Source organism: Streptomyces sp. NPDC031474, assembly GCF_055581185.1.
Genome location: NZ_JBVIJX010000015.1, coordinates 278886 through 321636, shown reverse-complemented (window position 1 = coordinate 321636; position 42751 = coordinate 278886). Strand labels below are relative to the sequence as shown.

34 protein-coding genes and 1 pseudogene (1 of these 35 running past the window's edge) are annotated in these 42751 nt (G+C 68.9%); 23 read left to right on the top strand and 12 right to left on the bottom strand.

Annotation, left to right across the window (positions count from 1 at the left end; all coding sequences use genetic code 11):
- Positions 1 to 263 precede the first annotated feature (263 nt).
- The 6 genes from ACZ5SK_RS31530 to ACZ5SK_RS31505 all read right to left on the bottom strand — a co-directional run bounded on the left by ACZ5SK_RS31530 (position 264) and on the right by ACZ5SK_RS31505 (position 8005).
- On the bottom strand, positions 264 to 1640 hold the full coding sequence (locus ACZ5SK_RS31530) for an IS1380 family transposase (protein ID WP_468576755.1): 1377 nt from the start codon (positions 1638 to 1640) through the stop codon (positions 264 to 266).
- Between the two features lie 253 nt (positions 1641 to 1893).
- Positions 1894 to 2949 (bottom strand): ABC transporter ATP-binding protein, encoded by a 1056-nt coding sequence (locus ACZ5SK_RS31525; protein ID WP_334577455.1) that lies wholly within the window; start codon positions 2947 to 2949, stop codon positions 1894 to 1896.
- A 26-nt stretch (positions 2950 to 2975) separates the two neighbouring features.
- Positions 2976 to 4013, bottom strand: coding sequence for an ABC transporter ATP-binding protein (locus ACZ5SK_RS31520; protein WP_334577454.1), 1038 nt, complete (start codon positions 4011 to 4013; stop codon positions 2976 to 2978).
- A 46-nt stretch (positions 4014 to 4059) separates the two neighbouring features.
- Positions 4060 to 5040, bottom strand: a complete 981-nt coding sequence (locus ACZ5SK_RS31515; protein ID WP_319342539.1) for an ABC transporter permease — start codon at positions 5038 to 5040, stop codon at positions 4060 to 4062.
- A 96-nt stretch (positions 5041 to 5136) separates the two neighbouring features.
- On the bottom strand, positions 5137 to 6897 hold the full coding sequence (locus ACZ5SK_RS31510; RefSeq protein WP_334577453.1) for an ABC transporter substrate-binding protein: 1761 nt from the start codon (positions 6895 to 6897) through the stop codon (positions 5137 to 5139).
- A gap of 79 nt (positions 6898 to 6976) precedes the next feature.
- The gene (locus ACZ5SK_RS31505; protein WP_416071197.1) at positions 6977 to 8005 is read right to left on the bottom strand and encodes an ABC transporter permease; all 1029 of its coding nucleotides are present in this window, start codon (positions 8003 to 8005) and stop codon (positions 6977 to 6979) included.
- Positions 8006 to 8578: 573 nt separating this feature from the next.
- Here ACZ5SK_RS31505 and ACZ5SK_RS31500 point away from each other — a divergent pair.
- Genes ACZ5SK_RS31500 through ACZ5SK_RS31480 form a run of 5 tightly spaced genes read left to right on the top strand, consistent with a single transcriptional unit; the run spans position 8579 to position 14163 of the window.
- Positions 8579 to 10204 (top strand): peptide ABC transporter substrate-binding protein, encoded by a 1626-nt coding sequence (locus ACZ5SK_RS31500; protein WP_334577452.1) that lies wholly within the window; start codon positions 8579 to 8581, stop codon positions 10202 to 10204.
- A 5-nt stretch (positions 10205 to 10209) separates the two neighbouring features.
- Positions 10210 to 11133 carry an ABC transporter permease gene (locus ACZ5SK_RS31495; protein WP_334577451.1) on the top strand — a complete coding sequence of 308 codons (924 nt, stop codon included), beginning with the start codon at positions 10210 to 10212 and terminating at the stop codon, positions 11131 to 11133.
- The gene (locus ACZ5SK_RS31490) at positions 11126 to 12136 is read left to right on the top strand and encodes an ABC transporter permease (protein WP_334577450.1); all 1011 of its coding nucleotides are present in this window, start codon (positions 11126 to 11128) and stop codon (positions 12134 to 12136) included. The genes ACZ5SK_RS31495 and ACZ5SK_RS31490 overlap by 8 nt, the downstream gene beginning before the upstream one ends.
- 7 nt (positions 12137 to 12143) lie before the next feature.
- On the top strand, positions 12144 to 13142 hold the full coding sequence (locus ACZ5SK_RS31485; protein WP_468156818.1) for an ABC transporter ATP-binding protein: 999 nt from the start codon (positions 12144 to 12146) through the stop codon (positions 13140 to 13142).
- On the top strand, positions 13135 to 14163 hold the full coding sequence (locus ACZ5SK_RS31480; RefSeq protein ID WP_468416189.1) for an ABC transporter ATP-binding protein: 1029 nt from the start codon (positions 13135 to 13137) through the stop codon (positions 14161 to 14163). Before ACZ5SK_RS31485 ends, ACZ5SK_RS31480 begins: the two co-directional genes overlap by 8 nt.
- A 236-nt stretch (positions 14164 to 14399) precedes the next feature.
- On the opposite strand, the gene ACZ5SK_RS31475 is transcribed toward ACZ5SK_RS31480, so the two are convergent.
- Positions 14400 to 16541, bottom strand: coding sequence for a S9 family peptidase (locus tag ACZ5SK_RS31475; protein ID WP_468576754.1), 2142 nt, complete (start codon positions 16539 to 16541; stop codon positions 14400 to 14402).
- A gap of 181 nt (positions 16542 to 16722) precedes the next feature.
- Between ACZ5SK_RS31475 and ACZ5SK_RS31470 the strand changes: the two genes are divergently transcribed.
- The 4 genes from ACZ5SK_RS31470 (at position 16723) to ACZ5SK_RS31455 (ending at position 23853) form a co-directional block, all read left to right on the top strand.
- Complete coding sequence (locus tag ACZ5SK_RS31470; RefSeq protein WP_319677061.1) at positions 16723 to 16917, top strand: hypothetical protein; 195 nt, start codon at positions 16723 to 16725, stop codon at positions 16915 to 16917.
- Between the two features lie 134 nt (positions 16918 to 17051).
- On the top strand, positions 17052 to 20669 hold the full coding sequence (locus ACZ5SK_RS31465; protein WP_468156823.1) for a type I restriction endonuclease subunit R: 3618 nt from the start codon (positions 17052 to 17054) through the stop codon (positions 20667 to 20669).
- 2 nt (positions 20670 to 20671) lie between these two features.
- The gene (locus ACZ5SK_RS31460; RefSeq protein ID WP_468156855.1) at positions 20672 to 22261 is read left to right on the top strand and encodes a restriction endonuclease subunit S; all 1590 of its coding nucleotides are present in this window, start codon (positions 20672 to 20674) and stop codon (positions 22259 to 22261) included.
- On the top strand, positions 22258 to 23853 hold the full coding sequence (locus ACZ5SK_RS31455; RefSeq protein WP_468156824.1) for a type I restriction-modification system subunit M: 1596 nt from the start codon (positions 22258 to 22260) through the stop codon (positions 23851 to 23853). The genes ACZ5SK_RS31460 and ACZ5SK_RS31455 overlap by 4 nt, the downstream gene beginning before the upstream one ends.
- A 4-nt stretch (positions 23854 to 23857) precedes the next feature.
- Here ACZ5SK_RS31455 and ACZ5SK_RS31450 read toward each other — a convergent pair whose 3' ends face one another.
- Together ACZ5SK_RS31450 and ACZ5SK_RS31445 are read right to left on the bottom strand one after the other, a co-directional pair.
- Positions 23858 to 24067, bottom strand: a complete 210-nt coding sequence (locus ACZ5SK_RS31450) for a DUF397 domain-containing protein (protein WP_361701356.1) — start codon at positions 24065 to 24067, stop codon at positions 23858 to 23860.
- Positions 24064 to 24942, bottom strand: coding sequence for a helix-turn-helix domain-containing protein (locus ACZ5SK_RS31445; protein ID WP_468156826.1), 879 nt, complete (start codon positions 24940 to 24942; stop codon positions 24064 to 24066). Before ACZ5SK_RS31445 ends, ACZ5SK_RS31450 begins: the two co-directional genes overlap by 4 nt.
- A gap of 153 nt (positions 24943 to 25095) precedes the next feature.
- On the opposite strand from ACZ5SK_RS31445, the gene ACZ5SK_RS31440 reads away from it, so the two are divergent.
- A complete protein-coding gene (locus ACZ5SK_RS31440) occupies positions 25096 to 25575 on the top strand; it encodes an ATP-binding protein (protein WP_468156827.1) in 480 nt (159 codons plus the stop codon).
- A gap of 296 nt (positions 25576 to 25871) precedes the next feature.
- On the top strand, positions 25872 to 29414 hold the full coding sequence (locus tag ACZ5SK_RS31435; protein ID WP_468576753.1) for an nSTAND1 domain-containing NTPase: 3543 nt from the start codon (positions 25872 to 25874) through the stop codon (positions 29412 to 29414).
- 8 nt (positions 29415 to 29422) lie between these two features.
- Here the strand turns inward: ACZ5SK_RS31435 and ACZ5SK_RS31430 are convergent, their stop codons facing one another.
- Entirely contained in the window at positions 29423 to 29722 is a 300-nt protein-coding gene (locus ACZ5SK_RS31430; RefSeq protein WP_361701364.1) for an NIPSNAP family protein, read from the bottom strand.
- 404 nt (positions 29723 to 30126) lie between these two features.
- Here ACZ5SK_RS31430 and ACZ5SK_RS31425 point away from each other — a divergent pair, with 404 nt between their 5' ends.
- The 12 genes and pseudogenes from ACZ5SK_RS31425 (at position 30127) to ACZ5SK_RS31370 (ending at position 41302) form a co-directional block, all read left to right on the top strand.
- Positions 30127 to 30996, top strand: coding sequence for a helix-turn-helix domain-containing protein (locus ACZ5SK_RS31425; RefSeq protein ID WP_468156830.1), 870 nt, complete (start codon positions 30127 to 30129; stop codon positions 30994 to 30996).
- Positions 30997 to 31020: 24 nt separating this feature from the next.
- Positions 31021 to 31902: a hypothetical protein gene (locus tag ACZ5SK_RS31420; protein WP_361701368.1), complete on the top strand. Its 882-nt coding sequence runs from the start codon at positions 31021 to 31023 to the stop codon at positions 31900 to 31902.
- 193 nt (positions 31903 to 32095) lie between these two features.
- Complete coding sequence (locus ACZ5SK_RS31415; RefSeq protein WP_361701370.1) at positions 32096 to 32773, top strand: hypothetical protein; 678 nt, start codon at positions 32096 to 32098, stop codon at positions 32771 to 32773.
- Positions 32774 to 32792: 19 nt separating this feature from the next.
- Positions 32793 to 33416, top strand: a pseudogene (locus ACZ5SK_RS31410) (hypothetical protein); the annotation flags it as partial.
- 2 nt (positions 33417 to 33418) lie between these two features.
- Complete coding sequence (locus ACZ5SK_RS31405) at positions 33419 to 33661, top strand: hypothetical protein (RefSeq protein WP_361701372.1); 243 nt, start codon at positions 33419 to 33421, stop codon at positions 33659 to 33661.
- Positions 33662 to 33670: 9 nt separating this feature from the next.
- Positions 33671 to 34585 carry an N-acetyl-1-D-myo-inositol-2-amino-2-deoxy-alpha-D-glucopyranoside deacetylase gene (mshB, locus tag ACZ5SK_RS31400; protein ID WP_468156834.1) on the top strand — a complete coding sequence of 305 codons (915 nt, stop codon included), beginning with the start codon at positions 33671 to 33673 and terminating at the stop codon, positions 34583 to 34585.
- Entirely contained in the window at positions 34585 to 34995 is a 411-nt protein-coding gene (locus ACZ5SK_RS31395; RefSeq protein ID WP_468576752.1) for a DUF6113 family protein, read from the top strand. Before mshB ends, ACZ5SK_RS31395 begins: the two co-directional genes overlap by 1 nt.
- Before the next feature lie 154 nt (positions 34996 to 35149).
- The gene (locus tag ACZ5SK_RS31390) at positions 35150 to 37741 is read left to right on the top strand and encodes a hypothetical protein (protein WP_468576751.1); all 2592 of its coding nucleotides are present in this window, start codon (positions 35150 to 35152) and stop codon (positions 37739 to 37741) included.
- Positions 37742 to 37831: 90 nt separating this feature from the next.
- Positions 37832 to 38746, top strand: coding sequence for an ABC transporter ATP-binding protein (locus ACZ5SK_RS31385; RefSeq protein WP_334577442.1), 915 nt, complete (start codon positions 37832 to 37834; stop codon positions 38744 to 38746).
- Entirely contained in the window at positions 38743 to 39483 is a 741-nt protein-coding gene (locus ACZ5SK_RS31380; RefSeq protein WP_079659890.1) for an ABC transporter permease, read from the top strand. Before ACZ5SK_RS31385 ends, ACZ5SK_RS31380 begins: the two co-directional genes overlap by 4 nt.
- Positions 39484 to 39488: 5 nt before the next feature.
- A complete protein-coding gene (locus ACZ5SK_RS31375; RefSeq protein WP_334581179.1) occupies positions 39489 to 40688 on the top strand; it encodes a sensor histidine kinase in 1200 nt (399 codons plus the stop codon).
- Positions 40685 to 41302 (top strand): response regulator transcription factor, encoded by a 618-nt coding sequence (locus ACZ5SK_RS31370; protein ID WP_319674286.1) that lies wholly within the window; start codon positions 40685 to 40687, stop codon positions 41300 to 41302. The genes ACZ5SK_RS31375 and ACZ5SK_RS31370 overlap by 4 nt, the downstream gene beginning before the upstream one ends.
- Before the next feature lie 127 nt (positions 41303 to 41429).
- Here the strand turns inward: ACZ5SK_RS31370 and ACZ5SK_RS31365 are convergent, their stop codons facing one another.
- Positions 41430 to 42284: a transglutaminase-like domain-containing protein gene (locus ACZ5SK_RS31365; RefSeq protein ID WP_334577441.1), complete on the bottom strand. Its 855-nt coding sequence runs from the start codon at positions 42282 to 42284 to the stop codon at positions 41430 to 41432.
- A protein-coding gene (locus tag ACZ5SK_RS31360; protein ID WP_468576750.1) for a GNAT family N-acetyltransferase crosses the window boundary here: on the bottom strand, positions 42281 to 42751 show its final stretch. Its footprint extends 561 nt past the window's final position; the window shows 471 of its 1032 coding nt (coding positions 562–1032); its start codon lies beyond the right edge, outside the window — the gene reads right to left on this strand; its stop codon occupies positions 42281 to 42283. Before ACZ5SK_RS31360 ends, ACZ5SK_RS31365 begins: the two co-directional genes overlap by 4 nt.

Sequence of the window (42751 nt, the reverse complement as noted above, 5' to 3'; positions counted from 1 at the left end):
CGTGGCCATCGCCCCGCACTGGCGCACAGCCCCGATCAACCCACCGACCAAGGTCCCACGAAGCTGGGACCCGATCCCTTAAGTCACTGGTATTGCCTCTAACCTCGATCTTTCGTGAGGGTCCGCCGACGGAGTCGGCGGCCCGTCTTGTTGCCGGTGGCGGAGACTGCGCAGGCTGAGGGCCCGAGTGTCGTCTCGGGTGGACGCCGGGTTCCACTGCTCCGGTCTGGGGGTTCTCTGGAAGGGACGGGTGGATCTGCTGGTCAGCCGGGGTTCGGCAGGAGTGCGAGCCGTTCGAGGGCAGCGGTGATGTGGCTGGACCACGGCCAGTGCCCGGTAAGGCGGAGGATCCTGCGGCGGCCGGTGGTCACGAGCTGTCCGGCCGTGGTGAACAGGCGGAGCCGCAGACGGCGGGGTTCCCAGAGCCGGGCTTTGCCGGTCAGCGCGAGCATCGGCATCCAGGCCAGCAGGTCCAGGGCGATCTGCACGATCTCCAGCCAGATGCGGTTCTGCGCGGTGTCGTGCAGGGGAAGGTTTCGCAGTCCGGTCGAGCGGGCGGCCCTGATGCGGTCCTCGGCCCTCGCCCGCAGCCGGTGACGGAGCTCGAGCTCGGCGATCGGACGGCCCGGCGTGTTGGTGGCGAAGCATGTCAGACGCATGCCGTTCGCGTCCGTGAGCCGCAACTGGGCCCCGGGGTGCGGCCGTTCCTTCCGCACGATCAGCCGCATCCCCTTCGGCCAGCCGTCCAGCACGGCACCGGCGATCTCGGCGACCCAGGCCCCGTCCCGGATCTCGCCGCCGGGCTCGACGGCCGGCGTCCAGGCCGACGCGGGGACCTTGAGCACGTGCTGGTGGATCGCGTCGGTGATCACCATCCCAACCGAGTACGAAAGCCACCGGCCGCGCTGGGACAGCCAGCTGACGAAGTCGTGGGTGCCGCCCGCGGAATCGGTGCGGATCAAGGTCCGGCGCCCGCGCCGGTACTTCCCCGGCAACTGGGCCAGCGCCAGGCGGGTGGCGGTGATGTGGTCGGCGGCAGTGTTCGATCCCGCGTTTCCCGGCCTGAGCAGGGCCGCGACCGGCTCACCGGTGCCGCCCGGCCCGTGGTCGACGAACCCCATCAGAGGGTGATGTCCGTAGGTCCGCTTCCAGGTCGGGGCCGCATCCTCCTTGTCGGAGTGCGCAATCACCAGCACCCCGTCGAGGTCGACGGTCACCGTTCCACCCGCCTCGGGCGCTTCCTCGCCAGCCAGCCGCCAAACCAGTTCGCGGACTTCGGCCCGCGCGGAACGGATCGCCGCCAGGGCCTTCTCGCCGGAGGCGGCGAGGGCGTCGACGAGGCGGGAGACCGTCGGGTCGGAGGCCACCGGCCCGAACACGGCCGGCTCCGCCCGCAGCATGCCGACATCCGCGAGGCAGTCCCCGCCCAGCGCGACCGCCAGGGCCACGTCCAGCAGGACCTTGCCCGGATCGTGCACCGCCCGAGCCTTCCGCCACGGTGCCAGCGCCACTGATATCGCGGTGTCCAGACCGGCCTTACGGACGGTCTCGACCAGCAGCACGCTCCCGGCCTGCGAGACCACCGCCCGGCCGCCGCCCTCAATGCGGACACGCGGGCAGAACCCGATACGCTTCTTCACCTGGAGAGTGCTTCTTCCCATGCAGCCAACAGGACCCTAGACAAGTCCCATCGTTGCAGGTCAGGAGCACTCTCCGCTTATTTGATCAAGCTTCGGACAGTCCACCTCGTGAAAGCGCGAGGCTAAGTGAATGGCGAAGGCCCACGCCGGATGGGCATGGGCCTTCATTCCCCTTGGGTAGGATATTCATGGGTTCGAGCCAATGGGCCAGAAAAGTCCGTTCTGAAAGGCGGCGGTTGGCGAAAGACGCGTGTCAGGCTGCTGCCTCGGGGTCCTTGGTGAGGCGGGGGGCCGGCACCTCGGCCGGCGGGGTGTCCGCCGTCTCGGGGTAGTGGCAGGCCGTCAGGTGGCCGGACTTGTTGCCCTCGACCTGCACCAGCGGCGGGGCCTCGCTCGCGCACTTGTCCGTCGCCTTCCAGCAGCGGGTGCGGAAGCGGCAGCCGGAGGGCGGGTTGATGGGCGAGGGCACGTCGCCGACCAGGCGGATGCGCTCACGCGGGGTCTCCTCCACCGTGGCCTCGGGCACGGCGGACAGCAGCGCCCGGGTGTAGGGGTGGCGCGGGTTGCCGTACAGCTCGTCGCGGTCGGCGACCTCGACGATCTTGCCGAGGTACATGACCGCGACCCGATGCGAGAAGTGCCGTACGACGGCCAGGTCGTGGGCGATGAAGACGAACGCGATGCCCAGGTCCCGCTGCACCTTCTGGAGCAGGTTGACGACCTGCGCCTGGATGGACACGTCGAGCGCGGAGACCGGCTCGTCGGCCACTATCAGCTTGGGTTCGAGGGCCAGCGCCCGGGCGACGCCGATGCGCTGCCGCTGGCCGCCGGAGAACTCGTGCGGGAAGCGGTTGTAGTGCTCGGGGTTGAGACCGACGATCTCCAGCAGTTCACGTACGCGCGCCTCGCGGCCGCCCGCCGGGTTGATGCCGTTGATCTCCATCGGGCCGGAGACGATCTTGCCGACCGTCTGGCGCGGGTTCAGCGACGCGTACGGGTCCTGGAAGATCATCTGGATCTCGGACCGGATCGGCGCGAGCGCCTTGCGGCCCGCGTGGGTGATGTCCTGGCCGCGGTAGGAGATCGTGCCGGCGGTCGGCTCCAGCAGCCGGGTGATCAGCCGGCCCGTCGTCGACTTGCCGCAGCCGGACTCGCCGACCAGACCCAGGCTCTCGCCCTCGGCGACCTGGAAGTCCAGCCCGTCGACGGCCTGCACCGCGCCGACCGTACGCCGGATCGGGAAGCCGCCCTTGATGGGGAAGTGCTTGGTGAGCCCGGAGACGTCCAGGAGGGGGGTGGTGTTGCTCATGGTGGTGAAATCCCGTCTCTTGTACGTCAGTTCGCCGCGCTGCCGGCGAGGTCGGAGAAGTACTCGGCGCGCTGGTCGGCGGTGAGGTGGCAGGCGGAGCCGCGGCCGTCGGTGAGCTGCAGCAGCGGCTGCTCCGTGACGCACCGGTTCCCGTCGACCTTCTCGGCGAAGGTGCACCGGGGGTGGAAGCGGCAGCCCGTGGGCGGGTTCAGCAGCGAGGGCGGCGACCCGGGGATCGGGTTCAGCGGCACGTCCACCGGGTGGTCCAGGCTCGGCATCGAGCTGAGCAGGCCGAGGGTGTAGGGGTGCTGTGGAGACTGCAGCACCTCCTTCTTGGTGCCCCGCTCCACGCACCGGCCGCCGTACATCACGAGGACGTCGTCCGCGATGTCCGCGATGACGCCCAGGTCGTGCGTGATGAAGATGATCGCGGTGCCGAACTCCTGCTGGAGGTCCTTGAGCAGGTCCATGATCTGCGCCTGGACCGTCACGTCGAGCGCCGTGGTCGGCTCGTCGGCGATCAGCAGCTCGGGGTCGCAGACCAGCGCCATGGCGATCATCGCGCGCTGGCGCATGCCGCCGGAGAACTGGTGCGGGTACTCGTCCACCCGGGTCTCCGGCTGCGGGATCCCCACCCGCCGCAGCATCTCGACCGAGCGCGCCCGGGCCTCCTGCTTGGAGCAGCCCGTGTGCTTGCGGTACGTCTCGCCGATCTGCCTGCCGATGGTGTGGTAGGGCGACAGCGAGGCCAGCGCGTCCTGGAAGATCATCGACATCTTGTTGCCGCGCAGCTTCTCCAACTGCTTCTCGGAGGCGGTCAGCAGCTCCTTGTCGTCAAGGAGGATCTCACCCTCGATGGCCGTGCGGTCACGGTCGTGCAGACCCAGGATGGCCAGGTTGGTGACCGACTTACCGGAGCCCGACTCGCCCACGATGCCGAGTGTCTGGCCCTTCAGCAGGTCGAAGGAGAGCCCGTCGACGGCCTTGACGGTGCCGTCCTCGGTGGAGAAATGGACTTTCAGGTCCCTGACGGAGAGGAAGGGCTGCTGATCGGTGCTCGTCACGGGGACGCTCCTGGGGTGATGCGAGAAGTAGGGGGCTGGGCGGAGGTCAGGCGAGCCGGATCCGCGGGTCGATGAGGGCGTAGACGGCGTCCACGATGATGTTGAAGAAGACGATCGCGCCAGCTGCCAGGAGGGTCACGCCGAGCAGCATCGGCAGGTCGCTCTGGTCCACGGACGTCACCGCGAGCCGGCCGATGCCCTGGAGGCTGAAGGTCTGCTCGGTGATGATGGCGCCGCCGATCAGCGTGCCGAGGTCGATGCCGAACACCGTGACGATGGGGCCCATCGCGCCGCGCCAGGCGAACCGGAAGAACACGTTGGCCCGGGACAGGCCCTTGGCGCGGGCCGTACGGACATAGTCCTCGCTCAGTTGCTCCACGAGCTGCGAGCGGGTCATACGGGTGTAGTTGGCGGTGAAGATGATTGCCAGGACCAGCCAGGGCAGCAGCAGTCCGGAGAACCAGGCGACCGGGTCGTCGGTGAACGGGGTCCACGACGGTTGGTCGAGCCATCCCAGCTTTGCGACGAAGAAGAACATCGCGATGTAGCCGACGAAGTAGATCTGCAGGGACGAGCCGAGCAGCGACGTCGAACTGGCGAACTTGTCCAGGAACTTGCCCTGATTGAGGGCCGCGAGCATGCCCGCGCCCACACCCAGGACCAGGAAGACGGCGGCGGCGCCGAAGGCGAGCGAGAGGGTCGTCGGCAGGCGATCCATGATCGTTTCGAACACCGGCGTGTTGTTGGCGAAGGAGTAGCCGAAGCAGGGCGCGTCGCAGTACCCGAAGCCGGCGTAGTCGCGACCGACGAAGACGCCCTTCAGCCAGTACCAGTACTGCACCGGGATGGAGTGGTCGATGCCCAGGTTCTTCCGGATCTGCGCGAGGTTCTCCGGTGTGCAGTTCTTACCGCAGGACATCATGGCGGGGTCACGCGGCACGGCGTAGAAGAGCCAGAAGGTGATGGCGCTGATGATCAACAGGATGACCAGCGCACCGGTGACTCGGCGGACAAGGAAGCGGAACATGAGGCGTGACTTTCCGGACGGGGCGCCGTCGCCAGGGCAAGGAGGGGGGGCCGCTGGGGGCGGCCACACGGATGGCCGCCCCCAAAGGTCGTGTGCTTACTTCTTGGCGTAGAGCTTGCTGAGCGCGACGCAGGTGTTGGCGCTGTCCCAGATGACGTTGCCGACCTTGGAGCCGTAGATGTAGTTACGGATCTTGTGGTAGTCCGGAACGGCCGCGGCCAGCTCCATGATCATCTTATCGACGTTGCCCCAGGCCTTGTTGGCCTCCTTCGGGTCCGCGATCTGGGAGGCCGCGTCGATGGCCTTGTTGACGCCCGGGTCGTTCAGCTGCGAGTAGTTGCTGCGGCCGTCGCCGATGTTCTTGCCGCTGAAGGTGGGGTAGAACTGCGAGTAACCGCCCGGCCAGTCCGGGCTCCAGCCGGCCGCGAACAGGTCGAAGCCGTTGTCGAGCTTTCCGATCTGAGTGTAGAAGGTCGACTTGTCGACCTGCTTGTTGACGACCGTGAAGCCGGCCGCCTCGAGCGCGTTCTTGATGGCGACGGCGCTCTTCACCGCGGTGTCCGACTGCTGGTAGGCGATGACCAGCTTCTGGCCGACCTTGCCGGCCTCCTTCAGCAGGGCCTTGGCCTTCTCGGGGTTGCCGCCCGGCTTCTTGTCCACACCGTACAGGTCGTACTTGGTGTAGCCGGGGGTCACCGGGGCGAAGAGCGTGGTGGCGATCTCCTGGCTGTAGGCACCGCCACCGATGGTCTGCAGCTGCTGGTGCGGCCAGGCATAGTTGATGGCCTGACGGACCTTGAGGTCCTTGACGCGGGTCATGTTGATCGGCCAGTAGTAGGTGACCGTGTCGACCGCGGTGAGGACGCGCTTCTTCAGATCCGCGTTGGTGAGGACTTGGGCGATGCGCTCGGGCGCGACCTCGTTGAAGATCGGCACCGCGTACTGGTCGTTGCCCTTGTCCGCGATCCAGCGGTCGGTCGACGCGACCAGCTCGAAGCCCATCTGGAAGACGTACTTGTCCGGGTAGGCGTTGCGGATCGAGTCCGTCTGCGGGTCCCAGTGCTCGTTGCGCACAAAGGTCAGCGTCTTGCCGATGTTCCGGCTTTCGATCTTGTACGGGCCGCAGGAGAACGGGCGCTGGTCGTACTTCTCCTTGGTGTCCTGTTTCTTCGGAACCAGGGAGTAACCGCGCATCGCCAGCGTGTAGTTGAAGTCGGCGCGGGCTTCGTTCAGACGGAACGTGATGGTCTTGCCGTCGACCTCTATGGAGGCGAGCTTCTTGCCGTCGTAGGGGCCCTTGTACTTGTCGCCGCCCTCAAGGAACTGCTGGACGTAGCGCGGACCCTCGGTGACGAAGGCGGCGAAGAGACGCTCGAAGGTGTGGCGGAGGTCGTCCGAGGAGATCTCGGAGCCGTCCTCCCACTTCAGACCGTCCTTCAGCGTGAAGGTCCAGGTCTTGCCGCCGTCCTTCATCGTGCCGGCGTCGGTCGCGGCGTCGCCGACCAGGGTGGCGTTGCCCTTGGCGTCCAGCTTGTAGCCGGTCAGGCCGCGCATGATCGGCACGGTGATGGCGCCCTCGGTCGAGACGTAGATCTGCGCCGGGTCCAGGTGGTCCATGTCGAACTGCTGGAGCGAGTAGATCGTCCCGCCCTTGACCGCGCCCGGGACCTCGGCGGCCGGACCAGTGGAGTCGGCCTTGGTGCCGACCGGGATCTCGACGGTCTTGGAGCCGGCGACCTTGGGGGCCTTGTCCTGCGAGGAGCCCCCCTCGTTGCCGCTGCTGCAGGCGCTCAGTACCGAGGTCGACGCCGCGGCGACGCCGGTGGCGATGAGGAAGTTTCTGCGCGAGAAGGACATGCTTCCTGCCTTGAAGTGGGAGTGATGAGAGAGATCCGGCACCCCGGCGTCCTTGCCGTGGTCCTGAAGAGGGCCGGGACTAGCGCTTGGACTTGGGGTCGAGTGCGTCACGCACCGAGTCGCCGAGCAGGTTGAACGCGAGGACGAAGATCACCATGGACAGGCCCGGGAAGAGCATGAACGTGATGTCCTCGGTGTAGAAACCCGCGCCCCGTGCGATCATGACGCCCCAGTCCGGAGTCGGGTCGATGATGCCGACTCCGAGGAAGGCGAGACCCGCCTCAGCGGTCACGTACGCCGGAAGCATCAGCGTGCTCTGGATGATGATGGGCGTCCACAGGTTGGGCAGCAGCTCCTTGAAGACGATACGCCCCGGTGACGCACCCGTGACCTTCGCGGCCTCGACGAACTCCCGCTCACGCAGGCCCAGTACCTGGCCGCGCAGCAGTCGGGCGATGGACGCCCACCCGAAGGCGGCGAGGACGATGATCAGAGCTGTGGCCCGCAGCCAGGTCGGGATCTCCTCATCAGGGGCGACGAAGAGTCCGAACACGACCGGCATGAAGGCGATGAAGAATAGCGTGGACGGGAACGAGAGCAGGATGTCGATGACCCGGCCCACGAGGTAGTCCGTCTTGCCGCCGAGATAGCCAGCGGTGGTGCCGATGACCACACCGACGACCACGGTGATCACGGTGGCGGCGAGCGCGATGCCAAGCGAGTTGCGGATCGCGTAGAGCAGGAAGGTGAAGACGTCACGCCCCAGCTGGGGCTCGATGCCGAACCAGAACTCGGAGCTGATGCCACCGTTCGGACCGGCCGGGTACGCGAACGGGTTCAGCAGTTCGGGGCGCTGGCTGGCGTACGTCGTGTACGGGTCCTTGCCGTAGAGCTTGGCTATGAGCGGAGCGGCGATGGCGGTCACGAAGAAGAAGCCCACGATGCACGCCGATATGACGCCCGTGCGGTCCCGCTTGAAACGGTTCCACGCCAGCCGTCCGGGGGAGCGGCCCTCGCTGCCCTTATGGGTGGAGGGCATGGGTGACTTCTCGACGCTCTCGTCGGTCACCTCAAGCGGGGCAGCCGCTGATGGAGTTGGGGGGGTCATGGTGCTCCTGGCCCAAGGGAGGGTCTGATGACTCCGCAGGGCACTCCCCTACGGGCTACGCGGGACTTTTTCAACGTAATTCATTCAAGGTCAATAAATTCTGGTCTGCCTTGGTCTTCTCTTTACTTTCTTTGCCTGGACTTGACCGTACCGTAGCTACGCGTGTAGCGCGCCGTAATCCTCCCGTGTCCAAATTCGGGCTAACTGCGCGAATCGGGCAACGAGTTCGATATCCGGTCGCCTGGGTGTCGGAATGCGTACATCTTGGGATCACAATCCAACGGTTCGGCATCGGATGGCGGTGATCCGTTGCACGCCGTGCCGGAGATCCATTGTGACCTGCGCAGTAGATCCTTTTCGACCCCCCAGCAGGAACCTGCTGTCTGTCGCCGCCACTCTTGCGCCATCCCCCGAATAGCCCCCTGTCTGCCGTCCGTTGGGCGCGGTCCGTGTGCGTTGTGAGCCTTTTGAGTTGATATTGACCGTTAACGGATCAGGTGGATGGGGCAGATCAGCGCTCATGTGCCGACGGCACGGCGCTCAGGTAAAAGCGCGGCAATGGAGGAGGCGTCCATGCGTGGAGCCACGCACGCCCGATGGACCGCATGCGCGGTGGCGCTGACACTCGCGGCGACGGCCTGCGGCGGCGGAAACGGCGATGGCGGTGCCGGCGGTGCGGTGCTCAGCGCCTCGTGGTCGGACCCGCAGAACCCGCTGGAGCCGGCCAACACCAACGAGGTCCAGGGCGGAAAGGTCCTCGACATGATCTTCCGCGGTCTGAAGCGGTACGACCCCCGGACCGCCCAGGCGCGGGACATGCTGGCGCAGAGCATCGAGACGCCGGACTCGCAGAACTTCAAGATCACCCTCAAGCCCGGCTGGACGTTCAGCAATGGCGAGAAAGTGACGTCCAGATCCTTCGTCGACGCCTGGAACTACGGCGCGAGCCTGAAGAACAAGCAGAAGGCCGCCGAGTTCTTCAAGTACATCGACGGCTATGCCGACGTCCACCCGGAGACGGGCCCGCAGACCGCCGACACCCTCTCGGGGCTGAAGGTCGTCGACGACCGCACCTTCACCGTGCGGCTCAGCCAGAAGTTCTCGTCGTTCCCCGACACCCTCGGCTACGCCGTCTTCGCGCCCCTGCCCCGGGCCTTCTTCGACGACCACGCGGCCTGGCTGGCGAAACCGATCGGCAACGGGCCGTACACCATCGCGTCGTACACCAAGGGCGCGCAGATGTCCCTCACCAAGTGGCAGGGCTATCCCGGCGAGGACAAGGCCCGCAACGACGGGGTGACGCTGCTGGTCTACACCGACCCCAACACCGCCTACACCGACCTCCTGGCCGGCAACCTGGACCTCACCGACGACATCCCCGCCGCTCAGCTCAAGAACGCCCCGAGCGACCTCGGCGGCCGGTTCCTCAACCAGCCCGCCGGCATCATCCAGACGATCGCCTTCCCCTACTACGACAAGGAGTGGGGCAAGACCGGCATGGACAAGGTCCGCAAGGGGCTGTCCATGGCCATCGACCGCGACGGGATCACCGGGACGATCTATCGGAAGACGCGGGTCCCCGCCACGGACTGGACCTCGCCGGTACTGGGTGTGGCGGGCGGCGACAAGAGGGGACTGTGCGGCGAGTGGTGCACCTACGATCCCGTGCGGGCCAAGAGGCTGATCCAGGAGGGTGGGGGACTGCCCGGCGGACAGGTGAGGATCGCATACAACGCGGACTCCGGATCGCACAAACAGTGGGTCGACGCCGTCTGCAACTCCATCAACAACGTCCTTGACGACGACAGGGCCTGTGCCGGCAGCCCGGTCGGCACCTTCGCCGACTACCGCAACAAGACCACCCGACAGAAGCTGAGCGGCCCCTTCCGGGCGGGCTGGCAGATGGACTACCCGCTCATCCAGAACTTCCTGCAGCCGCTCTACTACACGAACGCCCCCTCCAACGACGGCAAGTGGTCCAACAAGGAGTTCGACACGCTCGTCGACCAGGCCAACGCCGAGACCGACCCCGCCAAGGCCGTCGCCCTGTTCCAGAAGGCCGAGCAGGTCGTCCGGGACGACATGGCCGCCATTCCGCTCTGGTACCAGAACGGCACCGGCGGCTACGCGGAACGCCTCTCCAATGTCCGGCTCAACCCGTTCTCCGTGCCGGTCTACACCGACATCAAGGTCGGCTGACCGCCATGGGACGGTACGTCGTCCGGCGTCTGGTGCAGATGGTCCCGGTGTTCATCGGGGCGACGCTGCTGATCTTCCTGATGGTGAACGTGATGGGCGACCCCGTCGCCGGCCTGTGCGGCGAACGGGCCTGCGATCCGGCGACGACCGCCCAGCTGAAGAAGGAGTTCGGCCTCGACCGGCCGGTCTGGCAGCAGTACCTCACCTACATGGGGAACGTCCTCGGCGGAGACTTCGGCACGGCGTTCAACGGCCAGCCGGTCACCGAGCTGATGTCGACGGCGTTCCCGGTCACCGTCCGGCTGACGATCGTCGCGATCCTCATCGAGATCGCCGTCGGCGTCACCCTGGGCGTGGTCACCGGTCTGCGCCGGGGCCGCCCCGTCGACACCGGCGTCCTGCTGGGCACCCTCGTCGTGATCTCCGTCCCTACCTTCGTCACCGGTCTGCTGCTGCAACTGCTGCTCGGCGTCCAGTGGGGCTGGATCAAACCGTCCGTCTCCTCCGAGGCGACCTTCGGCGAGCTGATCGTGCCGGGCCTGGTGCTGGCCTCCGTCTCCCTGGCCTACGTCACCCGCCTCACCCGCACCTCGATCGCCGAGAACAGGCGCTCCGACTACGTCCGCACGGCCGTGGCCAAGGGCCTGCCCCGCCGCCGGGTCGTCACCCGGCACCTGCTGCGCAACTCCCTCATCCCCGTGGTCACCTTCATCGGCGCCGACATCGGATTCCTGATGGGCGGCGCGATCGTCACCGAGCGCATCTTCAACATCCACGGCGTCGGCTTCCAGCTCTACCAGGGCATCCTCCGCCAGAACACCCAGACCGTCGTCGGCTTCGTGACCGTCCTCGTCCTGGTCTTCCTCGTGGCCAACCTGCTCGTCGACCTCCTGTACGCCGTACTCGACCCGAGGATCCGCTATGCCTGAACCGCCTCCGTACGAAGCCGAGGACGCGATCGCCGGCACGGGCGCGGGAGGTGCGGCGGACCTGGCCACGGCCGAGGGCGAGACCCTGGACAAGCCCCCGGACGTCCCGCCGGGCACGAGCCCGGCCGAGCGGGATTCATCAGCCGCCTCCGGCGAACGGGCCCGCTCCCTGTGGTCCGACGCCTGGCGAGACCTGCGCCGCGACCCGGTCTTCATCGTCTCCGCCCTGATCATCGTGTTCCTGGTCTTCATCTCCCTGTGGCCCTCGGCCATCGCCTCCGGCAGCCCCCTCAAGTGCGACCTCGCCAAGGCCCAGGAGGGCTCCCAGCCCGGCCACCCCTTCGGCTTCGACGGCCAGGGCTGCGACGTCTACACACGCGTCGTCTACGGCGCCCGTACGTCCGTCACGGTCGGCGTCCTGGCCACGCTCGGCGTCGCCCTCCTCGGCAGCGTGCTCGGCGGTCTGGCCGGCTTCTTCGGCGGGACCTGGGACTCGATCCTGTCCCGGATCACCGACATCTTCTTCGCCATCCCCGTCGTCCTCGGCGGCCTGGTCCTCCTCTCCGTGGTGACCAGCAACACCGTCTGGCCGGTGATCGGCTTCATGGTCCTGCTCGGCTGGCCGCAGATCTCCCGCATCGCCCGCGGCTCGGTGATCACCGCCAGACAGAACGACTACGTCCAGGCCGCCCGGGCCCTCGGCGCCACCAACTCCCGCCTCCTGCTGCGCCACATCACCCCGAACGCGGTCGCCCCGGTGATCGTCGTCGCGACCATCGCGCTCGGCACGTACATCGCACTGGAGGCGACCCTGTCCTACCTGGGCGTCGGCCTGAAACCGCCGACCGTCTCCTGGGGCATCGACATCTCCGCCGCCTCCCCCTACATCCGCAACGCCCCGCACGCCCTGCTCTGGCCCTCGGGCGCCCTCGCCCTCACCGTCCTGGCCTTCATCATGCTCGGCGACGCGGTCCGCGACGCCCTCGACCCGAAGCTGAGGTGAGCGCCGGATGCTGCTCGAAGTACGCGACCTGCACGTGGAGTTCCGTACCCGGGACGGGATCGCCCGGGCCGTCAACGGCGTCAGCTACGGCGTGGACGCGGGCGAGACCCTCGCCGTGCTCGGGGAGTCGGGGTCCGGGAAGTCCGTCACCGCGCAGGCCGTCATGGGGATCCTGGACACGCCGCCGGGACGGATCACCGGCGGCGAGATCCACTTCCAGGGCCGGGACCTGCTCACCCTCAAGGAGGACGAGCGCAGGAAGGTCCGGGGCGCCGAGATGGCGATGATCTTCCAGGACGCCCTGTCCTCCCTGAACCCCGTGCTGTCGGTCGGCGACCAGCTCGGCGAGATGTTCGTCGTCCACCGGGGCATGTCGCGCAGGGACGCGCGGGCCAAGGCCGTGGAGCTGATGGACCACGTTCGCATCCCGGCCGCCAAGGAGCGGGTCAGGGACTACCCGCACCAGTTCTCCGGCGGCATGCGCCAGCGCATCATGATCGCGATGGCGCTCGCCCTCGAACCGGCGCTCATCATCGCCGACGAGCCCACCACCGCCCTCGACGTCACGGTCCAGGCCCAGGTCATGGACCTGCTCGCGGAGTTGCGGCGCGAGTACCGCATGGGCCTCATTCTCATCACCCACGACCTCGGCGTGGTCGCCGACGTCGCCGACCGCATCGCCGTCATGTACGCCGGCCGGATCGTCGAGTCGGCCCCCGTCCACGACATCTACAAGGCCCCCGCCCACCCCTACACCCGTGGCCTGCTCGACTCCATCCCGCGCCTGGACCAGAAGGGCCGGGAGCTCTACGCCATCAAGGGCCTGCCGCCCAACCTCCTGCACATCCCGCCGGGCTGCGCCTTCAACCCGCGCTGCCCGATGGCCCAGGACGTGTGCCGCACGGACGTACCGCCCCGGTACGACGTCGACGGGTCGGAGGCCGATGAGTCGGGGGCGGACCGCACGAGCGCATGCCACTTCTGGCGGGAGTGCCTGCATGGCTGAGCCGATTCTCGAGGTCAGCGGGCTGTACAAGCACTACCCGCTCACCCGGGGCATCCTGTTCAAGAAGCAGGTCGGGTCGGTGAAGGCCGTCGACGGCGTCGACTTCACCCTCGGCAGGGGCGAAACCCTGGGCATCGTCGGGGAGTCCGGCTGCGGCAAGTCCACCGTCGCCAAGCTGCTGGTCAACCTGGAGCGGCCGACCGAGGGCCGGATCCGCTACAAGGGCGAGGACATCTCCCGGCTGTCGGGCAGAGCCCTGCGGGCGGTCCGCCGCAACATCCAGATGGTGTTCCAGGACCCGTACACCTCCCTCAACCCGCGCATGACCGTCGGCGACATCATCGGAGAGCCGTACGAGATCCACCCGGAGGTGGCTCCGAAGGGCGACCGGCGCAGAAGGGTCCAGGACCTCCTCGACGTCGTCGGCCTCAACCCGGAGTACATCAACCGCTACCCGCACCAGTTCTCCGGCGGCCAGCGCCAGCGCATCGGCATCGCCCGCGGGCTGGCCCTGCGCCCCGAGGTGATCGTCGCCGACGAGCCGGTGTCCGCGCTGGACGTGTCGGTCCAGGCGCAGGTGATCAACCTGCTGGACCGGCTCCAGAGCGAGTTCGACCTCGCCTACCTCTTCATCGCCCACGACCTGTCGATCGTCCGTCACATCTCCGACCGGGTCGGCGTCATGTACCTCGGCCGCATCGTGGAGATCGGCAGGGACGAGGAGATCTACGACCATCCGACCCACCCCTACACCCAGGCCCTGCTCTCCGCGGTCCCCGTCCCGGACCCGGCGGCGCGGGAGCAGCGGACGCGGATCATCCTGACCGGCGACGTCCCGTCCCCGACGAACATCCCCTCCGGCTGCCGCTTTCGCACCCGCTGCTGGAAGGCGCGGGAACGCTGCGCGGTGGAGGTGCCGGAGCTGGCCGTTCCGGTGCGGTTCGCGCTCACCGGCGGGCCCGCAGCACACGACTCGGCGTGCCACTTCGCAGGGGACGATCATGGAAGCGAGGTCCCATAGCCGCACATTCACACATCAACCGCGTTAACACGCAGGCAACTTCGCTGACCCGATTCCGATATACGGACGCGTCAGTCTGAACAGCGTACGGCCGTGCGGGTGCCGTAAACGGGCCGGGAGCGCCATGTCTCCCGGCCCGTTGCCCCTTTTTGCGCCTAAACCGGCGCCGCTCTCGCGGACCTGGCTGGTGCTTCGTCGTGGTTCCTCAATTGATGGTTGCGGCGCTCAGTGGAGTGTCACCGCTCAGCCAGTCCGAGAGCGCGCCGGAGGAAGTCCACTTGGAGGAGCAGGAGGTTTTCCGCGACCTGTTCCTGCGGGGTCATGTGGGTGACGCCCGACAGGGGCAGCACCTCGTGGGGGCGGCCCGCCGCCAGCAGGGCGGAGGACAGCCGCAGCGCGTGGGCGACGACCACGTTGTCGTCGGCCAGGCCGTGCACGATCATCAGCGGGCGGTGCGGCTCGGCGGGGGAGGAGAGCCCCTCGTCGGTGACGAGTGAGCTCTTCGCGTACGCCTCCGGCGAGGTGGCCGGGTCGCCGAGGTACCGCTCGGTGTAGTGGGTGTCGTAGAGCCGCCAGTCGGTGACCGGCGCGCCCGCGATGCCCGCGTGGAACACATCGGGGCGGCGCAGCACCGCCAGGCCCGCGAGCCAGCCGCCGTAGGACCAGCCGCGGATCGCCACCCGGGACAGGTCGAGGGGATACCTCTTGGCCAGGTCCTGAAGCGCCTCGATCTGGTCGTCGAGGCTGACCGTGAAGTCGTGGTGGATCGCCTTCTCCCAGCCGGGGGAGCGGCCCGGCGTGCCCCGCCCGTCGGCGACGACCACCGCGAAGCCCTGGTCGGCGAACCACTGCGAGGTCAGATGCGCGTTGTGCGCGGCGAGGACGCGGGGCCCGTGCGGGCCGCCGTAGGGGTCCAGGAGGACGGGCAGGGGGGCGGCGGCGCCGGACGAGGCGTCACCGGGGTAGTCCGTAGGCATAAGCACGGCGCACGGGATCCGTCGTGCGCCCCCCTCGGTGAGGATCACGCGGGGAGACAGACCGGGATCGTCCGCATACGACCGAACCGTCGCCCCCGGCTTCCCGTCCCGCAGCACCCGCGCCACGCTCCCCGGCCGGTCCGGCGTCGCCGACACCAGCACCGTCACGTTCCCCGCGCGCACCGCCGAGTGCACGCCGGGCTCCTGGGAGAGCCGCTCCACGCCGAGCTCGTTCACCCGGTAGACATGCACCTCGCCGATCTCCGGCACGGCCGCGCCCTCCCCGGCCGAGGCGGAGACCAGCACGTCGTCGGCCGTGACGTCCAGCACCGCCCGCACATGCAACTGGGCTCCCGTGAGCGGACGTTCGCCCACGGTGAGGACCCGGGCGCCGCCCTCGTCGGCGATCCGGACCAACTGCCCCGAGGGACTCCAGCACGGCACCCCGGGGAAAAGATCCAGCCAAATCAGATCTTCGTCGGCATGCACCATCCGGGTCGTCCCGGAGTCGGTGTCCACCGCCAGGAACAGCTGACTCCGCTGGTTGCGCGCTTGTACGAGCAGCAGCGGCGCCCCCGCCCCTGACCAGTGCACTCGCGCCAGATACGGGTACCGCGCACGGTCCCAGACGACCTCCGTGCGCACCCCGTCGAGGCCGAGCACGAACAGCCGTACGTCAGCGTTGGCCGTCCCGGCAGCCGGATAGGGCACGTGTTGTGGGTCACGTTTCGGCTGGGCCGGATCCGAGATCCACCACCGCTCCACCGGCGTGTCGTCCACCCGCGTGACCAGCAGTCGGTCCGACTCCGGAGCCCACCAGAACCCGCGCGAACGCCCCATCTCCTCGGCCGCGATGAACTCGGCCAATCCATAGGAGACCGTGTCCGATTCCGGTTCCGCCACCGCCCGGTCGTCCTCGCCCTCGGCCCCCACCACCCGCAGGGCGCCCCCGGCGACGTACGCGACGAGCCGGCCGTCGGGGGACGGCCGGGGGTCGATCACCGGCCCGGGAACGCTGATCTCGCGCGCCGTCCCGGCCCGCAGCTCAGCCGTGAAAAGCCGACCTGACAAGGCGAAAGACGCCAACTCGACAGCCTCGTCGGTGGCATAGCCGACGATCCCCGCACCCCCCTCGCGACTGCGTTCGCGACGCGCCCGCTCCTCGGGCGAGAGGTCCTCGGAGGCGCCGCCGAGGAGGGCGGCCGGGTCGGCGGCGGGGCGTTCCGTCCCGTCCGCCGGATCGAGCACCCACAGGGAGTTCGCCCGTTTCGTCCCGGAGTCGGAGCGCAGGAACACGACGCGGGAGCCGTCGGGAGCGACGGTGAACGAACGCGGCGCGCCGAGCGTGAAACGCTGGGTGCGGGCGTGCCGGCGGGGGAAGGAGTCGGACTCGGTCGTCATGGCCCGACCATATTGGCCATGCGACCCCCTTGTGCGGCTGTGCGCCGCGAGATGCGCACCCACACATAGTTATGATCACTAGCGCTGTGTGGGTATGAACCTGCTGGCTGATGTATGGATTTACAAGTTCCCTTGTTCTGTTTTTGCCCCCACGTTCCCGGGTTCTTGGAGGTGAGCCGCCGTGGCACTCTCGATTTCGGCGGTGGTGCTGCTGGCGATCATCGTCTTCTTGCTGGTCAAGAAGTCAGGCCTGAAGGGCGGTCACGCGGTTGTCTGCATCCTGCTCGGCTTCTACCTGGCCTCCTCGACGATCGCACCGACGATCAGCGACCTGACGACGAGCGTGGCGAGCATGATCAGCAGCATCAAGTTCTGACGCGGGCGAACACGTGGGTTCCGGTGGTCGGTTGACCGGAGCTCGACGCCGGTCGCCATGTTCCGCGCCTTCCCCGCGCCCAGGTCCGTAAGCTTGACGGATCTGGGACAAGTGCAGGGCTTGAGCGGGGGCACGTGAACGGACACAACGCTGACGATCGGCTGCGGGAGCTGGCGAAGGCCTCGCCCAACTTCGGGCGTCTGTACGGCTACCAGCCCCTCCTCGCCATCTACGGCTCACAGGCAGAGCTCACCGTCCTGACCAACCCGAACGCCGCCTACGTGAGCGCCGGGCAGTTCGGTGAGGTGCTGGCCGAGGAGTTCGTCACCCGCACCGGCACGCGGGTCGAGGGCACCACCCAGTTCGACCGCCTCAACGCGCTCACGCGGGCGGGCGTACTCGTCGGCTGGAGCCGTCAGGCGTTCGACCAGTTGCGCCGGGGCCGCAACGACGCCGCGCACAACCACCTCTTCGACACGACGAAGGCCCTCGAAGCGCTGAAGCTGTGCTGGCAGTTGGGGGACCTCTTCGACCGGGCCATGGGCGGTACGCGCACAGTGTCCGCGTTCGTCCCGCCGACGCTCCCGGCCGATGTGCCGTCCGTCGACCCCGAGGAGATCGCGGAGCTTCAGGAAGCGCTGGAAGGGCATCGCCGTGCGCTGGCCGAGTCGCGAGTCAAGCTCTCCGAGACCAGCGACCGCCTTGAGGCGGAGCGGCGTGCACGTGCCGAGGCCGAAGCGCTCATCGCCAGCACGCAGCAGTCGAAGTCCGCGTACGCCGCCCAGGTCGAAGAGCTGCGGGCCCAGGTCGCCGACCTGCGTGCAGCTCACCAGCAGCAGTACGACCGCGAGCGGCTCCAGCCCCGCAAGGTCGCTTCCGCCGCCCGCGAGGCCATCGTCGAACGCGCGCAACGCCCCGCCCCGCTCAACGAGGTGCAGGCGCGGAAGAAGATCGACGCGATGCTCACCAAGGCGGGCTGGCTGATCCAGAGCAAGTCCGAGGCCAACCCGCTGGCGGGCAAGGGCGTCGCCATCGAAGAGTTCACGTTGGCCACCGGCCGCGCCGACTACGTCCTCTACGTCGACGGGAAGATCGTCGGCGTCATCGAGGCCAAGCGCGAGGGCACCGCGCTCGCCGGCGCCCTTGCCCAGAACGAGCGGTACGCGGCCGGGGTGCTCAAGGAGCACGCGATGGCTGTCTGGCGCCGGGAGGAACCCTTCGCGTTCCGCTACGTCAGCACGGGCGCGGAGACGTACTTCCTGAACCGCGTCGACCCCGAAGCGCGCTCCCGCGAGGTCTTCGCCTTCCATCGCCCCGAGACCATCGCCGCGTGGATGAAGCGGGCGGACGAGGAGCCGGGCACGCCGACCTTCCGCGCCGCCCTCCGCACGAGCATGCCGCTTCTGGAGACCCACGGCCTGCGCATGGCCCAGGTCGAGGCCATCACGGGCCTGGAGAGCTCTCTGGCCGTCGACCGGCCGCGTGCCCTCATCCAGATGGCGACGGGCGCGGGCAAGACGTTCACGGCCGTCACGGAGACTTACCGCCTGCTGCGCCATGCGGGCGCCCGCAGGGTCCTCTTCCTCGTCGACCGCAACAACCTCGGCCGTCAGGCCCACGCGGAGTTCGACAAGTACCGCACGCCCGACGAGAACCGGAAGCTCACCGACCTCTACAACGTGGACATGCTGGGCCGCAGCGGGCTCCAGGACACGTCCGCCGTCGTGATCTCCACGATCCAGCGGATGTACGCGCTGCTCAAGGGCGAGGAGCTGGCGGACGGGCCGGAGACGGACGAGCCGGAGTCGAACGAGGCAGCCGCCGACTCGGGTGAGGAAAAGAAGGTCTCGAACCTGGACGAGACCTACGCGGCGGACGAGCCGGTCACGGTCGAGTACAACCCCGACGTCCCGATCGAGTCCTTCGACGTGATCGTCATCGACGAGTGCCACCGCTCCATCTACGGCCTGTGGCGCGGCGTCCTGGAGTACTTCGACGCCCATCTGGTCGGCCTCACGGCCACGCCCACCCGCCAGACCAAGGGCTTCTTCGACAACAACATGGTGTCGAAGTACACGTTCGAGCAGGCCGTGGCCGACGGCGTCAACGTCGACTTCGACATCGTGCGCCTGAACACGACCCTGCGGGAGGACGGTGGTGCGAAGATCGAGGCGGGCACGACCGTACGCATCCGTGACCGGCAGACGCGCGCTCAGCGTTACGAGGAGCTCGACGAGGACTTCGAGTACACGACTGCGCAGCTCGGCCGCACGGTGATCACCGCAGACGAGATCCGGGCTGTCCTGACGACGTACAGGAACAACTGGGAGCGGTGGTTCCCGGGGCGTGCGGACCTCCCCAAGACCCTGGTCTTCGCGGCGGGCGACGACCACGCGGAGGAAGTGCTGAAGCAGGTCAAGGAGGTCTTCGGCCGGGGCGACGCCTTCGCGAAGAAGATCACGTACCGATCGCGGCAGAACGGGGACGACCCCGACGCGCTCATCAACGACCTGCGCAACTCGCCCAGGCTGCGGGTGGCGGTGACGGTCGACATGATCGCCACGGGTACGGACGTGAAGCCGCTGGAGTGCGTGATCTTCCTCCGGTCGATCAAGAGCCCGGTCCTCTTCGAGCAGATGAAGGGCCGGGGCGCCCGCTCGATCGACGCGGACGAGCTGAAGGCGGTGACGCCGGACGCCGCGCCCGACCTGACGAAGGACCGTTTCGTCCTGATCGACGCGGTGGGCGTCACGGACTCCCCGTTGGTGGACGCCCGGCCGCTTATCCCGGCGGGGGAGAAGAGCGTCTCGCTCGCGAAACTCCTCGACAAGGCGGGGACGCTGTCGCTGACGGCGGACGAGGCGGAGACGCTGGCGCGTCGCCTGGCCCGCATCGAGCGGCAGCTCGGCGATGAGGAGAAGGGCCTCTTGGCCCAGACCTCCGGGGGCGTCAGCCTGGCCGACCTGTCGCGCCGGATCACCGACGCGGTGGACGTGGACACCCAGGACCGAGCCCGCCACGAGGGTGGCCCCGAGCTGGCCAAGAAGCTGGTCCAGGACGCGGTGGCCCCGCTGACCGCCAACCCGGAACTGCGCAAGCTGATCCTTGAGATCCGCCACCAGCAGGACCTGACCTACGACGAGACAACCGAGGTCGGGATCACCGAAATGCGGGAGATACCGCGCTCGGAGCGGGCTCGCAAGGAGCTGGCTGAATGGAACTCGCTGCTTGAGCGGGAGCAGCGGGACGAGAACGCGGCGATTCGCGTGGCGCTCGGTAGCGGGGCTCGTGTCAGTCCGCGCGAGGCGAGGGACGCGCTGAAAGAACTGGCAGGCAGGATCCGCGCGACCAACCGTTCCTGGACGACGGGTGTCCTGTGGGACCACTACGACCAGCTGGGCAAGGCGGCGGCCAGCCCCGGCAAGGAGGCCGGCCTCGGCGACCTGATCCGGCTCATCCGCTTCGAGCTCGGCGCGGACGACGAGCTGCGCCCGTACCGTACGGTGGTCGAGGAGCGCTTCGAGGGCTGGCTGCTGCGGCAGTCGCAGGCGGGCGTGGAGTTCACCGAGGAGCAGGTGTGGTGGCTGGAGCGGATAAAGGACGCCGTCGTCAACGACATCGGCATCGAGCCGGGTGACTTCGGGCACGCGCCATTCACTGAGCGTGGCGGAGGCCGGGGCTTCATGAAGGCGTTCGGGGACAAGGACAAGGCGTTGGAACTGTTGGATGAGCTGAATCAGGAACTGGCTTGAGTGTGAGCGTGGATGGGGAGAGGCAGCTTCCGCATGGGTGGTTCTGGAGCACCCTAGAAAACCTGCTTGCGTGCGAACCGCGCGCCATAACGGATGGACCATTCGGCTCGAACCTGAAATCGGCCCACTACACGGACTCTGGCGCTCGCGTCATCCGGCTCCAGAATGTCGGTGACGGGGAGTTCCGTGATGAGCGTGCGTACATCAGCCTTGAACACTTCGAGACGCTACGAGCCCATGAGGCCATTGCAGGGGACTTGCTCCTTGCTTCGCTGGGAGAGACGTTGCCGCGCGTCGCTATTCTCCCGAAGCTCGATGAACCCGCAATCGTGAAGGCTGACGTTATTCGCGCGAGGCTGCACCGAGAAGTTCTGACCAAGTGGGTTTACTACACCCTGCTTGCGCCGCAGACGCGGGCTTATGCCGGTGCGCTGATCAAGGGGGTTGGGCGACCTCGCTTGGGCATGGCTGCGATGAAGGCCATTCCGATCCCTGTGCCGCCGCTGGCGGAGCAGCACCGCATCGTCGAGGTCCTCGAAGAGCAGCTGTCGCGTTTGGAGGCAGCCCGGCATAGCCTGCTTCGTGTAGAGAGCATGTTGCCGCGCCATAGCAGAGCTCTCAACACCGCAGGCAGCCTTGGGCGCCTTGCCGTTCTTGCTGCAAGTGAGAGTCGCGTAGATCTTGCGGACATTGAGCGCCAGCGGCGGGCTGCTTGGACAGAACAGTTCGGGCAGCGGAAGTATAAGGAGCCCGTTGAGAAAGACGGTGACTTTCTGCTCGAGGTTCCGGATGGCTGGTGTGTAGCGAGCCTTGAGCAAGTCACGAATCCAGTACGCATCATTCGGTATGGAATCCTGAAGCCTAAGGTTCGCGGCCAAGGTGTTGTGCCGTATGTTGAAGTAAGAGACCTGGCTGGCTGCTCGTTGGTCGGCAAGACCCTCAATCGAACGACAACTGAATTGGATGAGCAGTTTTCCGGAGCGAGAACCAAGCCTCGTGACTTGCTAATCGCGGTGAGGGGTTCCTATGAGCGCTCCGCCGTGGTGCCTCCAGAGCTGGATGGAGCGAACATCAGTCGAGATGTTGCTCGAATCGCACCGCTCCAATTTTTGCTTCCCGAGTTCCTTCAGATCTATCTGCAGAGTGAGGCTGCTCAGCGATATTTGAAGGAGAAAGCGCGGGGGGTGGCTGTGAAGGGGGTGAATATTTCAGCTCTGCGAGCTATGCCTGTTCCCGTCCCTCCGATGAACGTGCAGCGCACGCTCGTCGAGGAAGTGCAGGACCAAGACAGCATTGCGAGCGCAGTTTCCATGCAGGTGCAGCGTGCCCAGAGGCGGGCGCGTTCGCTCCGGTCGGCCTTGCTGCGCACGGCGTTCGCCGGGGACTTGGTTCCGCAGGATCCTACGGACGAACCCGCCTCTGCTCTGCTCTCTCGCATCGCCGCCGAAAGAGCAGCGCAACCCAAAGCCAAGAGCACCCGCAAGCCCGCGGACAGGAAGGCGGCTGTACCGCGACCCGCCGCACCCGCTGACCCCGCCCCAGAGCCCACCCCCGCCCCCGCCCTCGCCGTACAGCAGGAGTTCGACCTGTGACCGCCCCAGACAACCAGCAGGCCGTGAGCGAGTCGGGCGTGAAGACGGCCAAGGCCGTTGCGCAGACGAACACGCTCGTCTCGAAGCTCTGGAACTACTGCAACGTCCTCCGTGACAACGGCATGTCCACCATCGAGTACGTTGAGCAGCTTTCCTACCTGCTCTTCCTCAAGATGGTCGACGAGATCGAGAACGACCCGTGGGACGGCCAGGACATGAGTGCCATCGTGCCCGCCGACTACAACTGGAAGTCACTTGTCGGCAAGCGCGGTACCGCCCTGGAGCAGCACTACCAGGCCACACTCCTACATCTTCGCAGCAAGCCCGACACAACCATCGGCACGATCTTTGCCGATGCCCAGAACCGGATCACCAAACCGGCCCTCCTGGAGAAGCTGGTCGTCGAACTGATCGGCCGCGAGGACTGGGCCATGACCGGCACGGACCTCAAGGGCGACGCCTACGAGGGCCTGCTCAACAAGGGCGCTTCGGACACCAAGACCGGTGCCGGCCAGTACTTCACCCCCCGTGCCCTCATCGATGCCATGATCGACGTCGTCCAGCCCGGGCCGGACGACACCATCACGGACCCGGCCTGTGGCACCGGCGGCTTCCTCATCGCCGCGTACTCCTACATTCGCGACCATCACATGAAGAAGATGTCGCTGGACGAGCGGAAGGCCTACGACGAGGGTCGCAAGATCTGGGGCAACGAACTCGTCACCGCCACTGCCCGCCTCGCCGCGATGAACATGCTTCTCCACGGCATCGGCAAGAGCGACGGCCCGAGCCTCATCGATGTAGGCGACGCCCTCGCCGACAAGCCCAGCGGCAAGCACGCCACGCTAGTCCTCGCGAACCCGCCCTTCGGCCGTAAGTCGGCGATCACGGTCATCGGCCAGGACGGCGAGGTCGAGCGCGAGGACATTCAGTACGACCGCGACGACTTCACCGCGACGACCACGAACAAGCAGCTGAACTTCCTCCAGCACATCATGTCGCTCACGGCGGTCAACGGTCGCGCCGCCGTAGTACTGCCCGACAACGTCCTCTTCGAGGGCGGGGCTGGTGAGAAGGTCCGTCGCAAGCTGCTCGACGAGTTCGACCTACACACGATCCTGCGGCTGCCGACTGGCATCTTCTACGCCGGCGGCGTCAAGGCCAACGTCCTCTTCTTCGACAAGAAGCCCCCGCGCGCCGACGGCAAGCCACTCACCACCGAGACCTGGATCTACGACTTCCGGACCGGCCAGCACTTCACGCTCAAGCAGCGCCCGCTGACCCGTGCCCACCTCGATGACTTCGTGACGGCCTACGGAGTCGGCGAGCCCCGGTCGGCCCGCGTGGAGTCCGAGGACGAGAACGGGCCGTTCAAGAAGTTCAGCTACGAGGAACTGATTGCCCGCGACAAGGTCAACCTCGACATCACGTGGATGAAGGATCCCGCTCTCGACGACGCCGACAGTGGTCTGCCGCCCGAGGCCATCGCCGAGGAGATCGTTCGAGATCTCCAGTCCGCGCTGATCGAGTTCACGGCCATCGCCCGCTCCCTGGGCGGCGAGGTCGACGTGCCGGAGGCCGAGGTCGAGTAGCCCGTCAGCCCTCGGACGCGTACGGCACGAAGTCGGCCCAGGCCTCCGGCGAGAGCTGGAGGCGGGGGCCGGCGGTGTGCTTGGAGTCGCGGACGTGGATCGCGCTGGGGGTGGTTGCGACCTCGACGCAGTCGTTCGGATTGTTGCTGTCGCTATAGCTGCTCTTGAACCACGCCAGCTCGGCGGCGTCCTCAGCAGCGGCCTTGCGGATCATGTTTCTCCCACCATTTGCTCGATGAAGGCCAGTGACTCCCGTGCGGTCAGAGCCTCGGCCCGGATGATGCCATAGCGCAGTTCGAGGATCCGGAGCTGCCTGGGGTCGGAGACGGGGCGTCCATTGAACTCGTCGTCCATGCGCCCAACCGCCGTGCCATCCCAGAACTTCAGAACCTGTACTCGCCCTCCCATTCCAGGGTGGTCCCAGCGGTCCATCGGCATCACCTGAATTTCGACGTTCCGCAACTGAGCCACCTCCAGCAGGTGTTCGAGTTGCTGGCGCCACACCATCTTGCCGCCGACCGGGCGCCTCAGTGTCGTCTCTTCCAGGACGAAGCTGAGTTCAGGAGCTGGTGATCGATCGTAGATCGTCTTTCGGGCCATGCGCGCCGCCACTGCCTGCTCCAGCTGGTCTTCCGGGTTCACCGGCCGTCGAGTCCTGAGCAACGCCCAGGCGTACTCCTTTGTCTGAAGCAGGCCATGCAGGTTGTGATTGCCGTACGAGAGCAGCTCTACGGCCTTCGCCTCCAGCTCCGCCAAGTCACGCACCTTCTTCGGATACCGGACCTTCTCCACGTCCTCCTTCATCGCTGCCAGCAGCCCACCCGCCGCCAGCACCTCGTCCGCCTTGTCCAGGAACTCCGGCCGGGGGATCCGCTTGCCGCTCTCCAGCTTGTAGATCATGTCCTCGCCGTACCCGACGGCTTCACCGAACTTGCCCGCCCGCATTCCCACTGCCTCGCGGCGCAGCTTCAACTGCCGCCCGACCGTGGCGACGATCGCGAGCCCCCACTCGTCGTCCGGGTCCACCTCCCAACCCGGTTCGTCCGCCTCGCCCTTGAGGTGTACCGCCTCGTCGTCCACCTGTGTCATTCCGCACCCCTCCGTCGTACGAACGTGCCGCGACGCCCTTGCCCGCACGGTGGTCCAAGACAGCCCGCACACGTCCGGACAGCGCCGGACAGTCACCGTACGCAACAGCGTCGTCACTGTTCACGGTAAGTGGATGCGGCCACTCTGGGTGACGTGATCCAAGAATCCGCTGCCCCCGAGGTCCGATCCGACCGCCCCGTCCGTGACTTCAGCGTGCGGCTGTCTCCCACGCCCCGCGGGGCCCGCCTCGGCCGTCTGCTCGCCGCTGAGCAACTGCGCTCCTGGGGAATCCCGTTGGACCCGGCACGTCAGATCGTCGCGGAACTGTCGGCGAACGCGGCCATCCACGGCCGTGTTCCCGGCCGGGACTTCCGCCTCGACCTGTACGTCATCGCGAACGCCCTGCGCATCGAGGTGACCGACACTCACGGTGATCGTCTGCCGTGTCTCCAGGGCCTCACCCCGGACGCCGAGTCCGGTCGGGGACTGGTCCTCGTCGAGGCGCTCGCCGACCGCTGGGGCGTGACCCCCGGACTGCGTCCGCGCAAAACGGTCTGGGCCGAGCTGAGGCTCGCACCGGAACCCGATGGCCCATGCCCCGGTGCGAGCGGCGGTCTTTCCCAAGGCACCTGACGGGGGAGAAAGAGCCCACCGAGCCACACCCCGACGCCCACCGCTCTCGCCCACGGCCTGCCCCCAAGGGTTCTCGCTAGGGCGGGAGAGCCGTGGCCCCCGCCTGGCCGAAACCCATACGCACCGTTGAACGGGCCTGCGAAGGCCCAGAAGATGGTCATGAGCGCCCCACCTCACCGATCCACGAGGGACCGGGCGGATGGCGCGGTGCCGGCGTTTCGGGGCCGGTGGAACGGGGGCTGAGCGGTGCTGGTGGCTGGCGACGCGATCGTGAGCGGTGTCCGATGAGGAACCGGATGCAGGTCGCGCTCCAGGTCATGCTGGCGCTGGTCGCCTGCTTACTCGGGATCGCCACCAACTACGCGACCAGCACCGACAAGGCTCCCTGGGCACTGGAGGCCATTCAGCGGTTCTCCGTTCCGGCCATCGGCGTGCTGATCGTGGCGCTTGTGGTCGGGCAGGTCGTCGTCTACCGGCTGGAGAATCCCGCACCGCCCCGGATCGAGTGGCCGCGTGAGCGGGTTCCCTACCCGGGCCTCGACGCGTTCGATGAGGACGAGGCCGCCGTCTACTTCGGCCGGGAGGCACAGGCTGCCGAACTGACTCGCAGGCTGCACGCCACCGCGACCCGCCCCGCGGAACGGTTCCTCGTGCTGGTCGGGGCGTCCGGGAGCGGTAAGTCCTCGCTGGTCAGAGCGGGGGTGATGCCCCGGCTTCGGGAACGTCGCTGGACCGTCGTCCCGGCCTTCGCCCCTGGCCCCAACCCGCTGGGCGCCCTCGCGGGGGCGCTGGCGGCCACCGCCGACGAGCAGGAACCGGCGAGCACCATACTGCGCAGGCTGCGCCAGGGGCCGGACGCGCTGCGAGCCGAGCTGACGCGGCTGCGCGGCGGCAGGTTCCGCCGGATACTGCTCGTGGTCGACCAGTTCGAGGAGGTCGTCACCCTCGCGGGGGAGCGTGAACGAGCCCAGTTCCTCGCAGCGCTGCGCACCTGCGTGGAACAGGATCCGGCGGTCCGCGTACTGGTCACTGTCCGGGTGGATCTGCTCGGACGGCTCCTCGGCACCGGACACGCGGAACTTCTTCAACACCCCGTTGCAATCGGCACGTTGGGCCGAGCACAGCTCGCCGAAGTCGTGGAGCGACCCGGGGCCCTCGTCGGCCTCAGCTTTGAGCCTGGGGTCGTCGACACCATCGTGAGCGAGACCGGGACGGACGATGCCCTGCCGTTGCTCGCCTACCTCCTCCAGGAGCTGTACTTCGCCTCCGGACCTGGCGGGAGGGTGACCGAGGACCTGTACCGGCGGCTCGGCGGAGTGGCGGGCGCGCTGGCGCGCCAGGCGGACAACACCGTGACCGGGCTCGGTACGGGCGTGGGCATCGACTTCGTCCTCCGCGTCCTGCTCAGGTTCGTCACGGTCGAGGGCCAGGACGTGGCCCGCCGTCATGTGCCGCTGTCCGAACTCGACGAGCGGGACCGTCAGGTCGTCGATGCCTTCGTCGAGGCACGGTTGCTGCGCACCGACGTCTCGGGCGGCGACTCCGCAACCAGCGGCGAGCCCTGGGCGCAGGTGACGCATGAGGCCCTGTTCCGCCAGTGGGCCCCGCTGCGGCAGGAGGTCGAGGCACGGACTGAACGACTACGCGAGCGCGCCGAACTCGAGCGGTGGGCGGCCGACTGGGAGCGGGCCGGACGCAGCGACGACTATCTCCTGACAGGCGAACGCCTCACGGCGGCCCGGCGCTGGCTCGAGGCGCTGGAGGAATCCGGGCAGGCATCCGCACCCGCCCGCGGCCTCGTCGAATCCTCGCAGCGCCGCGACCTGACCTTCCTGAGCCGGGTCTCTGACAGCATCGGCCGACACGTTCTCCTGAGCGCGGAGAGCGAACCGGAGCGCTCCCTGCTGCTCTCACTCGCAGCGCTCGGGGAGTGCGCGCCCACGCCCTCGGCCAGGCGGGGGCTGATGGCGGCGCTGGCGGCAAGTCACCTCCGCTCCCGGCTCGACGGACACACGGACACCGTCCGGCACATCGCCTGGTCACCGGACGGGCGCATGCTGGCCACAGCGTCCAGGGACGGCACGGCCCGCGTTCACGACGCGCGGTCCGGCCGCACACTTCTGGTGCTGCCGTGCGACGGCGTCATGGTCGAGTCCGTCGCCTGGTCACCGGACTCGGCGAGAGTGGCAACCGCCGGCCGCGAGCGTGTCGTACGGATCTGGGATGCGGCCTCGGGGGAGCCGGTCCGGCTGCTCACCGGCGCCGGAGACCTCAACAGGCAGGTGGCCTGGTCGCCGGACGGCCGACAGATCGCGGCAAGCTCCAAGGACCGGATCGTAAGGGTCTGGGAGGCCGATACAGGGCGGCTCGTGCACGAACTGCGTGGGCACGGCGAGGACGTGTGGGGTGTGGCGTGGGCGCCGGACGGCAGCCGCCTCGCCTCCGCCTCACACGACCAGACCGCGATCGTGTGGGACCTGACGACCGGGACGGCTACCACCACGCTCACCGGGCACTCGGACTTCGTCGAGGGCATCGCCTGGTCGCCGGACGGACGACACATCGCCACCGGCTCCGGGGACCACACCGCCCGGATCTGGGACGCCGTGACCGGCGACCTGCGCCTGTTGCTGCGAGGACACACCGACTACGTGTGGAACCTGGCCTGGTCGCCGGACGGGCGAATGCTGGCCAGTGCCTCCTCCGACCGCACCGTGCGCATCGTCGGCACCGAGGACGCCAAGGTCCTGGCCGTGCTGCGTGGCCACGCCGACACCGTGTGGGGCGTCGCCTGGTCACCCCGCGGGACCATGCTCGCCACCAGCTCCACCGACGGCACCGGCATGGTGTGGGACCTGCGCCCGCGTGGCGCCGAGGCCGTACTGGCCGACGGGCACCACGGCCCGGTGAACCAGGCCGCGTGGTCCGGCGACGGCGGCCGTTTCGCCACAGCCTCGGACGACGGCACCGTACGGGTGTGGGACGCGGTCACCGGCGTCCCGGCCGGTCCCGTGATCGAGTTGGAGGACCGGGTCTGGGCCGTCGCCTGGGCTCCGGAAGGGGAAAGGCTCGCTTTCAGCACCAACGACGGCCTGTTCCGGATCGTTGACGGACGCGGCGGCACGCTGTTCGAACGCCACGGAGAGGTTGTCGAGGGGTGCGCGTGGTCCCCGAACGGTGGCCGGATCGCCACCGGCGGCCACGACGGCACTGTGCGCGTCCTGTCCGCGCAGGACGGGGCCGAGTTGCTGAAGTTGACGGAACACCAGGACTGGGTGGGGCGCGTGGCCTGGTCGCCGAGCGGACGACTGCTCGCCAGTTGCTCCGACGACCGTACGTGCCGACTGTGGGACATCGGCGAGGGACGGCAGTTCACCGTGCTGCGCGGCCACGACAACTACGTGGAGGACGTGGCCTGGTCCCCGGACGAGACGAGGATCGTCACCGCTTCCGGCGACTGGACGGCCGCCGTGTGGGACGTCGTCACCGGACGGCGCGTCGAAGTGCTGAAGGGCCACGAGGGGCGGCTTCGGGCCGTCGCCTGGTCGCCCGACGGCCGGCACATCGCCACCGGTGCCGACGACCGCACCGTACGGGTGTGGTCTGCCATCACCCTTGAGGAGATCGCCGTCGTCGGTGTGCACCAGGACAAGGTGACCTCCGTGGCGTGGTCCCCGGACAGCACACGGCTGCTCACGGGATCGGCCGACGGGACGGCGCGGGTGTGGCAGGCGGAGCCGGACTACGACCGGTTGGAGGCCACAGCCCGAGGAAGGGTCTTCCGTACCCTCACCCAGGAGGAACGGGGACAGCACTTGCTACCGCTCGACCCGGCGTGACCGTGTGATCAGTAGGCACCTTCGACTGTTCGATCCTCGGTGCGGACCAGGTAGTCGTCCGGGTCCAGGCCCATGGCCTTGCGCTCGGGCGACGACCAGTACAGCGCGTTGCGCTCGGCGAAGGTCTCCGGGCCTTCGTACGAGATCAGCCAGACGAACTGGTTGCGCCCCCGGTCCACCCAGGCCCCTCCGATGGTGAACCCCAACTCCAGTCGCAACGGCACGATTTCCTCCCGCCACCGCTCCACCCATTCGTCGAGCAGGCCGTCCCGGACGGTGTACGTACGCAGCTGTGTGGTCTTCGGCATGAAGACATCTTCGCCGGAGGGAGGGCTGTGGGACCACGAGTCGGCATGGGGCCCGGCAGGCCCCGGTCATCTACCTGCTGCCAGGACGCTTCAGCACGTCAACGGACCCGAGCGAAGCTGGACCGCCGCCGGAACCCGACTTCTCGTGCTCCGGGGTAAGTGGCGCTCTCTCCAAAGGACCACGACGGCGATGAAAGGACCCGACCAAGCCCCACCCCTCCCGCCCGCAGCGCAAACTCACTCACGCGAGTGAATATGCCAACTGGTATGGATTTCGGGCGGGTTGTCTGCCTTACGCTCAGCGAAGCGCAGCACCACCACACCACCGCAGACATGCGACGGCCCCCGCCGGGACGGCAATCCCAGTGCGAGGGCCTGACCACCGAGGAAGAGGAAGCTTCCCGATGGACACGGAAAACCCTAGCGCGCCTTCGTGCGCCGAGTCCCGTACCCCACGCAAAAACCACCCCCACGCGGGCGGACTCACCCACGACAACGCCCGCCACACCACCCGCTTCACGGTGATCGGCAACCACCTCGCCCAACACCAGGAGCTGTCGCTCCTCGCGATCGGCCTGGGCGTCCACATCCAGTCGCTCCCCAAGGGCGCCCGAGTCGACATCAAGACCCTCACCGCCCGCTTCCCCGAGGGCGCGACCCGTATCGCCGCCGCCCTGCGCGAACTGGAGACCCACGGCTACCTCCGCCGCGAACGCTCCCGCATCCCCGGCGGCCGGATCATCACCCGCACGATCTCCTGCAACCGCCCCGGCCACAACGAACGCCGTCCGGCAGCCGCCGATCACGCCAACGCCCCAGCAAACCCCGACAAGCCCAAGAAGCGCACACCACGCAAGCCACTGCCCGCCGTCCCACGTCCGGCCTGCCCTGCCCCCGCTCTCCTCCAGACGGCCACCGACCTCCTCGCCGGCCTCCGCCGTCACGACCCCTGTCTTTTCCTCTCCGCCTGCGACGTCGCCCACCTCGCCCCCGGCGTTGCCGCCTGGCTGGAGCGGGATGTCACCCCCGCCGCCGTAAGCCGGGCACTCAGCGACGACCTTCCGCCCGAAGGCGTCCGTCGTCCTGCCGCCTTCCTGGCCCACCGCCTTGCGGCCCTGCTGCCACCCCCACCGCCGTTCCGTGAGCCGGCAACTCCTCCGCCGGCCGCTCTCCACCGGATGAGGAACTGCGACGGCTGCGACCGAGGCATCCGCTCGCCCGAGCCGGGCGCACGCTGCCGCGACTGTCAGGAACTGTCGCCAGCGGCCTTCTGAAGACCCACCAAGCTAAGGAACCACATGGTCAACTCGCCCCACGAGGTGATGCACCGCATCTTTCAGGAGTACCCCGGTCTGTTCGCCGGTGTCTCCAAGGTGCTTGGCCTCCCGTTCGTCCCGCCCAAGCGCGTGACGGTTCTGCCAACCGATCTCACCGAGATTCAGCCCGTCGAGCGCCGTGTCGACACGCTGCTGCGTTTCGAGGGCGACGAGACGTTCTTGCTGGCTGTCGAAGCGCAGAGCGCGAAGGATCCGAACAAGCCCGCCAGCTGGGCCTACTACCTCTCCTTCTTGTACACGAAGTACAAGATCCCGCCTCTGCTGTTGGTCGTCTGCCAGGACCGGCCCACCGCGGAGTGGGCTGCGCGACCGATGGTCCTCGGGCCCGAGTATTGGCCATCCCTCACTCTGCGCCCGCTCGTGGTCGGCCCGCACAACATGCCCTTGATCACCGATCCGGACGATGCGCGCGCCGACTTTGCGCTGGCTGCGCTGTCTGCCATCACCCACGCGAAGGAACCGGATGTCGGTGGGATACTGAAAACCCTGTCCACCGCACTGCACGACGCTCCCGAGGCTGTCGTCGTCACGATCGTCGAATTCATCGCTCAAGGCCTCGGTGGCAACCGTCGGGCCGCGGAACAATGGAGGAACCTGGTGGCTGTGGACCTTTCCCCGTACAAGTCGTACATCTTCGAAGAGTTCCGTGACGAGGGTCGGGCCCAGCGGGGTGCCGAGGACATCGTGCTCGTCCTGGAGGCGCGTGGCCTCGACGTTCCCGACGAGGTCGGCGAACGGATCACCGGCTGCGACGACCCCAACCTCCTGCGCCGCTGGCTCACTCGTGCCGTCACAGCGGCGTCCGCCGAAGACATTTTCACCGGGCCTGAAGGCGAAGCCTGACCTCCGCGGGAGCCGTCGAGCCCGACCTGCCCGGGCTCGACGGCTCCCGCACCCGGACGAGCACGATCCGGAAACCGAGGCACCGGAATCGGCCACCTTGCTCGGCGCGGCCCCTTCTCGCTTGACTGCCCCCTGTGCGGTTCGGGAATCGTGCACGTAGAGATCGTGACGGAGAGTTCCCCGGGGGTTATCTATGGCCGTTCCCAGACCGCAGACGCGTCAGTTCGAGGCGTTCATGACGAACCTGTCGTACGCCCGGCGCATGGTCGAGGCGGGCAAAATGCTGACCCCTTTCAAGTCGCCCACGATCGATATCGACGATTTCTACCGGGCGGCGTGGGTCCAGGCGGTCGCCGCCATCGACCACTGGCTGCACGAAGAGGTGCTGCGCCGTGTTGCCGAGCTGGCGGCCAAGGACAGCCCCGACATGCCGTACCAGCTGCGTGTCTACGAGTTGCCGCTGCACAGGGTCGAGGCGGTGCGGCGCGGTGACGTCACCCTTTCCGAGGCTGTTGTCGAGCATCTCCGGGACAAGTTGGCGGCTCAGTCCCTCCAGCATCCCGGAAAGATTTCCGAGGTGCTGAAGCTCGTCACGGAAAAGAAGGTCTGGTATCTGTCCGCCGGGTGGATCAACGATGCGTTCTTTCAGGGCCGCACCTCGTTGAACGAGAAGACCCTTCGCAGTCGCTATCTGGAGATCACCCAGCGGCGCAACAAGATCGCTCACGATGCCGACCTGATCGACGGCGACCTGGAACAGCGCCGCTCCATCGATGAGGCGAGTGTGAACGACGCCGTCGACTGGATCGAGCGCATCGCCCTCGCCATCGCCCACGTACTCGACGACGAGGGGGGACAGACGGCCGGGTAGGCGGTGGGGACAGGTGCCTCGTTACCCGCTGCCCACCGCCCTCATGGTGGTGGTCCAGGACCACGCCACCGCCGCGTGGGCCCAGCGACCGGTGGCCAGCGGCCCTCCCGGGCTGCCCACCCTCACCATCAGCCCCCTCGTGGCGGGGCCCCACAACATGCCGGTGATCACCGACCCGGCCGAAGCCCACGAGGACCTCGTACTGGCCACACTCGCCGCCATCACACACGCGGGCGATCCGGCCATTGCTGACATACTGAAAGCCCTGTCCACCGCGTTGCAGGACGAGCCCGAAGTCGTCGCCGACCCCATCATCGAACTCATCGCACAGGGCCTGGGCAACCGCCCGGCCAAAGAGCTCTGGAGGAATCTGGTGGCCGTGGATCTTTCCTTCTACAAGTCGTACATCGCGGAGGAGATCCGCGACGAAGGCCGCGAGGAAGGCCTTGAGGAAGGCCTTGAGAAGGGCCGTGCTCTGGGCCGCGCGGAGGACATCCTGTTCGTTCTGGAACAGCGCGGCATCGAGGTACCCGACGAGACCCGCGACCGGGTCATCGACTGTGACGACCCCGAGATCCTGCGTCGCTGGTTTGCGCGGGCTCTCACCGCCCCGACAGTCGAAGACATCTTCGACAACGAGTAGGCGTGGCCGTGGATCTTTCCTTCTACAAGTCGTACATCGCGGAGGAGATCCGCGACGAGGGGCGCGTCAGCACCTACGGCACGGCCGTCCTGACCGTCCTGGAGCAGCGCGGCATCGATGTGCCGGCCGACGCACGTCAGCGGATCGCGGACTGCGGGGATCTCGAGATGCTGCACGCCTGGCTCCTCCGCGCCGCCACCGCCACATCCGCCGCCGAGATCTTCGGAGACGAGCTGGCCTCGTAGGGTGGCCCCATGAAGGAACTGCCCGCCCGGCGTCTGTTGCTGGTGCACGCGCACCCGGACGACGAGTCGATCAACAATGGCGTGACCATGGCCAGGTATGCCGCCGAGGGTGTGCACGTGACGCTGGTCACCTGCACGCTCGGCGAGCGCGGCGAGGTCATCCCGCCGGAACTGCGGCACCTCACCGGGGCCGAGCTCGGCGCGCACCGGCTGCGTGAGCTCACCGCCGCCATGGCCGAGCTCGGTGTCGACGACTTCCGGCTGCTCGGCGGCGTGGGGCGGTACGGCGACTCCGGGATGATGGGCCTGACGGACAACGACGACCCCGCCTGTTTCTGGCAGGCCGACCTCGACGAAGCCGCAGCGTCCCTCGTCGAGGTGATCCTCGAGGTACGCCCCCAGGTCCTCGTCACCTACGACGACAACGGCGGCTACGGCCACCCCGACCACATCCAGGCCCACCGCGTCGCCCTGCGCGCGGTGGAGCTGGCCGAGGGCGTGGCCGAGGGCGCCGGGTGGCGCATCCCCAAGGTGTACTTCAACCGCGTCCCGCGCTCCGTCGCCGAGGCCGCCTTCGCCCGGCTCCAGGAGGAGCTGCCGAAGCTGCCCTTCACCGCGAGCGCCGTCGTCTCCGACGTACCGGGTGTCGTGGACGACGACCGCGTCACCGCCGAGATCGACGGCGGCGAGGGCGCCGGTGCGTACGCCGCCGCCAAGGCCGCCGCGATGCGCGCGCACGCCACGCAGGTCGAAGTCGCCCCCGGCGAGCGGTACTTCGCCCTCTCCAACGACCTGGCGCAGCCCCTCTTCGCGACCGAGTACTACGAACTCGTACGCGGCGAGCCCGCGCAGAGCCGGGAGACCGATCTCTTCGCCGGCCTCTCCGGCGTCTCCCGCATCGCCGGAACCGAGGGAGTCGCCTGATGTCCGACCGTGGTTCGATGCTCGCCCAGCCGCTGAGGATGCCCCCCGCCGGACGGGTCGCCGCCTATCTGGGGCTCGTGCTGCTCGGCGTGGTGGCCGGTCTCGCCGGGGCGCTCGTCCAGGCCGGCTGGTTCCCGGGTGGACTGCTCCTCGCGCTCGTCGGCGCGGCCGGTCTCTTCGTCGGCGGGGCGCGCGCCCTGAACACCCGCGCCGGAGCCGTCGCGCCGGCCGCCGGCTGGATGGTCTCCGTCATCCTGTGCACCGCGGGCCGTCCCGAGGGCGACTTCCTGTTCGGCGCGGGAGGCGGCTCCTACCTCTTCCTGCTCGGTGGCATGGCACTTGCTGTGATCTGTGCCACGATTGGTTTGGGGCGGCAACCGGGCGGCGATGGCGTCCGACTTGGCAAGTGACGTACCACTTCACCCTGACGGGTCCGTGGGAGTCCCGTGTGGGTTTCCCCGGCGGTCGTGGGATACGGGCCAGAAGTGGCCAGTATGGTGGTGCGCGCCGCCGAGCTGCCCGTGAGGTCGTGGCGGGCGGCGGAGCCAACCTGGAGAACCTGCCTTGAGTCGTGAAACTGACAGTCCGTCCTCCGGGCCCAACGGGTCCAACGGGCGCGGCGGAGCCGCATACCCCTCGGGCACGCCGCCGTACGGCACCCCTGTGGTGTCCGACGGCGGTGCTGACGCGGGCCGTTCGGCCGCGCAGCCGGAGGACCGTAAGACCGAGACCACGCTGACGACGCGGATCCGCATCAACATCCCCGGATCGCGGCCGATTCCGCCGGTCGTCGTGCGTAAACCCGTCGCGGACGCCGAGAGCGCGAACGCGGGCGCGGGCGACGGCAGTCCCAACAGACGTGCCCGCACGGGCCCCGACACGCAGTCGGCGGCTCCCGCGGGCCCCGTCGGGTCCGTCGGTTCCGTCGCGTCGGAGACCGCCTCGTTCGAGCTGCCCGCAGAACCCGTGCCCGGCGCCGACGAGAAGACGAGCGACTGGTTCGCGCCACGCAAGTCCGGACCCGCCAAGGGCGGTCAGGGCGGCGGCTCCACCAACGGAGCCGGTCTGCCGGGCGGTTCGGCCGCCGGGACGAGTGCGCCCGCGAGCAGCAGCCCACAGGGCCCCGCTGCCGGCGCGCCCGGCGGCGCGCGGCCGGGCGCCGGGCGTCCCGGTGGCGTGGTCGGCTCCATGAGCGTGCCCGGCGGCGCCCGCTCCGGCGGCACCAACGGCGCGGGGCTGCCCGGCGGCGCCACCGGTGGTCCCGTGGCTCCGGGACACGGCGGCGGCACGGGCTCCTTCGACGTGACCGAGGCGCTCGCCGCGGGCCCCCTGGGCAACGGCTCCCGCCCGGGCCAGGCACCGGCTCAGAGCCAGACCCCTGGTCAGGGGCAGCTCCCGCAGGGCCAGGGCCAGCTTCCCCAGGGCCAGGGCCAGCTCCCGCAGGGTCAGGGGCCAGGGCAGCAGGGTGGCGGCGCCGAGTCGCGTCGCGACAACCTGCCGTACTTCTCCGACAACGGCCAGAACGGCCAGAGCCACCAGAACGGGCACGGCAACCAGAACGGGCAGGGCGGCTTCCCGGCCGGTCCCGGTGGCTCGTACGACTTCAACGGGCCGGACGGACCCGGCGGTCACGGCGGCCTGGGCGGCCCGCAGGGCGGTCCCGCGGGCCCGACCGGCGGCCCGGTCACCGGCGACGGCCCGATGATCCCCCCGATGGGCGGCGGCGCGATCGGCGCTGCGGGCGCCCCCGGCGGGACCCGCGTGCCCGGCGCGCCGACCGCGCCCGGCGGCCCTGGCGGCCCTGGCCACCCCAACGGCCCCCGAGGCCGCGGCGGCCCCGGCGGCCCGCGTTCCACCGCCCCTGGAGCCCCCGGCGCTCCCGGCGCTCCCGGTGGGCCCGGCGCTCCTGGCGGACCCGGTGTCGGTGCCGGCACCGGTCGGCTCCCCGGTGGGGGACTGAGCGACGACACCGCGATCCTCACCCCGCAGAAGCCCGCCCCCGAACCGGGCGCGGGCGGCTACGGCGGCAGGCCCGTCGACAACGTCTCGGGGCACACCGTCACCAGCGGCATCCCCGTCGTGCCCTCCGGCGGGCCGGGCGGCGGCGCCACGCGCGCCGACGGGCCGGTGCCGCACACCCCGCCGAACGGGACGGCCACGGTCCCGCAGAGCGCGTCCGGGGGCGGCGACTCCAAGAAGAAGAAAAAGAAGAAGGGCCGCAGCAAGCTGCCCCTGCTGGGCGGCCTGGTGGTCGTCGCGGGCGTCGGTCTCTACGGCGCCGGCCTGCTGATGAACCACTCCGACGTGCCCAAGGGCACCACCGTGCTCGGCGTCGACATCGGCGGCGGCACCCGCGACGACGCCGTCAAGAAGCTCGACGACGCCTTCGACAAGCGGGTCGCCCAGCCGCTGAAGCTGTCCGTCGGCGGCGGCACCGTCACCCTCAAGCCGGACCAGTCGGGCCTGCAGTTCGACATGCAGGCCACGGTCGACGACGCCGCCAAGAGCGACTACAACCCCGTCTCCGTGATCGGCTCGCTGTTCGGGCAGCACCGTGAGGTCGAGCCCGCGATGCCGGTCGACGAGGAGAAGCTCCAGGCCGCTCTGGAGAGCGCGGCGGGCGGCTCCGGCTCCGCCACCGACGGCACGATCAAGTTCGAGTCCGGCAAGGCCGTCGCCGTCTACGGCAAGGCGGGCAAGGGCATCGACGCGTCGAAGGCCGAGTCGGCCGTGGTCGACGCCTACCGCAGCCAGGTCGAGACCGGCACGACCACCCCGGTGATCGTGCCGACGACGACCAGGCAGCCCACGGTGTCCAACGCCGAGGTCGACCGCATGATGAAGGAGTTCGCCGAACCGGCGATGTCCGGCAAGGTCACCCTCCAGACCAAGGACGGCGTGCACCGGATCTCCTTCAGCCCGAAGAACTCGCTGTGGAAGTTCCTCCAGGTCAAGGCGATCAACGGCAAGCTCGTCGAGAGCTACGACCAGACCGCCCTGAAGGAGCTGTACGGCAGCACCTTCGACACGGTGCTGATCACCCGCGGCACCGGTCAGAAGACTCCCGTCACGGTCCAGGACGTCATCGGCGCCCTGCGCCCGGCCCTGAAGAGCGAGACGAACCGGACCGCGATCATCGAGACGAACCCCAGCTGACCCGACGCAGTGCCGTATGACATCTGTCATGCGGCACTGCGGACGGCCGACACTGCCGCCCGCCCGCCCCCCGGCGCGACGATTGCCGTCATGACGACGACGACAGCGCCGGTGGTCGGGTTCGACCAGGTGAGCAAGAGTTTCGGTGAGGTGCGGGCCGTGGACGGCCTCAGCCTCACCCTGCGCCCGGGGGAGACCGTGGCGCTGCTCGGCCCCAACGGGGCGGGCAAGTCCACCACCCTCGACCTGCTGCTCGGCCTCAAGCACGCCGACAGCGGCGCCGTCCGCCTCTTCGGCACCACCCCGCGCGAGGCGATCGTCGCCGGCCGCGTGGGCGCGATGCTGCAGAGCGGCGGCCTGATGGACGAGGTCACGGTCGCCGAGCTGGTCCGGCTCGCCTGCGCCCTGCACCCCAAGCCGTACCGGCCCGCCGACGTGCTGGCCCGGGCCGGCGTCACCCAGATCGCCGACCGCAAGGTCGACAAGCTCTCCGGCGGCCAGGCCCAGCGGGTCCGGTTCGCCCTCGCCACCGCAGGCGACAGCGACCTGATCGTCCTGGACGAGCCCACCACCGGCATGGACGTCACCACCCGGCAGGCGTTCTGGGCCACCATGCGCGAGCAGGCCGACCAGGGCCGCACGGTCCTGTTCGCCACCCACTACCTCGAAGAGGCCGACGCCATAGCCGACCGCGTCCTGGTCCTGCACCGGGGCCGCCTCCTGGCCGACGGCACCGCGGCCGAGATCAAGGCCAAGGCCGGCGCCCGCAGGATCGCCTTCGACCTGGAGGGCGACATCGACGAGGCCGCCCTGCGCGCCCTGCCCTTCCTGACGACGATCGACGTATCCGGCCGGACCGTCCGCATCCAGTCCGCCGACGCCGACGCCACCGTCCACGCGGTCTACGGCCTCGGCCTCTACCCCCGCAACCTCGAAGTCGCCGGGCTCGGCCTGGAGCAGGCCTTCGTGGCCCTCACCACCGCCGAGGAGGCGAAGTCGAAGTGAACGGCCTGATCAAGCTGGAACTCATCCGCGCCCTGCGCAACCGCAAGTTCCTGTTCTTCTCGGTGATCTACCCGTCGGTCCTGTTCCTGCTCATCGCGGGCAGCTCCGACAGCACGCAGAAGATCGACGGCACCGGCCTCACCCTCCCGACCTACATGATGGTCTCGATGGCCTCCTTCGGCGCCCTCACGGCCGTCCTGATGGGCAACAGCGAGCGCATCGCCAAGGAACGCCAGAGCGGCTGGGTACGGCAACTGCGCCTGACCACCCTCCCCGGCCGCGGCTACGTCCTGGCGAAGACCGCGAGCGCCGCCGTGGTCAGCCTCCCGTCCATCGTCGTGGTCTTCGCCGTCGCCGCGGTCGTGAAGGACGTACGGCTGGACGCCTGGCAGTGGCTGGCGCTGACCGGCTCCATCTGGGCCGGCAGCCTCGTCTTCGCCGCCCTGGGCGTGGCGATCGGCTACCTCGCGAACGGGGACGCGGTCCGCCCGATCACGATGATCACCTACTTCGGCCTGTCGATCCTGGGGGGACTGTGGATGCCCACGACGACCTTCCCGACCTGGCTGCAGGACATCGCCAAGTGGGTGCCCACGCACGCGTACGCTGCCCTGGGGCAGGCGATCGAACAGAGCCAGGCCCCGCATGCCAAGGACATCGTCATCCTGGTCGTCTTCTTCGCCCTGTTCACGGGCGGCGCGGCCTGGCTGTACCGGAAGGACACGCTGAAGGCGTGAGTGCCATGACGGACTACCACCTGTCCGAGGAGGCCCGGCGGCGGCCGCTGATCCCGCTGGGCCAGGTGGCCCGCAACCGGCGTGAGCTGTGGCGGCGCAAACTGCTGTGGATCGGCGTCTGGCTGGTGTTCCTCAGCTCGCCGGTCCACGACCTCCTCTCCGGCCACCACACCACCGGCGGCACGGTCGCCGGCTGGGTGGGCCTGGCCGTGTTCGTCGCCCTCTACCTGTCGCTGCTGTTCCGGGACATGGGGGCGACTCCCTATCCGACGAAGCTCGTCGCCGGTCTCATCGCCGCGATGGCGGTGCTCGCGACCGTCCTCGGCCTCACCCTCGGCTCCTCATGGCTCGGCATGTACTGCTACGTCTCCGTGGCCTGCGGGATGGTGCTCCCGGTGCAGGTGGCGCTGTGGACGATCCCGGGCACGGGCGCGCTGCTGCTCCTCGTCGGCCTGCGCACCGACGAGGAGGAGGCGCTCAACCTCCTCCTGCTGGTCGTGCTCATCGGCTTCGCGATGACGGGCGTCAGCCAACTCGTCCGCACCACGGTGGAGTTGCGCAAGGCCCGCGCCACGGTCGCCCAACTCGCCGCGAACGAGGAACGGCTGCGCCTGGCCAGAGACCTGCACGACCTCCTCGGCCACTCCCTCTCCCTCATCACCCTCAAGAGCGAGCTGGCCGGCCGGATGCTCCCCGACCACCCCGACAAGGCGGCCCAGCAGGTCGCCGACATCGAACAGGTCAGCCGCCAGGCCCTCGTCGACGTCCGCGAGGCCGTCACCGGCTACCGGCGCCCCCGTCTGGCCGCCGAACTCGCGGGCGCTCAGGTCGCGTTGACGGCCGCCGGCATCACCGGGGCGATCCCGGCCGAACCGGACCTCGACGGCGTCCCCGAGGACACCGAGTCCGCGCTCGCCTGGGCCCTGCGCGAGGCGATCACCAACGTCGTACGCCATAGCGGCGCCGCCCGCTGCACGGTGGATTTGGTGCGCCGCCAGACCCTCGACGGCCCCGTCGTCGAGCTCTCCGTCGAGGACGACGGCCCCGGCGGCTCGGGCAAGGGCCCCGGCAACGGCCTCACCGGTCTGACGGAACGCCTGGAGAAGGCGGGCGGCACCCTGGAGGCGGGCCGGGTCAAGCACGGCTTCCGGCTGACCGCCCGGGTCCCGGCAGGACCTGTGGCCCCCGTAGGATCCCGCACATGAGTGGTGGCACGATCAAGGTCCTCCTGGCCGAGGACCAGTCGATGGTCCGCGAGGCCCTGGCGGCCCTGCTCGGCCTGGAGGACGACATCGAGGTGGTCGCCCAGGTGGCCCGCGGCGACGAGGTCCTCGCGGCCGCCCACGCCCACGACGTCGACGTGGCGCTCCTCGACATCGAGATGCCGGGCTGCACCGGCATCGAGGCCGCGGCCCAACTCCACAAGGAACTCCCGGGGCTGAAGCTGGTCGTCCTCACGACCTTCGGCCGCCCCGGCTACCTGCGCAGCGCCATGGAGGCCGGCGCCGACGCCTTCCTCGTCAAGGACGCCCCCGCCGCGCAGCTCGCGGAGGCGGTCCGCAAGGTCCTGGCGGGCGAGCGGGTCATCGACCCCACGCTCGCGGCAGCGGCCCTGGCCGGGGGCGCCAACCCGCTGACCGACCGCGAACGCGAGGTCCTGCGCGCGGCGGCCGACGGCTCGACCAACGCGGAACTGGCGGCGGCCCTGCACCTCTCCCAGGGCACGGTCCGCAACTACCTCTCCACGGCAATCCAGAAACTCGCGGTACGCAACAGGGCGGAGGCGGTAAGAACCGCAAGAGAGAAGGGCTGGCTGTAAAGCCCGAGTTGCGGGGGGCCGTGTAAGCAACGCCAGGAGCAGTACACCTAGGGGCGCGGGGAACTGCGCGACCAGCCACAACGTGCCGGCACTAGCACGACGGCAGAACCCCCACAGCGCTGAGGCATCAGTTCAGCATCGCCCGCGCAGCGAACGCCTCCTTGCGCACCCGCTCCGCGGCCTCCTCGTCCACGACCTCCACCAGCCCCGCGTACTCCTCCAACTCCGCGGCTCCGCCCAGGAAATCCCCCCGCCGTACCAGCAACTGCCCCTTCTCGTACCGCAATCTGGCCGGATGCGAGGGCACCGCCAACGCCAGCTCCACGGCCCACAGGGCGACATCCGACCGCTCCGGGCGCGCCGCGGCCCATGACCGGATGTTGTTCAGAATCCGCGTCACCACCTCCAACGGCTCGGCCGGCGTCAACATGGACGGCTCCAGAGGCGCCCCCGTCGCCCCGGCGACGAGCAGCTCCGCGTCGCCGCCCGACAGCACCCGCCCTCCGTCGAAGGGATCGACGAGCACCTGCCGTTCGAGGTCCGTGGGCGGCCCGAACCCCACCACGAAGTGCCCCGGCAGCGCGACCCCGTACACCGGCGCCCCGGCCCGCCGCGCCACCTCCACCCACACCACCGACAGCAGGATCGGCAGCCCCCGCCGCCGTACCAGCACCTGGTGCAGCAGCGACGACTCCAGCCGGTCGTAGTCCGCGGCGGAGCCGGCGAACCCGTACCCCTCGCCGAGCAGCTCCCGCAGCGCCACCGCCCACGCCCGGGGACCGCCCGGCCGGTACGGCAGCTGCCCCGCCAGCCGGTCCAGCTCGATCTGGGCGGCGTCCAGACCGGCCTCGTCCAGCTGCGGGTCGGCCGCCGCGCCGATCAGCAGGCACAGCAGGGCCAGATCGGGCCGCTCGGCCCGCGCCTCCTCGGCGAACCGCCGCCGCACCTCACCGAAGTCGAACCCGGCCTCGAACCCGCTCACGACGACTCCAGCGGCGACTCCAGCGACGACTCCTGCGAGGGTTCTCGATAGTGGTGGTACGCGTGGTGCGCGCCGAAGCCCAGCCCGGCGTACATCGCCCGCGCCGCCGCGTTCTCCGTCTCCACCTGCAGCCAGGCCGCCGACGCCCCCTCCTCCAGCGCCCGCCGGGCCAGCGCGCCCATCACGGTCGTGGCGAGGCCCTTGCGCCGCTGCGCCGGATCGACCTCGACGGCGGCGAACCCGGCCCACCGCCCGTCCACGACCAGCCGCCCGATCGCGGCCGGAGCAGCGCCGGACGCGCCGGGCACGGAGGCGAACCACACCGACGGCCCGGCCCCCAGCACCTTCAGGGCCACCTCGCTCACCCCCTTGCGCTGGTACCGCGCCAGCCAGGCCTCGTCGGCCTCCCGGGCCAGCGCCACACCCTCAGCGTCCGCCCGGTCCGCGACCGGCGCCAGCGCGCCCAC

What these genes read in the sequence shown, in the direction of transcription:
- ACZ5SK_RS31525 (WP_334577455.1), bottom strand. Translation starts at nt 2,949, where the DNA reads ATGAGCAACACCACCCCCCTCCTGGACGTCTCCGGGCTCACCAAGCAC.
- ACZ5SK_RS31515 (WP_319342539.1), bottom strand. Translation starts at nt 5,040, where the DNA reads ATGTTCCGCTTCCTTGTCCGCCGAGTCACCGGTGCGCTGGTCATCCTG.
- ACZ5SK_RS31510 (WP_334577453.1), bottom strand. Translation starts at nt 6,897, where the DNA reads ATGTCCTTCTCGCGCAGAAACTTCCTCATCGCCACCGGCGTCGCCGCG.
- ACZ5SK_RS31505 (WP_416071197.1), bottom strand. Translation starts at nt 8,005, where the DNA reads ATGACCCCCCCAACTCCATCAGCGGCTGCCCCGCTTGAGGTGACCGAC.
- ACZ5SK_RS31500 (WP_334577452.1), top strand. Translation starts at nt 8,579, where the DNA reads ATGCGTGGAGCCACGCACGCCCGATGGACCGCATGCGCGGTGGCGCTG.
- ACZ5SK_RS31495 (WP_334577451.1), top strand. Translation starts at nt 10,210, where the DNA reads ATGGGACGGTACGTCGTCCGGCGTCTGGTGCAGATGGTCCCGGTGTTC.
- ACZ5SK_RS31490 (WP_334577450.1), top strand. Translation starts at nt 11,126, where the DNA reads ATGCCTGAACCGCCTCCGTACGAAGCCGAGGACGCGATCGCCGGCACG.
- ACZ5SK_RS31485 (WP_468156818.1), top strand. Translation starts at nt 12,144, where the DNA reads ATGCTGCTCGAAGTACGCGACCTGCACGTGGAGTTCCGTACCCGGGAC.
- ACZ5SK_RS31480 (WP_468416189.1), top strand. Translation starts at nt 13,135, where the DNA reads ATGGCTGAGCCGATTCTCGAGGTCAGCGGGCTGTACAAGCACTACCCG.
- ACZ5SK_RS31475 (WP_468576754.1), bottom strand. Translation starts at nt 16,541, where the DNA reads ATGACGACCGAGTCCGACTCCTTCCCCCGCCGGCACGCCCGCACCCAG.
- ACZ5SK_RS31450 (WP_361701356.1), bottom strand. Translation starts at nt 24,067, where the DNA reads ATGATCCGCAAGGCCGCTGCTGAGGACGCCGCCGAGCTGGCGTGGTTC.
- ACZ5SK_RS31445 (WP_468156826.1), bottom strand. Translation starts at nt 24,942, where the DNA reads ATGACACAGGTGGACGACGAGGCGGTACACCTCAAGGGCGAGGCGGAC.
- ACZ5SK_RS31435 (WP_468576753.1), top strand. Translation starts at nt 25,872, where the DNA reads ATGCAGGTCGCGCTCCAGGTCATGCTGGCGCTGGTCGCCTGCTTACTC.
- ACZ5SK_RS31430 (WP_361701364.1), bottom strand. Translation starts at nt 29,722, where the DNA reads ATGCCGAAGACCACACAGCTGCGTACGTACACCGTCCGGGACGGCCTG.
- ACZ5SK_RS31425 (WP_468156830.1), top strand. Translation starts at nt 30,127, where the DNA reads ATGGACACGGAAAACCCTAGCGCGCCTTCGTGCGCCGAGTCCCGTACC.
- ACZ5SK_RS31420 (WP_361701368.1), top strand. Translation starts at nt 31,021, where the DNA reads ATGGTCAACTCGCCCCACGAGGTGATGCACCGCATCTTTCAGGAGTAC.
- ACZ5SK_RS31415 (WP_361701370.1), top strand. Translation starts at nt 32,096, where the DNA reads ATGGCCGTTCCCAGACCGCAGACGCGTCAGTTCGAGGCGTTCATGACG.
- mshB (WP_468156834.1), top strand. Translation starts at nt 33,671, where the DNA reads ATGAAGGAACTGCCCGCCCGGCGTCTGTTGCTGGTGCACGCGCACCCG.
- ACZ5SK_RS31395 (WP_468576752.1), top strand. Translation starts at nt 34,585, where the DNA reads ATGTCCGACCGTGGTTCGATGCTCGCCCAGCCGCTGAGGATGCCCCCC.
- ACZ5SK_RS31385 (WP_334577442.1), top strand. Translation starts at nt 37,832, where the DNA reads ATGACGACGACGACAGCGCCGGTGGTCGGGTTCGACCAGGTGAGCAAG.
- ACZ5SK_RS31375 (WP_334581179.1), top strand. Translation starts at nt 39,489, where the DNA reads ATGACGGACTACCACCTGTCCGAGGAGGCCCGGCGGCGGCCGCTGATC.
- ACZ5SK_RS31370 (WP_319674286.1), top strand. Translation starts at nt 40,685, where the DNA reads ATGAGTGGTGGCACGATCAAGGTCCTCCTGGCCGAGGACCAGTCGATG.